Origin of the sequence: Hydrogenophaga sp., from assembly GCF_011390835.1 — a bacterium.
In the GTDB taxonomy this organism is placed as follows: Bacteria; Pseudomonadota; Gammaproteobacteria; order Burkholderiales; family Burkholderiaceae_C; genus Hydrogenophaga.
On sequence record NZ_JAABRQ010000016.1, the window covers coordinates 1 to 56,194 of the forward strand.

55 protein-coding genes and 1 pseudogene (1 of these 56 cut by a window edge) are annotated in these 56,194 nt (G+C 64.9%); 13 read left to right on the top strand and 43 right to left on the bottom strand.

The features are described 5' to 3' along the window. Positions 1 to 111: 111 nt before the first annotated feature. The 5 genes from leuS to GPT34_RS10835 all read right to left on the bottom strand — a co-directional run bounded on the left by leuS (position 112) and on the right by GPT34_RS10835 (position 5,460). On the bottom strand, positions 112 to 2,790 hold the full coding sequence (gene leuS / locus GPT34_RS10815) for a leucine--tRNA ligase (protein ID WP_291012287.1): 2,679 nt from the start codon (positions 2,788 to 2,790) through the stop codon (positions 112 to 114). Between the two features lie 111 nt (positions 2,791 to 2,901). After that, positions 2,902 to 3,351 carry a biopolymer transporter ExbD gene (locus GPT34_RS10820; protein WP_291012110.1) on the bottom strand — a complete coding sequence of 150 codons (450 nt, stop codon included), beginning with the start codon at positions 3,349 to 3,351 and terminating at the stop codon, positions 2,902 to 2,904. 4 nt (positions 3,352 to 3,355) lie between these two features. Further along, the gene (locus GPT34_RS10825) at positions 3,356 to 4,027 is read right to left on the bottom strand and encodes a MotA/TolQ/ExbB proton channel family protein (RefSeq protein ID WP_291012113.1); all 672 of its coding nucleotides are present in this window, start codon (positions 4,025 to 4,027) and stop codon (positions 3,356 to 3,358) included. A 24-nt stretch (positions 4,028 to 4,051) separates the two neighbouring features. After that, complete coding sequence (dapB, locus tag GPT34_RS10830; protein ID WP_291012115.1) at positions 4,052 to 4,873, bottom strand: 4-hydroxy-tetrahydrodipicolinate reductase; 822 nt, start codon at positions 4,871 to 4,873, stop codon at positions 4,052 to 4,054. Continuing rightward, positions 4,870 to 5,460, bottom strand: coding sequence for an outer membrane protein assembly factor BamE (locus GPT34_RS10835; RefSeq protein ID WP_291012117.1), 591 nt, complete (start codon positions 5,458 to 5,460; stop codon positions 4,870 to 4,872). Before GPT34_RS10835 ends, dapB begins: the two co-directional genes overlap by 4 nt. Positions 5,461 to 5,602: 142 nt before the next feature. Here GPT34_RS10835 and fur point away from each other — a divergent pair, with 142 nt between their 5' ends. Continuing rightward, a complete protein-coding gene (fur, locus tag GPT34_RS10840; protein WP_291012119.1) occupies positions 5,603 to 6,040 on the top strand; it encodes a ferric iron uptake transcriptional regulator in 438 nt (145 codons plus the stop codon). A gap of 177 nt (positions 6,041 to 6,217) precedes the next feature. On the opposite strand, the gene hprK is transcribed toward fur, so the two are convergent. From hprK to GPT34_RS10860, 4 genes are all read right to left on the bottom strand, one after another. Further along, positions 6,218 to 7,168, bottom strand: a complete 951-nt coding sequence (gene hprK, locus GPT34_RS10845; RefSeq protein WP_291012122.1) for an HPr(Ser) kinase/phosphatase — start codon at positions 7,166 to 7,168, stop codon at positions 6,218 to 6,220. 134 nt (positions 7,169 to 7,302) lie between these two features. Continuing rightward, entirely contained in the window at positions 7,303 to 7,773 is a 471-nt protein-coding gene (locus tag GPT34_RS10850; RefSeq protein WP_291012124.1) for a PTS sugar transporter subunit IIA, read from the bottom strand. A gap of 141 nt (positions 7,774 to 7,914) precedes the next feature. Beyond that, positions 7,915 to 8,244, bottom strand: a complete 330-nt coding sequence (raiA, locus tag GPT34_RS10855) for a ribosome-associated translation inhibitor RaiA (RefSeq protein ID WP_291012125.1) — start codon at positions 8,242 to 8,244, stop codon at positions 7,915 to 7,917. A 135-nt stretch (positions 8,245 to 8,379) separates the two neighbouring features. After that, positions 8,380 to 9,606 carry an MFS transporter gene (locus tag GPT34_RS10860; protein ID WP_291012127.1) on the bottom strand — a complete coding sequence of 409 codons (1,227 nt, stop codon included), beginning with the start codon at positions 9,604 to 9,606 and terminating at the stop codon, positions 8,380 to 8,382. Positions 9,607 to 9,670: 64 nt separating this feature from the next. On the opposite strand from GPT34_RS10860, the gene GPT34_RS10865 reads away from it, so the two are divergent. Further along, positions 9,671 to 10,936, top strand: a complete 1,266-nt coding sequence (locus tag GPT34_RS10865; RefSeq protein WP_291012130.1) for a patatin-like phospholipase family protein — start codon at positions 9,671 to 9,673, stop codon at positions 10,934 to 10,936. Positions 10,937 to 11,137: 201 nt separating this feature from the next. Then, complete coding sequence (corA, locus tag GPT34_RS10870) at positions 11,138 to 12,124, top strand: magnesium/cobalt transporter CorA (RefSeq protein WP_291012132.1); 987 nt, start codon at positions 11,138 to 11,140, stop codon at positions 12,122 to 12,124. A 115-nt stretch (positions 12,125 to 12,239) separates the two neighbouring features. On the opposite strand, the pseudogene GPT34_RS10875 reads toward corA, so the two are convergent. The 4 genes and pseudogenes from GPT34_RS10875 to GPT34_RS10890 form a co-directional block, all read right to left on the bottom strand. Beyond that, positions 12,240 to 12,989 (bottom strand): annotated as a pseudogene (locus tag GPT34_RS10875) (5'-methylthioadenosine/adenosylhomocysteine nucleosidase); the annotation flags it as partial. An 85-nt stretch (positions 12,990 to 13,074) separates the two neighbouring features. Continuing rightward, positions 13,075 to 14,742, bottom strand: coding sequence for a long-chain-fatty-acid--CoA ligase (locus GPT34_RS10880; RefSeq protein WP_291012134.1), 1,668 nt, complete (start codon positions 14,740 to 14,742; stop codon positions 13,075 to 13,077). Between the two features lie 133 nt (positions 14,743 to 14,875). Continuing rightward, the gene (gene pntB, locus GPT34_RS10885; protein ID WP_291012135.1) at positions 14,876 to 16,294 is read right to left on the bottom strand and encodes a Re/Si-specific NAD(P)(+) transhydrogenase subunit beta; all 1,419 of its coding nucleotides are present in this window, start codon (positions 16,292 to 16,294) and stop codon (positions 14,876 to 14,878) included. A gap of 14 nt (positions 16,295 to 16,308) precedes the next feature. After that, positions 16,309 to 17,940: a Re/Si-specific NAD(P)(+) transhydrogenase subunit alpha gene (locus tag GPT34_RS10890; RefSeq protein ID WP_291012137.1), complete on the bottom strand. Its 1,632-nt coding sequence runs from the start codon at positions 17,938 to 17,940 to the stop codon at positions 16,309 to 16,311. A gap of 233 nt (positions 17,941 to 18,173) precedes the next feature. Here GPT34_RS10890 and GPT34_RS10895 point away from each other — a divergent pair, with 233 nt between their 5' ends. Then, positions 18,174 to 18,659, top strand: coding sequence for an NUDIX hydrolase (locus tag GPT34_RS10895; protein ID WP_291012139.1), 486 nt, complete (start codon positions 18,174 to 18,176; stop codon positions 18,657 to 18,659). A gap of 226 nt (positions 18,660 to 18,885) precedes the next feature. Continuing rightward, positions 18,886 to 20,145: an FAD/NAD(P)-binding oxidoreductase gene (locus GPT34_RS10900; protein ID WP_291012141.1), complete on the top strand. Its 1,260-nt coding sequence runs from the start codon at positions 18,886 to 18,888 to the stop codon at positions 20,143 to 20,145. A gap of 23 nt (positions 20,146 to 20,168) precedes the next feature. On the opposite strand, the gene arfB is transcribed toward GPT34_RS10900, so the two are convergent. The 10 genes from arfB to GPT34_RS10950 all read right to left on the bottom strand — a co-directional run bounded on the left by arfB (position 20,169) and on the right by GPT34_RS10950 (position 28,686). Beyond that, positions 20,169 to 20,582 (bottom strand): alternative ribosome rescue aminoacyl-tRNA hydrolase ArfB, encoded by a 414-nt coding sequence (gene arfB / locus GPT34_RS10905; protein ID WP_291012143.1) that lies wholly within the window; start codon positions 20,580 to 20,582, stop codon positions 20,169 to 20,171. A 42-nt stretch (positions 20,583 to 20,624) separates the two neighbouring features. Beyond that, complete coding sequence (locus GPT34_RS10910; protein ID WP_291012145.1) at positions 20,625 to 21,164, bottom strand: cytochrome b/b6 domain-containing protein; 540 nt, start codon at positions 21,162 to 21,164, stop codon at positions 20,625 to 20,627. Positions 21,165 to 21,178: 14 nt separating this feature from the next. Next, positions 21,179 to 21,430: a PepSY domain-containing protein gene (locus GPT34_RS10915; RefSeq protein ID WP_291012147.1), complete on the bottom strand. Its 252-nt coding sequence runs from the start codon at positions 21,428 to 21,430 to the stop codon at positions 21,179 to 21,181. A 72-nt stretch (positions 21,431 to 21,502) separates the two neighbouring features. Continuing rightward, positions 21,503 to 22,327, bottom strand: coding sequence for an ethanolamine ammonia-lyase subunit EutC (gene eutC / locus GPT34_RS10920; protein ID WP_291012149.1), 825 nt, complete (start codon positions 22,325 to 22,327; stop codon positions 21,503 to 21,505). Beyond that, positions 22,324 to 23,745 (bottom strand): ethanolamine ammonia-lyase subunit EutB, encoded by a 1,422-nt coding sequence (locus tag GPT34_RS10925; protein ID WP_291012151.1) that lies wholly within the window; start codon positions 23,743 to 23,745, stop codon positions 22,324 to 22,326. The genes eutC and GPT34_RS10925 overlap by 4 nt, the downstream gene beginning before the upstream one ends. A gap of 14 nt (positions 23,746 to 23,759) precedes the next feature. Continuing rightward, a complete protein-coding gene (locus GPT34_RS10930; RefSeq protein WP_291012154.1) occupies positions 23,760 to 24,629 on the bottom strand; it encodes an ABC transporter permease in 870 nt (289 codons plus the stop codon). Further along, entirely contained in the window at positions 24,626 to 25,492 is an 867-nt protein-coding gene (locus tag GPT34_RS10935) for an ABC transporter permease (protein ID WP_291012156.1), read from the bottom strand. The genes GPT34_RS10930 and GPT34_RS10935 overlap by 4 nt, the downstream gene beginning before the upstream one ends. Positions 25,493 to 25,496: 4 nt before the next feature. Continuing rightward, entirely contained in the window at positions 25,497 to 26,606 is a 1,110-nt protein-coding gene (locus GPT34_RS10940; protein WP_291012158.1) for an ABC transporter ATP-binding protein, read from the bottom strand. A 15-nt stretch (positions 26,607 to 26,621) separates the two neighbouring features. Further along, the gene (locus GPT34_RS10945; protein ID WP_291012160.1) at positions 26,622 to 27,686 is read right to left on the bottom strand and encodes an extracellular solute-binding protein; all 1,065 of its coding nucleotides are present in this window, start codon (positions 27,684 to 27,686) and stop codon (positions 26,622 to 26,624) included. A 178-nt stretch (positions 27,687 to 27,864) separates the two neighbouring features. Then, the gene (locus tag GPT34_RS10950) at positions 27,865 to 28,686 is read right to left on the bottom strand and encodes a class III extradiol ring-cleavage dioxygenase (protein WP_291012162.1); all 822 of its coding nucleotides are present in this window, start codon (positions 28,684 to 28,686) and stop codon (positions 27,865 to 27,867) included. Between the two features lie 160 nt (positions 28,687 to 28,846). Here GPT34_RS10950 and mnmA point away from each other — a divergent pair, with 160 nt between their 5' ends. From mnmA to sulP, 4 genes are all read left to right on the top strand, one after another. After that, positions 28,847 to 29,965, top strand: a complete 1,119-nt coding sequence (gene mnmA, locus GPT34_RS10955; protein WP_291012164.1) for a tRNA 2-thiouridine(34) synthase MnmA — start codon at positions 28,847 to 28,849, stop codon at positions 29,963 to 29,965. A 164-nt stretch (positions 29,966 to 30,129) separates the two neighbouring features. After that, positions 30,130 to 30,771: a peroxiredoxin gene (locus tag GPT34_RS10960; RefSeq protein ID WP_291012166.1), complete on the top strand. Its 642-nt coding sequence runs from the start codon at positions 30,130 to 30,132 to the stop codon at positions 30,769 to 30,771. Between the two features lie 76 nt (positions 30,772 to 30,847). After that, positions 30,848 to 31,744, top strand: coding sequence for an MBL fold metallo-hydrolase (locus GPT34_RS10965; RefSeq protein ID WP_291012168.1), 897 nt, complete (start codon positions 30,848 to 30,850; stop codon positions 31,742 to 31,744). Between the two features lie 51 nt (positions 31,745 to 31,795). Then, complete coding sequence (gene sulP, locus GPT34_RS10970) at positions 31,796 to 33,526, top strand: sulfate permease (protein ID WP_291012170.1); 1,731 nt, start codon at positions 31,796 to 31,798, stop codon at positions 33,524 to 33,526. A gap of 6 nt (positions 33,527 to 33,532) precedes the next feature. Here sulP and GPT34_RS10975 read toward each other — a convergent pair whose 3' ends face one another. From GPT34_RS10975 to GPT34_RS11025, 11 genes are all read right to left on the bottom strand, one after another. Next, positions 33,533 to 34,237, bottom strand: a complete 705-nt coding sequence (locus tag GPT34_RS10975) for a class I SAM-dependent methyltransferase (protein WP_291012172.1) — start codon at positions 34,235 to 34,237, stop codon at positions 33,533 to 33,535. Next, complete coding sequence (locus GPT34_RS10980; RefSeq protein WP_291012174.1) at positions 34,227 to 34,457, bottom strand: hypothetical protein; 231 nt, start codon at positions 34,455 to 34,457, stop codon at positions 34,227 to 34,229. The genes GPT34_RS10975 and GPT34_RS10980 overlap by 11 nt, the downstream gene beginning before the upstream one ends. 365 nt (positions 34,458 to 34,822) lie before the next feature. Next, entirely contained in the window at positions 34,823 to 35,284 is a 462-nt protein-coding gene (locus GPT34_RS10985; protein WP_291012176.1) for a PaaI family thioesterase, read from the bottom strand. Between the two features lie 36 nt (positions 35,285 to 35,320). Beyond that, positions 35,321 to 35,797 carry a hypothetical protein gene (locus GPT34_RS10990; protein WP_291012178.1) on the bottom strand — a complete coding sequence of 159 codons (477 nt, stop codon included), beginning with the start codon at positions 35,795 to 35,797 and terminating at the stop codon, positions 35,321 to 35,323. A 126-nt stretch (positions 35,798 to 35,923) separates the two neighbouring features. Beyond that, entirely contained in the window at positions 35,924 to 36,352 is a 429-nt protein-coding gene (locus tag GPT34_RS10995; protein WP_291012180.1) for a group II truncated hemoglobin, read from the bottom strand. Beyond that, positions 36,349 to 37,485, bottom strand: a complete 1,137-nt coding sequence (locus tag GPT34_RS11000; RefSeq protein ID WP_291012182.1) for an FAD/NAD(P)-binding oxidoreductase — start codon at positions 37,483 to 37,485, stop codon at positions 36,349 to 36,351. Before GPT34_RS11000 ends, GPT34_RS10995 begins: the two co-directional genes overlap by 4 nt. Then, a complete protein-coding gene (locus GPT34_RS11005; protein WP_291012184.1) occupies positions 37,482 to 38,135 on the bottom strand; it encodes a hypothetical protein in 654 nt (217 codons plus the stop codon). The genes GPT34_RS11000 and GPT34_RS11005 overlap by 4 nt, the downstream gene beginning before the upstream one ends. Positions 38,136 to 38,226: 91 nt before the next feature. Further along, the gene (petA, locus tag GPT34_RS11010; RefSeq protein ID WP_291012186.1) at positions 38,227 to 38,844 is read right to left on the bottom strand and encodes a ubiquinol-cytochrome c reductase iron-sulfur subunit; all 618 of its coding nucleotides are present in this window, start codon (positions 38,842 to 38,844) and stop codon (positions 38,227 to 38,229) included. A 74-nt stretch (positions 38,845 to 38,918) separates the two neighbouring features. Next, positions 38,919 to 39,083, bottom strand: coding sequence for a DUF2474 domain-containing protein (locus GPT34_RS11015; protein ID WP_291012189.1), 165 nt, complete (start codon positions 39,081 to 39,083; stop codon positions 38,919 to 38,921). Then, complete coding sequence (cydB, locus tag GPT34_RS11020; RefSeq protein WP_291012191.1) at positions 39,080 to 40,084, bottom strand: cytochrome d ubiquinol oxidase subunit II; 1,005 nt, start codon at positions 40,082 to 40,084, stop codon at positions 39,080 to 39,082. The genes GPT34_RS11015 and cydB overlap by 4 nt, the downstream gene beginning before the upstream one ends. 10 nt (positions 40,085 to 40,094) lie before the next feature. Next, positions 40,095 to 41,507 (bottom strand): cytochrome ubiquinol oxidase subunit I, encoded by a 1,413-nt coding sequence (locus GPT34_RS11025; protein ID WP_291012193.1) that lies wholly within the window; start codon positions 41,505 to 41,507, stop codon positions 40,095 to 40,097. A 274-nt stretch (positions 41,508 to 41,781) separates the two neighbouring features. Here GPT34_RS11025 and GPT34_RS11030 point away from each other — a divergent pair, with 274 nt between their 5' ends. Together GPT34_RS11030 and GPT34_RS11035 are read left to right on the top strand one after the other, a co-directional pair. Further along, positions 41,782 to 43,146: a sigma 54-interacting transcriptional regulator gene (locus tag GPT34_RS11030; protein WP_291012195.1), complete on the top strand. Its 1,365-nt coding sequence runs from the start codon at positions 41,782 to 41,784 to the stop codon at positions 43,144 to 43,146. Positions 43,147 to 43,238: 92 nt separating this feature from the next. Continuing rightward, positions 43,239 to 44,012, top strand: coding sequence for a DUF4395 domain-containing protein (locus GPT34_RS11035; protein WP_291012198.1), 774 nt, complete (start codon positions 43,239 to 43,241; stop codon positions 44,010 to 44,012). Positions 44,013 to 44,066: 54 nt separating this feature from the next. On the opposite strand, the gene GPT34_RS11040 is transcribed toward GPT34_RS11035, so the two are convergent. From GPT34_RS11040 to ssb, 8 genes are all read right to left on the bottom strand, one after another. Then, complete coding sequence (locus GPT34_RS11040; protein ID WP_291012200.1) at positions 44,067 to 45,395, bottom strand: DUF3422 domain-containing protein; 1,329 nt, start codon at positions 45,393 to 45,395, stop codon at positions 44,067 to 44,069. Between the two features lie 30 nt (positions 45,396 to 45,425). Further along, on the bottom strand, positions 45,426 to 46,028 hold the full coding sequence (locus tag GPT34_RS11045; RefSeq protein ID WP_291012202.1) for a class I SAM-dependent methyltransferase: 603 nt from the start codon (positions 46,026 to 46,028) through the stop codon (positions 45,426 to 45,428). Between the two features lie 10 nt (positions 46,029 to 46,038). Then, on the bottom strand, positions 46,039 to 46,842 hold the full coding sequence (locus tag GPT34_RS11050) for a c-type cytochrome (RefSeq protein WP_291012205.1): 804 nt from the start codon (positions 46,840 to 46,842) through the stop codon (positions 46,039 to 46,041). Positions 46,843 to 46,856: 14 nt separating this feature from the next. Then, positions 46,857 to 48,224 carry an NAD(P)/FAD-dependent oxidoreductase gene (locus tag GPT34_RS11055; RefSeq protein WP_291012207.1) on the bottom strand — a complete coding sequence of 456 codons (1,368 nt, stop codon included), beginning with the start codon at positions 48,222 to 48,224 and terminating at the stop codon, positions 46,857 to 46,859. Beyond that, positions 48,224 to 48,685, bottom strand: a complete 462-nt coding sequence (locus GPT34_RS11060; RefSeq protein WP_291012209.1) for a cytochrome c class I — start codon at positions 48,683 to 48,685, stop codon at positions 48,224 to 48,226. The genes GPT34_RS11055 and GPT34_RS11060 overlap by 1 nt, the downstream gene beginning before the upstream one ends. A gap of 1 nt (position 48,686) precedes the next feature. Continuing rightward, entirely contained in the window at positions 48,687 to 49,910 is a 1,224-nt protein-coding gene (locus GPT34_RS11065) for a hypothetical protein (RefSeq protein ID WP_291012211.1), read from the bottom strand. Positions 49,911 to 49,914: 4 nt separating this feature from the next. Next, positions 49,915 to 51,306 carry a cytochrome c gene (locus GPT34_RS11070; protein WP_291012214.1) on the bottom strand — a complete coding sequence of 464 codons (1,392 nt, stop codon included), beginning with the start codon at positions 51,304 to 51,306 and terminating at the stop codon, positions 49,915 to 49,917. Positions 51,307 to 51,630: 324 nt separating this feature from the next. Beyond that, positions 51,631 to 52,125: a single-stranded DNA-binding protein gene (gene ssb, locus GPT34_RS11075; RefSeq protein WP_291012216.1), complete on the bottom strand. Its 495-nt coding sequence runs from the start codon at positions 52,123 to 52,125 to the stop codon at positions 51,631 to 51,633. Between the two features lie 123 nt (positions 52,126 to 52,248). Between ssb and GPT34_RS11080 the strand changes: the two genes are divergently transcribed. After that, complete coding sequence (locus tag GPT34_RS11080; protein WP_291012218.1) at positions 52,249 to 53,700, top strand: chloride channel protein; 1,452 nt, start codon at positions 52,249 to 52,251, stop codon at positions 53,698 to 53,700. Between the two features lie 15 nt (positions 53,701 to 53,715). Here the strand turns inward: GPT34_RS11080 and GPT34_RS11085 are convergent, their stop codons facing one another. Continuing rightward, complete coding sequence (locus GPT34_RS11085; RefSeq protein WP_291012290.1) at positions 53,716 to 54,885, bottom strand: MFS transporter; 1,170 nt, start codon at positions 54,883 to 54,885, stop codon at positions 53,716 to 53,718. 260 nt (positions 54,886 to 55,145) lie between these two features. Between GPT34_RS11085 and uvrA the strand changes: the two genes are divergently transcribed. After that, positions 55,146 to 56,194, top strand: partial view of an excinuclease ABC subunit UvrA gene (gene uvrA, locus GPT34_RS11090; protein ID WP_291012321.1) — the start only. 1,957 nt of this gene lie beyond the right edge of the window; the window shows 1,049 of its 3,006 coding nt (coding positions 1-1,049); the start codon lies at positions 55,146 to 55,148; its stop codon lies off the right edge, out of view.

Consider the following 56,194-nt stretch of genomic DNA (forward strand, 5'->3'; position numbering starts at 1 on the left):
CCCCCCGCAGGGCAAAGCCACAACCGCTGAGGCCAACGGCGAGCAGCAGACTGCCACCGCTCAGGAGCACGCGGCGGTTGAATGAGGCCGGTGATGTTTGGGAGGTCAAGCTCACACCACCACGTTGACCAGACGACCCGGCACCACCACCACCTTTTTCGGTGTGGCACCGTCGGCCTGTTTGATGAAGGCCTCGCTGGCGAGCGCCGCGGCCTCGATGGCCGAGTTGTCGGCACCAGCGGGCACGGTGATACTGCCGCGCAGCTTGCCGTTGATCTGCAGCACCAGCTCGATCTCGTCGCGCTGCAGCGCGGCGTCGTCCACCTGCGGCCAAGGCGCGTCAAGCAACTCGCCCCAGGGCTGGGCATAGCCCAGATCGGTCCAAAGCGCATGGGTCACATGCGGCGTCGCGGGATAGAGGCAACGCAGCAAAATGCCGAAACCCTCGCCCAGGGCCGCGGTGTCGCCGGCCGAGCCGTCGGGCTTGAAGTCTTCCAGCGCATTGAGCATCTTCATGGCACCCGACACCACGGTGTTGTATTGCATGCGCTGGTAGTCGTAGTCCACCTGCTTGAGCACGGTGTGCAGCTCCAATCGCAATGCCTTGGCCCCCTTGCCGAGCTTTTGCTGGTTCAGGCTTTGCGTGGCCTCGACCAGACCGGCCTGCGCCGACAGCTTGGCGCCAAAACTCCAGACGCGCTTGAGGAAGCGGTAACTGCCTTCCACCGCGGCGTCGTTCCACTCCAGCGTGGCCTCTGGTGGCGCGGTGAACATGGTGTACAGGCGCGCGGTGTCGGCACCGTATTTCTCGATCAGGTCCTGCGGATCGACACCGTTGTTTTTGGACTTGGACATGGTGCCCACGCCCTCGTAGTCGATCACCGTACCCGCTGGCAGCGCACCCACGGCCTTGTTCAGCTTCGCGCCCACGATCTTGCCGCCGTCGTCGAGCACGTGCTCCACATCAGCCGGCCAGAAGTACTCTTTGCCGCCCTTGTCGGTGCGGCGCGAGTAGATGTGGTTGAGCACCATGCCCTGGGTGAGCAGCTTGCTGAAGGGCTCGTCGATCGTCACCAGACCCAGGTCGCGCATGACCTTGGTCCAGAAGCGCGCGTACAGCAGGTGCAGGATGGCGTGTTCGATGCCGCCGATGTACTGGTCCATCGGCATCCAGTAGTCGGCGCCCTCGGCCACCATCTGCTCGCTGTTGGCCGGATCGCAATAGCGCATGAAGTACCAGGACGAGTCCACGAAGGTGTCCATGGTGTCGGTCTCGCGCCGCGCTGCCTGGCCGCAAACCGGGCAGACCACACCGGCGTGAAAGCCCTCGTGTTTGTGCAGCGGATTGCCCGAGCCGTCGGGGATACAGTCCTGCGGCAGCACCACTGGCAGGTCTGTCTCAGGCACCGGCACCGCCCCATGCTCATCGCAATGGATGATGGGAATGGGCGTGCCCCAGTAGCGCTGCCGGCTCACGCCCCAGTCGCGCAGCCGGAAGGTGGTTTTTTTCTCGCCCAGGCCTTGGGCCGCCAGCAGCTCGGCGACTTTGTCGACGGCGGCCTTGAGACCCAGTCCGTCCAGCGCGCCAGAGTTCACACACACGCCGCGCTGCTTGTCTGCATACCACTCAGCCCAGACCGTGTCGCTGAAGGTTTCTCCCTCGACCGCCACCACCTGCCGGATGGCCATGCCGTACTTCAGCGCAAACGCAAAGTCGCGCTCATCGTGGGCCGGCACGCCCATCACCGCGCCGTCGCCGTAGCTCATGAGCACGTAGTTGCCGACCCAGACATCGACCGCATCGCCGGTCAGCGGGTGCTTTACCTGCAGACCGGTGGCCATGCCCTTTTTTTCCTGTGTGGCGAGCTCTGCTTCCGTCGTGCCGCCACTCTGGCATTCGAGGATGAAGGCCGCCAAAGCGGGGTTGGTCGACGCGGCATGTTGCGCCAGCGGATGCTCCGGCGCCACGGCGCAAAAGGTCACGCCCATGATGGTGTCGGCGCGCGTGGTGAACACGTGCATCTTGCCTTCACCGATCAGCACGCCCGAAGCGTCCTTGATCTCATGCGGAAAGGCAAACCGCACGCCTTCGGACTTGCCGATCCAGTTTTCCTGCATCAGCCGCACCTTGTCGGGCCAGCCGTTGAGCGTGGCCCTCTCGTTGCCAAGCTGCACGTGGTCGAGTAGCTCGTTGGCGTAGGCGGTGATGTTGAGGTAGTAGCCCGGGATCTCGCGCTTTTCAACCGGCGCGCCGGTGCGCCAGCCTTTGCCGTCAATGACCTGCTCGTTGGCCAGCACGGTCTGGTCCACCGGGTCCCAGTTCACCACCTGGGTCTTGCGGTAGGCGACGCCCTTTTCCAGCATCTTCAGGAACAGCCACTGGTTCCACTTGTAGTAGCTCGGATCGCAGGTGGCCACCTCACGCGACCAGTCGATGGCCAGACCCATGGCCTGCATCTGCTGCTTCATGTAGGCGATGTTCTCGTGCGTCCACTTCGCCGGTGGCACGCCGTTTTTCAGCGCTGCGTTTTCCGCCGGCAGGCCAAACGCATCCCAGCCCATGGGCATCAACACGTTGTAGCCCTTCATGCGCAGGTGGCGCGTGAGCATGTCGTTGATGGTGTAGTTGCGCACATGGCCCATGTGCAGCTTGCCGCTGGGGTAGGGCAGCATGGAGCAGGCGTAATACTTCGGCTTGTTCGCGTCTTCGGTCACGCGGTAGGCGTCGGTGGCATTCCAGTGGGCGTGCGCAGCGCGCTCGACAGCCTGGTGGGCGTATTTTTCTTGCATGAAGCGGGAGGGTCCGGGCATCCGGTGGAAGTTGAGGCGGGCCGGTCACGCCCAGCGCAGGCGCTGGGCAGCCGAATGTCACGATTTTAGGCCGGGCTTTGCCCTGGCCTCTCAGCGTCCAGTGGCAGGCGGCGCGAGCGCGGCAGGATCGGCCACAAAGCCGATGCGCGACAGGCCTGCGGCCTGGGCCAGCGCGATCAGTTGCACCACCCGACCGTAAGGCACCGAGGTGTCTGCACGCAGCTGAACCTCGGTGGCAGGGTCGCGTCGGGCAGCGTCGGCCAGGCGCTGGCCCAGCTGCTTGGCATCCACCGGCTGGTCGTCCCAGAACGCTTGGCCCGTAGCATCGAGCCCGATCGACACCTTGGCCGTGGCCCCGACATCGGGCGCCATGGCAGCCGGGTCGCCCTGCGGCAGTTCCAGCGCCAAACGACTGGCCATGAGCGGCGCAGCGATGATGAAGATCACCAGCAACACCAGCATCACGTCGACCAGCGGCGTGACGTTGATCTCGCTCATGGGGCGGTGGCCCGTGGGTTTCTCCAGTCTGCCAAAAGCCATGTGATCAGTCTTTCGCCGGCTCGGGCCCTGCCGGATTCACCAGCAGTTCGCGCAGATCGCGCGCAAAGCCTTCCAGATCGACCTCGATGCGCGCAATCTGTCGACCCAGGACGTTGTAGGCCAGCACGGCGGGAATGGCCACCGCCAGGCCGGCGGCGGTCATCACCAGCGCTTCCCCCACCGGGCCCGACACCTGTTCGATGCGGAAATTGCCATCGATGCCAATGGCGGTGAGCGCGTGGTAAATGCCCCAGACCGTGCCGAGCAGGCCCACAAAGGGGGCGGTGGAGCCCACCGTGGCCAGCAAAACCTGACCAAACTGCAGCCGGTTCAGCACGCCATGCAGCGCATCGCGCAGCACGCGCGTGAGTTGCTGCGAGCGGTCACCCGCGGCGGCCAGGGTGCGGGGGGCAGCGTGCTCTAGTGTCCGGGCGGCGTGCACCAGCGGCATCAACAGGGACTGGCTGTCGAAGCCGCTCAGGCGGCGCTGCGCATCGTCTAAGTCGGTCGCCTGCCAGAACGCTGCGGCGCTGCGCTGCACATCCGCAAGCGCCCGCCTGAGCATCCAACCCTTCCAGAGAATGACCACCCAGCTCGCCACCGACATGGCCAGCAGCAGCAGGGCGACGCTGCGGCTCAGCGCATCACCACTCCAGACGGTTTCCCAGACCCCCACGGCGCTGTCCTTGCAAGCCGTAGCTCAGCGCAGGCCGAGCACGTCAAACATGTCGTGCAGGCCGCCCGTCTTGCCGGCCAGGAAGCGCACAGCGCGCAGGCTGCCCTGGGCATAACCGGCGCGGTTGCTGGCCTTGTGCGAGATCTCGATGCGCTCGCCGGTGCCGGCAAACAGCACCGTGTGGTCGCCCACGATGTCGCCGCCGCGGATGGTGGCAAAACCGATGCTCGACGGATCGCGCTCACCAGTCACGCCTTCGCGGGCATAGACGGCGCAGTCCTTCAGATCGCGCCCGAGCGCGCTGGCTACCACCTCGCCCATCTTGAGCGCGGTGCCGCTGGGCGCGTCCACCTTGTGGCGGTGGTGTGCCTCGATGATTTCAATGTCGTAGCCGGTGGACAGGGCGCGCGCCGCCATGTCCAGCAGCTTGAGCGTGACGTTCACGCCCACGCTCATGTTGGGCGCCATCACGATGGCAATGCGCTTGGCGGCCTGCGCAATCTCGGCCTTCTGCTCATCCGAAAAACCGGTGGTGCCGATCACCAGGTTCACGCCCTGCGCCTCGCAGGCGCGCAGGTGATCCATGGTGCCCTCGGGGCGGGTGAAATCGATCAGGCACTGGCTGTGCAACAGGCCGGCCGCCACATCTGCGGTGATGTGCACACCGGTGTTCAGGCCCGCGTAGGCGCCGGCATCCAGGCCGATGGCCGGGCTGCCGACCACGTCCAGCGCGCCCGCCATGACGCAGTCCTCACTGAGGCGCACCGCATCGATCAGCATCCGGCCCATGCGCCCGCTGGCACCGGCCACACACACGCGGTGCGGACCTGTCGCCGCCACGCTCATTGCGCGGGCTCCAGCGGCGGGTAATTGGTGGTCGATGGCGTCGCTGGCGTCGCAGCTGGCGCGGTGACCTTGTTGCGTTCCTGAAATGCCTTGAGCTGCTCCTCGGTGGCCACGAGCGGTGGCACTTTCTCGAACTGGCGGCGGGCATCGAGCGAGGCGACAAACTCGGCTTCGCTGGGCAGCTCGTCTGATTCGATGCGCTCCATCACCTCGCCCTTGAAAAACACGGCGAGCTTGCGTTGCTGCAGCGGCTGACCCTGGCGGCGGAAAGTGAAGACGTAGTCCCAGCGGTCGGCGTGGAACACGCTGGCGAGCAGCGGAGAGCCGAGGATATCGCGCACCTGCAGCCGCGACATGCCAGGCTGCAGCGCCTGCGCCTGCTCGCGCGTGACCACGTTGCCTTGCTGGATGTCGATCTTGTATGGCGTGACCAGGCTGGCGAAGCTGGGGACATCGGGCAGCTTGTCACGCAGGCCGGCACAGCCAGCCAAGCTGGCGAGCGCCACGGTCACGGTCAAGCCGCACGCCACGCGGCGCGCAGGTTGCGCTCGGCGCAGGAATTCGCGGCAGTCAGAGAAGGATTGCATGGGGTCAGACGCGTAGGGGCGGCGCACGGCGCCAACAGGGAGATCAGCCCGCCGGCGCAGCCCGACGATATGATGCAAACATTGTAGCCCCGGGGGTGCCAGTGTGGCCTGTGTGCTCGCGCCCCCCATCGCCGCCCGAGACATGTCCAATATCGAAGAACTCAAGAGCACGGGCCTGAAGGCCACGCTGCCGCGGCTGAAGATCCTCGAGGTTTTCCAGAACGCCAAGCAACGCCACATGACCGCCGAGGACGTTTACCGCGTGCTGCTCGACGAACGTTCGGACATCGGCCTGGCGACGGTGTACCGCGTGCTGATGCAATTCGAACAGGCCGGCCTGCTCTCCCGCAGCAACTTTGAATCGGGCAAGGCCGTCTACGAGCTCGACGAAGGCCAGCACCACGATCACCTGGTCTGCCTGGATTGCGGGCGGGTCGAAGAGTTTTTTGACGCCGAGATCGAAAAGCGCCAGCAAATGGTCGCGCAGACGCGGGGTTTTGTGCTGCAAGAGCACGCGCTCTCGCTCTATGCAAACTGCAGCAAGACCGACTGCCCGCACCGCAACAAATCGAACGGCTGACCGCATTCCTCCTGCCAGTCTGCGGAAGCGGCTTTGCCGGGCCGCAGTTGTTGCCCCGTGGGGGTGACGCCGCAGGCGGTGCGGGGGGGCCATAGATCCGCCGCTGGGCCGCCCCGAGGCGGATCAGCCCCCTCGGGTGACAGCGCCCCGCACAGGGGCGGAGCGTGGGGGGCAAAATCACTCCCCGCGCGACATCGCTGCCCTGTGCCGGGCCACAAACTCCTGGTAGGTGTCGATGCCGCGCAGCTGCAGGATGGTATTGCGCACGGCGGCCTCGACCAGCACGGCGATGTTGCGCCCGGCCACCACCTGAATCACGGCCTTTCGGACCGGTACGCCCAGCACGTCCTGGTAAAGCGGCTCGTGGGGCATGCGGTCGTAGTCACGCTCCATGGTTTCCTTGCGCACCAGGTGTACGATCAACGCTAGGCGCATCTTGCGCCGCACTGCTGTTTCGCCAAAGATGGCCTTGATGTCAAGCAGGCCAATGCCCCGCACTTCCAGCAGGTTTTGTAGCAGTTCGGGGCAGCGGCCTTCAATGCTGGTCTGATTGATGCGAAAGAGGTCGACGGCGTCGTCGGCAACGAGGCCATGGCCGCGCGAAATCAGTTCCAGGCCGAGCTCGCTCTTGCCCAGCCCCGACTCGCCAGTGATCATCACGCCCATGCCCAGGATATCCATGAACACGCCGTGCATGGACGCGCGGTCGGCAAAGTGGCGCGACAAATAGGCGCGCAGCACATCGATCACAAAGGCCGCCGGTTCTGGCGTGGCGAACATCGGGATCTGCGCCCGCTCACACAGGGCCACTAGGTCGTCGGGCGCGGTACGGCCGTCGGCCACCACCAGCACCGGCGGCTCCAGCGTCACGATGCGCGAAACGCGCCGGCGGTTGTCTTCGCCATCTGCGCTGGTGAGGTAGTTCACCTCGCGCTCGCCGCAGACCTGCACCCGGTAGGGGTGGATGTAGTTGAGGTAGCCGACCAGATCGGCGCCGGAGCGCGCTTCGCGCACCGCCACTTCGTCAAAGCGGCGTTCTGAAGCGCCCAGTCCAGCCACCCACTGCCACTTCAGGGCTTCGCGGTGGTCCTCGAACAGGACGTCGGCGCTGACGACAGTGGGCTTCATGTCTGGATCAGTGGCTTGAGAGGCGGAAGAGCGTGGAAGCCACAAAAATCTGCCGCCGGGCAGCCCCAAGGCAGATCAGCCAGCTCGGGGGGCAGCGACCCGCGCAAGCGGTGGAGCGTGGAGACCAACAGTCGTCAGGCGGCAGCGTGGGCTGATTGCCAGCCACTGATCAGGCCGTGCAGGCTGGCCGCCTGCGGAGCCTGCTTCATTTGTTCGCGCAAGGCGCTATCGCTCAGCAACTCGGCGATTTCCGACAGGATTTCGAGGTGCTTCTGCGTGGCGGCTTCAGGCACCAGCAGGAAGATCAGGAGTTGCACCGGTTGCTCGTCCGGCGCGTCAAAGCCGATCGGGCTAGCGAGCTGGAACACCGCGGCCAACGGCTGTTTCAGGCCTTTGATGCGGCCATGGGGAATGGCCACGCCGTGACCCAGACCGGTAGAGCCCAGGCGTTCGCGGGCAAACAGGCTGTCCGTGATCAGGGCGCGATTGAGACCGTGCAAGGTCTCAAACAGCAGGCCCGCCTCTTCAAAAGCGCGTTTTTTGCTCGTGGCGTCTACGCTGACGAGCACTTGCGCTGAGGGCAGAATGGCAGATAGTCGGTTCATGAGGGCCTCTTGGACCGTAAATTATGACGACTTGAGTCTGCTTGGCTAGAGAGAAGAGACAAAAAAGCCGCTTGACATGCCAAGCGGCTTGTTGCAGTGCAACATACCTTTAGGCCCAATGACAGCGGCCCGTGACATCCCTCACATCAGGCGTTTGGCCGATTCGTGGTGATGATCCTGGGATTTGTCCTTGTGGCGCAAAACCTGTCGATCAAGCTTGTCGGCCAGCTCATCCACCGCGGCATAGAGGTCGGCATGGGCGCTTTCGGCGAACAAGTCCTTGCCCTTGACGTGGATGTTGCACTCCGCTCGCTGGCGCAGGTCCTTCTCTTTCAGGTTGTCCACTGTCAGCAGCACCTTGACGTCAACCACTTGGTCGAAGTGTCGGGATATGCGTTCGAGCTTGCTGGTGACGTAGCCGCGCAGTGCGGGTGTGACCTCAAGGTGGTGACCGCTGATCGTCAAGTTCATACATGAGTCTCCTGTTGCTCCGGGTTGACACAAGCCGCCGGGCTTCGGGGCTTCCCGGCGGCCACGGGGAAGTCTTGAAAACACTATGCCCACGAATCCGGGGCGGCGCAAGCCCGCACTGCAACAAAGGGTGATTCAGGCCGGACGGCCAACAAGGGCCCCGTGCAACACCAACCGGCGCGCCACCCAGATCGAAGCCAGGCTGGCCACCGTGCCCACCAGGCCCGAGACCCAATAGTGCTGCACCAGGCCCGCCGCATCGCGGCTGATGATGAGTCCGCCCAGAAACGCAGCCAGCCCCATGGCAGCCGACTGCACCGCCGCGTTGAGCACCATGAAGGTGCCGCGCAGCGCCGGGTTGGCCGCCGAGGTGATGAGCGCCATGCCGGGAATCATGCGGCCGCTGAGAAAGACGAAGAGCAGGGTAGACACCACCAGCACCACCGGCAGCGGCGCTGCTGGCAGCAGGGTCGTTGCCAGCAGCGGCAGGTTGACCGCGACTGCCAGCAGACTGAAGGTGCGCACCTTGCCCAGCCGGTCCGACATGCGGCCGAACAGCCGTGCGGTGACCAGCGTGGCCAGTCCACCGCACAGGTAGATCAGGGGGATCTGCGCATCGGTCATGCCCACGTTGGCCTGCATGAAGATGGTGATGAACGGGATCACGAGAAAGCCCGCAAACATGAGCAACGCGGAAAAAGCGAATGCCTCCAGGTGGTTGCGCTCGGTGAGCACCATCGCGATGCCGCGAAAAGCCGATGGGCGATTGGCGACACGCAGATGGTGGTCGAGACGCGGCAGGGTCAGCGCTGCGCCCACGGCCAGCAGCGCGCTCACTGCGGCGATCGCAAAAAAGGCCGCCTGCCAGCCCAGGTGGTTCGCCAGGTACAGGCCCATGGGCACGCCGGCCACCGTGGAGAACGAAAACGACGACATGACGATGCCCATGGCGCGCCCTCGCCGTTCAAACGGCACCACGTCGGCCACGATGGTCTGCGAGAGTGCGGACAGGACCCCGCCGAACATGCCGGCAGCCACGCGAGCGGCCATCATGAAGCCGAAGTCCGTCGCCAGGCCACAGGCCAGCGTGGCCATGGCGAAAAAGGCGTACAAGGTGAGCAGTAGGCGCTTGCGGTCGAAACGGTCGACGTAGGTGGCCGCTGCCAGCCCGGAGACACCGGCCGACAAGGTGTAGGCCGAGACCAGCAGGCCAAACTGCGCGTCGCTGATGTCAAACAGGCGTGTGAACTGCGGTCCCAGCGGCATCATGATCATGAAATCCAGGATGTGCGTGAACTGGATCCCGGCGATGGTGAGCAGCAGCCAGCGCTCGCGCCGCGCAGAGAGGGTGGGATGTGTCATGATTTTGAGCCGCCCAGCACTGTACTCCCGCGCCCGCCGCGCTCTTGTCACAAGGTCATCGCTCGTGTCCCTCGATACCCTGATCTCGCGCAACCTGCTGGACTCAGGCGCGCCAGCCCCACCGGAAGGCGCCTGCGCGCTGGTGCTCATGGGCGGAGGGGCACGCACCGCCTACCAGGCCGGTGTACTCAAGGCGCTGGCCGCGATGCTGGCGACCCGAAACCCCAGCGTGCAGACCACGCCGCCGTTTCCCTTCCGTTGGCTGTTCGGCACCTCGGCCGGCGCACTCAACGCGAGTTACCTCGCGGGCTGCAGCGCCGCGGGCCTGCAAGCCCTGCCGCAACTCGCGGCGTTCTGGGCCACGCTGCGCTCTGAACGCGTCTACGAGCTCGACACCCCTGGCTGGGTGCGCGCCAACCGGGTGATCGCGGGCCTCACACTGGCGCGCCAGGTGCGCCGCCATCGCGCCTTGCTCGATACATTGCCGCTGGTGGACACGCTGCACCGCGCGATCAACCTGCCGGGCGTGGAGCAAGCATTGGCGCAGCAGCACATCGAGGTGCTGGGGGTGACGGCGTCAAGCTACACCTCAGGTGAACACTGGACTTTTTGCCAGACCCGTGCCGACCACCCGGTCACGCCCTGGCAGCGGCCCGGGCGCCGGGCAGCCTACCAGCCCATCACCATCGAGCACCTCATGGCCTCCAGCGCCATCCCGTTTCTGTTTCCTGCCGTGCCCCTCTGGGTCGACGGCCACAAGGAGTACTTTGGCGACGGCTCGATGCGCCAGCTCTCACCGCTGTCGCCCGCCATCCACTTCGGCGCGCGGCGAGTGCTGGTGATTGGCGTGGCCCAGCCCCAGCGTGCGGGCATGGGCGTGCGCACCAGCGATGAGCCCACCGCCGGCACCATCGCTGGCCATGCCATGGCCAGCGTGTTCCACGACACGCTGCAGTCGGACGTGGAACAGGCGCAGCGCGTGAGTCAGACCCTGGCCAAGCTGCCGCCGGCCCTGGCTGCAGCACTGCCCTACCATCCGGTGGACGTGATGGCGATACAGCCCAGTTTTTCGCTCGATGAATTGGCGCACAAGCACATCGGTAGCCTGCCCACCGCCACCCTCAACACCCTCACTGGCCTGGGTGCGCTCGATCCCAGTCGCGGTGCGGCCGGCAGCGCCGCATCGCTGGCCAGCTACCTGCTGTTCGAGGCCGATTTCATCCAGGCGCTGATCGATCTCGGCGAGGGCGACGCCTGGCGCCGCAAGGACGAACTGATAGCGTTTTTCGAGCCATCAACCCGCTTGGCCGCCCACCCAGCGGTGACATAATCTTTCCCATTCCCCCACGGAGTTCCCATGGAAAGCACGCCACCAAGTTGCGTGCTTTCAGCCCTCGCGCCATCGGTCTGAACGCCGCCTTCCCAGCGGTACCGGCCCTGTTGCCTTGCCCGGCTGAAAGCGCACCGAACCGTTCGACGCCGCAGCCTGCGGCACCGACTCCTTCAGACCATCGCCCTCGGGAGCGTCGCCATGCTCAACGTTTTCACCCTGGCCAATGGCCGGCTGTTTCAGGAAGAGATCGAATCGCTGGAGGCGCTGGCGCGCTTCAAGCCGATCTGGGTCGACCTGGAAGCCCCCACGCTGGAGGAGCGCCGCTGGGTCAAACAGCACTTCGGCCTCTCGATCCCGGAAGACGCAATGGACGACGACATCGAAGAGTCGGCTCGCTTCTTCGAGGAGGACAACGGCGAGCTGCATGTTCGTAGCGACTTTCTGATCGATGACCCGGACGACCCGCGCGCCATCCGCGTGGCCTTCATCCTCAACGAACACAACGACAAGCTCAAGAGTCAGGGCGTGCTGTTCTCGATCCACGACGAAGACGTGCCGGTGTTCCGATTGCTGCGCATGCGCGCGCGCCGTATGCCGGGCCTGATTGAAAACGCGAAAGACGTGCTGCTGATGCTGTTCGATGCCGACGCAGAGTACTGCGCGGACACGCTCGAAGACATTTACGACGATCTGGAAACCGTGAGCCGCCAGGTGCTCGCAGGCGACGTGACCGACAACAAGGCAGGTGAAGTGCTCTCGGCCATCGCTCGGCATGAGGACATGTCGGGCCGCATCCGGCGCAACGTGATGGACACCCGGCGCGCGGTCAGCTTCATGATGCGCAGCCGCATGCTGAGCACCGAGCAGTTTGAAGACGCACGCCAGATCCTGCGCGACCTCGACTCGCTCGACAGCCACACCGCCTTCCTGTTCGACAAGATCAACTTTCTGATGGATGCGACCGTGGGTTTCATCAACATCAACCAGAACAAGATCATCAAGATCTTCTCGGTGGCCAGCGTCGCCCTGCTGCCTCCCACCCTGGTGGCCAGCCTCTATGGCATGAACTTCCGCTTCATGCCCGAGCTGGAGTGGCGAGGGGGCTACCCGTTTGCGCTCACGCTGATGGTGCTCTCGGCGCTGATCCCGGTGCTGTATTTCCGCAAGCGAGGGTGGTTGCGTTAGCGCCCCCACGCTGCGCCGCTGCGCGGGTCGCTGCCCCCAAAGGGGGCTGATTCGCCTTGGGGCGGCCCGGCGGCGAATCGATCCCCTCGCGCCGCCTGCGGCGCGGGGGATCAAAAAACGACCTCACGATTTCGCCGCTGTAGCGGCTCGCTACGTCGCGCAGAAAACGAGGGAAATCGACGTGCGCGGCGTCGTCGGCGCGGTCGGAGATGGTGCGCACCACGGCCAGCGGCACACCGAAATCGTGACAGACCTGGGCAAACGCGGCACCTTCCATTTCCACCGCCAGCGCATCGGGCAGCTCGCGCTGCAGCGCCGCGCTTTCCGTGGATGTGGCCACGAAGCGGTCTCCGCTGACCACCAGGCCCTGGTGCAGCCGGGGCGCTTGCAAGTTGAATGCCGCCACCGCCTCACTGCTCAGGAAACGCCCGGTGTTGCCGAGAACCGAAGCGACCGCGCCTGCCAGGCGACCTGACAACTCGGGATCGGCTGCAAAGCGGCTGAGGCCGTAACCTGGCACCTCATGCCTGGGGAAAATCGGCGAAGCGTCCATGTCATGCTGCAGAAAGTGACTCGCCACCACCACGTCACCGACACGCACCTCCGGATCGAGACCACCGGCCACGCCTGTGAACACGATGCGGCTCACCCCGAAGCGCTCGATCAGCAAGGTGGCGGTCGTGGCCGCTGCCACCTTGCCGATGCCGCTGAGCACCGCCACCACCGCCTGACCGTGCAAATGACCCACCCAGAAATCGCGCCCTCCCACGGTTTTCCGGTGCTCATCAGGCATGAGCGCCAGCACGCTGGCCAGCTCGTCGTGCAGAGCGGCGACGATGGCGGTAGGAGCGGAAGAAGGTGTCATGTTGAACGAGGAGGGAGTGAACGGCCAGCGCCCCGTGGAGCTGGCTATGCCGGGCTGCTGGGACTGCCCGCTGGGGGGGGTGGGGCTACCTTAGTTCTCTGCGCAATATCTTGCCCACCGGCGTCTTGGGCAGCTCGGCGCGGAACTCGATCAGCTTAGGCTGCTTGTAGCCGGTGAGGTGGCGTTTGCAGTGCTCGCGCACTTGTTTCTCCGACAATGCCTCGTCCTTTTTCACGATCACCAGCTTGACCGCCTCGCCCGACTTGTTGTCGGGCACACCGACCACAGCGCACTCAAGCACGCCAGGCAGCTGGGTCACCACGTCTTCGACCTCGTTGGGGTAGACGTTGAAGCCGCTGACCAGCACCATGTCTTTCTTGCGATCGACGATGCGGAAGTAACCGTGTTCGTTCTCGATGCCGATGTCGCCGGTCTTGAAGTAACCATCGGGCGTCATGACCTTGGCGGTTTCGTCGGGTCGCTGCCAGTAGCCCGCCATCACCTGGGGCCCGCGGATGGCGATCTCGCCCGGCTGACCGCGCGACACTTCCACGCCGTCATCGTCCAGGCACTTGAGCCAGGTGCCGGGCAGGGGCACGCCGATGGTGCCGGTGAAGGCGCGGTTGGTGACCGGGTTGCAGGTGGCCGAGGGACTGGTCTCCGACAGGCCGTAGCCCTCGCAAATGGGGCAGCCCGTTTTCTCCATCCACAGGGCGGCCACCGCACTCTGCACCGCCATGCCGCCGCCCACCGACACCTTGAGGTGGCTCCAGTCCACGGTGTGGAAATCGGGGTGGTTGGCCAGTGCATTGAATAGCGTGTTGACCGCCGGAAAGCTGTGAAAGCGGTGTGGCCGGAGCGCTTTTAGCACCGCGGGAATGTCGCGCGGATTCGGGATCAGGATCACCTGGCCGCCGGTGCGAAGGCCCAGCATCATATTCACCGTGAACGCGAAGATGTGATACAGCGGCAGCGCGCACACGCTGGTGGGCTGCTCGTTTGGCGGCACCTGCTGCATCACCGGCGCGTTCCAAGCCTCGGACTGCAGCACGTTGGCGATCACGTTGCGGTGCAGCAGCACCGCACCCTTGCTCACGCCGGTGGTGCCGCCGGTGTACTGCAGCACCGCCACATCGTCGGGGCCGAGTGTCGGGCGTCGGAGTGTGGCGCGCGTGCCGCGCGCGATGGCGTCGTTGAACCGCACCGCATGCGGCAGCTTGAAGGGCGGCACCAGCTTCTTCACGTTGCGCACCACGTGATTCACCAGCCCACCCTTGAGCAGGCCGAGCCGGTCGCCCATGGCGCAGAGAATCACATGGCGCACCGGCGTGTTGGCCAAGCATCGCTCCAGCGTGCTGGCAAAGTTTTCGATGATGACGATGGCCTTGGCGCCCGAGTCCCGGAGCTGATGCTCCAGTTCGCCGGCGGTGTACAGCGGGTTGACGTTCACCACCACCAGCCCGGCGCGCAGGATGGCCGCCACCGCCACCGGGTACTGCGGCACGTTGGGCATCATCAGGGCCACCCGCTCGCCGCGGGACAGCCGCAGACCTTGGAGGTAGGCCGCCAGGGCCTGAGACAGGCTGTCGACCTCGGCGTAGCGCATCGCCTTGCCCATGAAGCTGTAGGCTACCTGGCGGGCATGGCGCTGGAAGCTTTCCTCCATCAGGTGCACCAACGAGGGGTACAGGCTGATGTCCACCTCGGTGGGCACCCCCGGCGGGTAAGCGCTGAGCCAGGGGCATTGGTCCATGTCAGGCGACTCCAGAAGGGGTGGGGGAACGTCCGCATTCGACCGCCGGGTCGAAAGCTTGCGCGCACGACTGGCCACTCAAACCGAGCGCCAAGAACCTTCAAACAGGCTCAATGTCGCATGCGGTGCCGATTCAGGCCTTCAACGCCGTCAGCACCTCGTCCAGCATCTTCTTGGCGTCACCGAACAGCATGCGGTTGTTGTCCTTGTAGAAGAGCGGGTTGTCCACGCCTGCGTAGCCGGAGGCCATGCTGCGCTTCATCACGATGGAAGTGCGCGCTTTCCAGACCTCCAGCACCGGCATGCCGGCGATCGGGCTGGTCGGGTCGTCCTGCGCTGCCGGGTTCACGATGTCGTTGGCGCCGATGACCATGACCACATCTGTTTCCGGGAAGTCGTCGTTCAACTCGTCCATTTCGAACACGATGTCGTAAGGTACCTTGGCCTCGGCGAGCAGCACATTCATGTGGCCGGGCATGCGGCCCGCCACCGGGTGGATGCCAAAGCGCACCTTCACGCCCTTTTCGCGCAGGTAGCGCGTGATCTCGAACACCGTGTGCTGCGCTTGCGCCACCGCCATGCCGTAACCGGGCACGATGATCACCTGCTTGGCGTCGCGCAGCATCTCGGCCGTCTCCGCAGCCAGGATGGGCGTCACTTCGCCAGCTGGCTCGGCGGTAGCACCCGCGGGCTTGGGCGCGGCGCTGGTGGTGCCGAAGCCGCCCGCAATCACGCTGATGAAGCTGCGGTTCATGGCGTTGCACATGATGTAGGACAGGATGGCGCCACTGGACCCCACCAGCGCACCGACCACGATCAGCAGGTCGTTGGACAGCATGAAGCCAGTGGCCGCAGCCGCCCAGCCCGAATAGCTGTTGAGCATGGACACCACCACCGGCATGTCGGCGCCACCAATGGCCATCACCATGTGCACGCCAAACAGCAGCGCAATGGCCGTCATCACGAACAGCGGGAACATACCGTCAGCGACCGTCTCGGCCTGCAGGAACAGGCGCCCGAAGTAGATCACTGCGAGCAGGCCAGCGAGGTTCATCCAGTGCCGACCGGGGAGCAGCATCGGGTTGCCACCGATGCGGGCCGACAGCTTGCCGAAGGCAATTACCGAGCCCGAGAAAGTGATCGCACCGATGAAGATACCGACATATATTTCCATCGAGTGAATGGCATGGGCCGCACCCTCGAAGCCCTTGGTGGCCTCCGGATCCACGAAGGTGGCATAACCCACCAGCACCGCCGCCATGCCGACCATGCTGTGCATGAGCGCCACCAGCTCGGGCATCTGCGTCATCTGCACCGTGCGCGCAGCATAGAGGCCGATGACCGCACCGATCAGCATGGCGCCAATGATCCAGGGAATACCGGCGCCAGATACCTGGGGCCCAAACACCGTGGCGAGCACGGCGAGCGCCATGCCGACCATGCCGTATAGGTTGCCGCGACGCGACGTTTCCTGATTGGACAAACCACCCAGGCTGAGAATGAAAAGAATGATCGCCCCGATGTAGGAGACCGTGGCCAGACTTGCAGACATTCAGGGTCTCCTTCTTATTTGCGGAACATCGCCAGCATGCGCTGGGTGACGGCAAAGCCGCCGAACATGTTGATGGCGGTGAGCACCAGTGCGACCGCAGCCAGGATGCCGATCAGCAGGTTGGGCCGGTCGGCAGCATCGGCTAGGGGCGATATCTGCACCAGCGCTCCAATGGCGATGATGGAGCTGATGGCGTTGGTGACGCTCATCAGCGGCGTGTGCAGCGCGGGCTTCACGTTCCACACCACCATGTAGCCGACGAAGCAGGCCAGCACAAACACCGTAAAGTGCGACAGGAACTCGGCCGGAGCGTAAGACCCCACGAGCACGAACAGCACGGCGGTGACACAGGCGACGATGGCCAGCTTGCCGGCTGGCATCGGCCCTGAGGCCTCGCCATGACCATGGCCCTTTTTGGCAGCGGGCGCAGCCACTGGCTTGGCTGGCGGTTTGGGTGCGGCGGCCAGCGGCGGCGCGGGCCAGGTGATTTCACCGTCCTTGACCACCGTCAGGCCACGGATGGCGTCGTCTTCCATGTTGACGTTGATGACGCCGTCCTTGGTCTTGCACAGCTCCTCGCTCAGGCGAAACAGGTTGTTCGCGTACAGCGTGGACGACTGCTGCGCCATGCGCGAGGCCAGGTCGGTGTAGCCGACGATGGTCACGCCATGCTTCACCACCGCCTGGCCGGGTTCGGTCAGTTCGCAGTTGCCGCCTTGCTCGGCGGCCATGTCGACGATCACGCTGCCGGGTTTCATGCTCCTGACCATCTCGGCCGTGATCAGCCTCGGTGCCGGCTTGCCGGGGATCAGCGCGGTGGTGATGATGATGTCGACCTCGCGCGCCTGTTTGGCATACATCTCGCGCTGGGCCTGCTGGAAGCCTTCGCTCATCACCTTGGCGTAGCCGCCACCGCCCGAGCCTTCTTCCTCGTAGTCGACCTTGACGAACTCACCGCCCAGCGACACCACCTGGTCGGCCACCTCGGCGCGCGTGTCGTTGGCGCGCACGATGGCGCCCAGGCTGGCGGCCGCGCCAACGGCGGCCAGACCGGCCACCCCCGCTCCAGCGATGAAGACCTTGGCTGGTGGCACCTTGCCCGCGGCCGTGATCTGGCCGTTGAAGAAGCGCCCGAAGGCGTTGGCCGCCTCGACCACGGCGCGGTAGCCGCTGACGCCGGCCATCGAGGTCAGCGCGTCCATCTTCTGCGCGCGGCTGAGCGTACGCGGCAGCGCATCGATCGACAGCGCCGTCACCTTTTTCTCAGCCAGCTGCTGCATCAGCTCAGGGTTCTGGGCTGGCCAGATGAAGCCGATCAACGTCTGACCTTCGTGCATCAGCGCCACCTCGTCGGGCGTCGGGCCGCGTACCTTGAAGACGATGTCGCAACCACTCCAAAGCTCGGCAGCCGAGCCGGCGATGCTGGCGCCGACCGCGCGGTAATCGTCATCGCTGAAGTTGGCCAGCTCGCCCGCGCCGCTCTCCACCACCACCTGGAACCCGAGCTTGATCAGCTTGGCTGCGGCCTCGGGCACGGTGGCGACGCGCTTCTCACCCGCGAATATCTCGCGCGGCACACCCACGCGCTGCGGCGTGGGAGCAGCCGCGCCGGCTGCGGCGGTTTCGGTCGATGCGCCAGATGTCATGGAGAGGTCCTCGATGCAATGATTGGAAAAAGGAAAGCCGGTGCAGGGGACTTAGCCCCGCGCCAACCGCAAGCAAGCGCTGGACGCTCGTTCCACCGTTGCCTCACCGGCCAACACACCGTCAGATTGTGCGGGATTGTGCCGCAGGTGCTTATCAGGGTCTGCCCCTGAGGAGACGCAGGAAGATTCAGCACCTGCACCAGCCACCCGTTCAAGCCCGGATAATTCACGGCATGGAAACCCGATGGAAACCCAGCGTCACCGTGGCCGCGATCATCGAGCGAGACGGCCGTTACCTGCTGGTGGAGGAGCACACCCCCGAAGGCCTGCGCCTGAACAACCCGGCCGGCCACCTGGATCCGGGTGAGAGCCCGGCCCAGGGCGTGGCGCGCGAGGCGCTCGAAGAAACGGCCCATCCTTTCACACCCACTGCCCTGGTCGGCGTCTATGTTTCGCGCTTCCAGCGCGAGGCCAGCGGCGAAGACATCACGTACCTGCGGTTTGCGTACTGCGGCGAGCTGGGTTCGCAAGAGCCGGACCGCGCACTGGACGACGGCATCGTGCGCACGCTGTGGATGACGGTGGACGAGGTGCGTGCCTGCGCACCGCGCCACCGCAGCCCGCTGGTGCTGCGCTGCATCGAAGACCACCTCGCCGGCCAGCGCTATCCGATGGCGCTGGTGCAAACCGATGCCTCCGTGTTTGCCGGACTTCGCTGACTCCAGTCCTGGAAGTCACAGCGATTGCGTGCGCGGTGGCCCGATCTCCACGCGGTTCGGTGAGCTCTGCTTCACCGCGACAACCCGGCAGTGACAACCGGATCGCGCTGCTTCACGCTGCGCAAAACCCCGTGTCACCTAGGGTTTATCTGGACTGCACGCGCGCGCCACCTTGCCTAGACTGATCCCTACCCTGTAGGGTATTCATCGATCAAGGAGCCAAACCATGTCCATGCCCACCATGCCCCGTCGCCGCGAAATCCTCCACGCCAGTGCCGCCGGGCTGGCCGTTTTTGTGGCGGGCTGCGCTTCGGTGCCCACGGGGGCAAAACCGAGGGTGGTGGTGGTCGGCGGCGGCTGGGGTGGACTCGGTGCGGTGCGCGGGCTGCTGGAAGGAGGGCACGTGGCAGTGACCATGGTCGAGCCCAACGAGGCGTTCATGTCCTGTCCGCTGAGTGCGCACTACATCGCAGGCTTTCAGCCAGCCTCGGACTTTCAGCGCAGCTATCAGAAGGTCGACCAGCTCGGCGTGAAGCGGGTGCGGGAACGGGTGCTGGAGATCGACCGCGTCAAGGCACAAGTCATCACGGCCACGCAACGGCTGTCGTACGACTATCTCGTGCTGTCTCCAGGTGTGGACTACATGGAAGAGAGCATCCCAGGTTACGCAGAGGCACGTGCCCAACTGCCCGTGGGATTCCGCGCCTTCGAGCAGATGGCGGTGCGCAAGCAGGTGGACGAGTTCCTTGTCAATGGGGGCAACTTCGTCATCGGCACGCCCAAGCCACCCTACCGCTGCCCGCCAGCCCCCTACGAGCGCGCGTTCTTGATTGCCGAACAAATGCAGCAACGCGGCACCAAGGGCAAGCTCATTCTGGTGGACGCCAACCCCAACCCGATGCCGCCACCGATCGCCAAGCCCATCCTGAACGCCATGAAGCAGCTCTATCGCGACCAGATCGAGTACATGCCCAGCGTGGATATTCAATCCATCAACATGGGTACGCGGAAGCTGGCCACCACGGCGGGCGAAGTGCCTTTCACACACGCCAACATGATACTGCCCATGCGCGCACCTGACCTGATACGGCAGGCGGGCCTGGGTGAGCGCTGGGCGTCGGTCAAGCTGCCCAGCTTTCAGAGCCGGGCCGACGAGCGCATCTTTGTGATTGGTGATTCACAAGGTTCACCGCTGCCAAAGAGCGGTCACGTGGCATTCGGTAGTGGCCAGCAAGTGGCTGAAGCCATTGTTGCCCGCATACTTGGGCAGTCTGCGCCCACCACCCAGGAAGCCGCCGAACTGCCCATGGGCATTTGCTGGGCCAGCGTGACGCACAAGGAAGCCATCAACATCAACGTGCGCGGCAGCGTGCTGCCGGGCGAGGCGCCTAAGCTGAGACTGACGGTGGACGAGCAACACAACGCTCGCTCAGGAGCCGCAGCAGTGAGCTGGGGTGAAGGCATGTGGAAGGCGATGCTGGGCTAGTCAACATCCCGCACAGAGCCTTATTAGTCGCTGCCGGAGACACGCCCGCGCAGCGCCTTGATCTGGCCTCGGTTCACCTTACCATCCACGCGGCGGCGTTGTGAGCCCAGCGTCGGTCGGGTGGCCTTGCGGGCCTTGGGCACGTGGGCCACGCTGTCGATCAGCGCCTGCAGCCGCGCCAGCGCGTCGGCCTTGTTCTGCTCCAGGCTGCGGCTGGTCTGTGCCTTGATCACGACCACCCCTTCTAGTGTGATGCGCTGGTCGCTCAGAGCCAGCAGCCGTTGCTGAATCGCTTCGGGCAGCGACGAGCCGTGGATGGCAAAACGCAGGTGCACTGCGTTGGACACCTTGTTCACGTTCTGCCCGCCCGCACCCTGGGCACGTATGGCGGTGAACTCCACCTCGGCTTCGGTGATGTGATGCGCACGGGTCTTCATGCGTTCAAGTCTGGCACAGCCGCCGGACCGAGGCACGGGCAATCAGTAGCGTTCCTTGATACCGGTCACCATGGCCTTGACCAGGCGCGTGCGCTCCAGGCGACCCATCACCAGCGCGGCCGCCGCGTGCAGTCCGGCCGATAGCATCAGGGCGTTCGCCAAGCCTTTGTGGAGGTTCTGCAGCCATTCCTCGCCAAAGTAGGTGTCGGTCCCCTGCAGCCAGCCCGTGAGCCCCAGCGCGAGCACCAGCGACATGAGTGACAGCATCATGAGTGCACCCAGCGGGTTGTGCCCCGCATGCGGGTCGGGTCGGCTGGCCAGCAGGGCCTGCACATGATGCTTGAGGCGAGACGGCGTCGGAAAGAAGTCCGCAAAGCGCGCATGGTGCGAGCCGACGAACCCCCATACGATGCGCGCCGACACCAGCGCGGCGGCGAAGTAGCCCACCCACTGGTGCGGGCGTTCACCCTCCTCCAGCAGGAAGTAGTTGAGCAGCACACACGCCACCAGGGACCAGTGGAACAACCGCACGAACCGGTCCCAGACTGGGTGCTGGCCTTCGTGGAACGATGCGGGGCTCATCGGTCCGCCCCGTCTTATTGCGTGACTTGCGCGCCGGTGGCGGGATCAAACCAGTGCTCGACCTTCTTGCCATCCTTCATACCGTAGATTTCGTAGCACTGGCCTTTGTTGACCTTGAAGGTCTTGATCGTGTAACCCTGTGCTTCGACGCTCTTCTTGAACGCGGCTTCGGGCATCCATTTTTCCTTCGGTACGCTGCACGAGGGCTCGGCCAGGGCCAGACCGGCAACTGAGATGAGGGCGGCAGCGATAACAATCGATTTCATGAAACATCCTTTTCAATAGCAACCCAGCAAGTGCTGGTGAGTGCATTGGAGGGGTGCTGGATGAAGCGGAACTTAATTGTCCCGTGTGAAAGTGCTTCTATTGGTGAGCGTCTCGCTGGCTCCGTCGCTCTCGTCTTTCAACGCCAAGCCGCTGAGTTGCAGTGCCCGCGCGCGGGTCAGCAGGGTATACAGCTTGTGCGCGGCGCGCTCAGGTGATAGCCCCGCTTGGCGCACATTGGAAATGCAGTTGCGTTGTGCGTCGGTTCGACCCACACGCGGCGCCCAGGTGAAGTACACACCCAGGCTATCCGGCGAACTCAGTCCCGGGCGTTCCCCGATCAGCACCACTGAGCAGCGCGCGTACAGCAGCTCGCCCACCTCGTCACCCACGGCCACGCGACCTTGCCGCACCAGGGCCACCGGTGCCAGGAGCCAGCGCTGCGCAGGGTCGCCCCGCAGCAAGGGCAACAGGTGCGCGAGCAGCGGCACGGCGTGCTGATTGACAGCACGGGACGAAAGACCATCGGCAATCACGAACACCAGATCGGCAGGCGGGCAAGCAGGTCGCGGCTGCAAGGCCTGCCACCGATCGCGTGACGGTGCATCCAGGCGGCGGCCCCAATCGGGCCGCTGCAAGTAGGCCTCGCGGCTGGGCGCGGCGCTGCTCAGCACCGCCGGCACAAGGCCCAGCGCCTCCACGGCTGAGGACACAGCCGCCTCGTCAAGCGTTGCGTAGACCGCGTCGCGCGCCTGCGCATGCGCCAGCTGAAACGCCAGATGGGCCGCGGTGGGCTGGCTGTGGCCAGAACGCCCCAAGGCGATGCGGGCGTCTGTGAAGCGGCGCAGACCACCCCAGTCGGCCGGCGTCACCAGCGGCGGGACAACTGCAGGTTTCACCCGGCCTCCAGTCGGCGCACGGCCGCACTCAACGCAGGTGGAACGCGGCCCGACAGGCGCAGCGGCTCACGTTCACCGCCTGGCTCGGCGATGCCCACGCGCAGCAGCCAGGCCTCGAACTCGGGCGCCGGGCGCAAGCCCAGCAGCTGGCGCATCGCCAGTGCGTCGTGAAACGAGGTGCTCTGGTAGTTGAGCATGATGTCGTCGGCGCCCGGTACCCCCATGACGAAATTGACGCCCGCGACACTGAGCAGGGTCAGCAACACGTCCATGTCGTCCGAGTCGGCTTCGGCATGGTTGGTGTAACAGACGTCGCACCCCATGGGCAGGCCCATCAGCTTGCCGCAGAAATGGTCTTCCAGCCCGGCGCGCAGGATTTGTTTGCCGTCGAACAGGTACTCCGGTCCGATGAATCCCACCACGCTGTTGACCAGCAGCGGCTTGAAGTGGCGCGCCACCGCGTATGCGCGGGCTTCGATGGTCTGCTGGTCGCAACCATGGTGCGCGCCAGCGGATAGAGCGCTGCCCTGGCCGGTCTCGAAATACATCACGTGCGCACCTCGGGCGCCATCGTCGAACAGCGCACCGCGCTTCTGCGCCAGGGCCGCACAGCGGGCCTCGTCGAGCAAAGCGAGGTCGATGCCGAAGCTGCGGTTGGTGGCCTCGGTGCCGCCGATGGACTGGAACACCAGGTCGACCGGCGCGCCCCGCTCGATCGCCTGCAGCGTGTTGGTCACGTGGGTGAGCACGCAGCTCTGGGTGGGCATGTCGTAGCGCTGGATCACCTCGTCGAGCATCGTCAGCAGGCGCACGACCTGCGGCACATTGTCGGTCGCCGGGTTGATGCCGATCACCGCATCGCCGCTGCCCATGAGCAGGCCGTCGATCAGGCTGGCGGCGATGCCCGCCATGTCATCGGTCGGGTGGTTGGGCTGCAGCCGCGTTGACAGGCGCCCGCGCAGGCCGATGGTGCCTCGAAAGCGGGTCACGACCGAGCATTTGGCAGCGATCAACGCCAGGTCTTGCACCCGGCACAGTTTGCTCACCGCCGCCACCATCTCGGGCGTGAGGCCGGGCGCGAGCGCGTGCAAGCTCACTGCCTGCGCCGCATCGCCGAGGAGCCAGTCGCGGAAGTCGCCGACCGTGAGGTGGGCCACCACCGAAAAGGCCTCCGCATCGTGGTGGTCGACGATCAGGCGCGTGACCTCGTCGGCCTCGTACGGCACCGCGGGCTCTTGCAGGAACTGCGCGAGCGGTACCTCGGCCAGCGCCATTTGTGCCGCCACCCGCTCGGTCCGGTCCTCGGCGGCAACGCCGGCCAGCTGGTCTCCCGAACGCAGCGGCGAGGCTCGCGCGAGCAGGGTCCGCAGGTCGTCAAACCGGTAGCGGCGCGATCCGATGCTGTGCGCGTGGCCCACGTCGCCCCCTGCGCTCAGACCGCTGGCTGGCCGCGCTGCGGCCCAGCGCGCCAGAGCAGCAGCAGCGCCAGCAGGGCCGACGCCACCATCAGGAACAGACTCACCGCGTTGAGCACGGGTGTGGCGCCCTCGCGCATGCGCCCGTACATCAACACGGTGAGCGGCGAATCGGAGCCGACCAGCATCAGCGTGGTGTTGAAGTTTTCGAACGACATCAGAAATGCCATCGCTGCGGCGCCGATCATGCTCGGTCGCAGGTAAGGCAGCGTGATGGTCCACAAAACGGCCAGGCGGCCCGCACCCAGGTTGAGCGCGGCCTCTTCCAGCGTGCGATCGAAGCGGCGCAGGCTGGCCGAGATGGTGAGGGTGGCGATGGTCACGATGTAGCTGAACTGGCCCAGGATCACCAGCGGCAGGCCGGGCCGCAGGAAGTCCAGCTCCAGGCCCCAGGTTTCGTCGGCGAAATTGGCGATGCGACTAGCGAAGGCGAGGATGGAAATGCCCAGGATCACGCCGGGAATCACCAGCGGCAGCATCGCCAGCAAAGCCACCGCGTTCTTGCCCGGGAACTCGAAGCGCTCCAGCAAGAATGCGTTGCAGGTACCCACGCCAACCGAGAGGACGGTGACCCACAGCGCCACCCAGGCACTAGTGGCGATGCTGCCGAGCAGTTCGCGGTCGTGCAGCAGGCCGGTCCGCTGCTCACTTTGTGCGGAGAACCAGTCCAGCGTGAACCCCATCCAGGGCGGCGTCGGATAGGGCGCGTCGTTGAATGCAAACACCGCGACCACCACCAGCGGCACGAACAGGAAAACGAAGAAGCCGAGCACGAAAATGCCCAGGCCAAAACGCTGAATGGCGGGTCGCGGCAGACTGGGGATCACGTCTTCATCACAGCGCCAAAGCGCTGCCCAGTGATCTTCAGTCCGGCCCACACCAGCGCACTGGACAGGAACAGCAACAGAAAGCCGAAGGCCGCGCCCTGGTTCCAGTTGAAGCGGGTGATGAACTGGGTGTATATCTGCTCGGTGAACCAGAGTGAGTTCTTGCCCCCCAGCAGCGTGGGCGTGAGGTAGTTGCCGAGGCAGAGCATGAAGACCACGATGCAGCCGGCCGCGATGCCGGGCGCGGCGTGCGGAATCACGATACAGCGCACGATGTTGGCTGTGCTGCCGCCGAGATCGTAGGCGGCTTCGATCAGGCTGTCATCCAGGCTCTCCAGGCTGTTGACCAGCGGGATGACCATGAACAGCAACGAGGCGTAAACCAGACCGACCAGGATGGTGGCGTCGCGGTACAGCAGCTCCACCGGGTGGTCCGCCAGCCCCACCGCCTGCAGAAGGCCCGAGACCACGCCGGTCTCGCGCAGCAGGATCAGCCAGCCCAGGGTGCGCACCATCTCGCTGACCCAGAAAGGCAGCAGGCACAGCACCAGCAGCAGCATCTTGGTCTGCCCGCGCGCGACCTTGGCGATGTACCAAGCGGCAGGGAACGCCAACAGCAGGGTGAGCGCCGTCGCCAGCACCGAGATGACCGCCGTGCGCACAAAGGTGTTCCAGTACAGCGGCTCTTCCCAGAACGTGCGGTACTGGTCCAGGCTGGCCGCGTACTCACCTGGTCCCACGCGGGCCTGCAGTGACAGCAGCAGCAACTCCACGTGCGGCAGTATCACCAGCCCGGCGAGCCACAGCAGCGCCGGCGCCAGCAGCAAAGCCAGCATCCAGCGGCGGGTGGTGGCAAGGTTCATGGCGTCAGGCCGCAAAGCACCAGGCTTGCGCGGGCTGGTAGGCGAAGTTCACCGCCTCGCCGGCGCACAGATCAGACAGGCGACCGGTCAGCGGCAGGGCGATGTGCAGCGGTGCCTGACTGCGGTCTTCCAGCACCTGCACGGTGGAATTGCCTCCATCGAAGAGCACGCTCTGCACCTTGGCGCTCCAGGCTGGCTCGCCTGCCGGCAGGTCGATCGGGCTGCGCCCGATGTCGATGGCTTCGGGGCGGATGAACAGCGTGGCCGACTGCCCGGCGTCCACGTTGCCCACGCGCTGGGCCCACAGGGCCAGACCGCCTGCGCTGCGCAGCAGCACCTGCTCGCCCTCGCGCTTCTCGATCCGGCCCTCGAAGCGGTTGTTGTTGCCCACGAAGCCCGCCACGAAGGCGGTCTGGGGTTGGTAATACAACTGCTGCGGGCTGCCCACCTGCTCGAAGCGGCCGTGGTTCATCACCGCGACCTGATCCGACATCACCAATGCTTCGGACTGGTCGTGCGTGATGTAAACGAAGGCGGTACCCACCTCGGCCTGCAACTGCTTGAGCTCCACCTTCATGTGCTCGCGCAGCTTGAGGTCCAGCGCGCCCAGTGGCTCGTCGAGCAGCAGCAGCGCCGGCTCCAGCACCAGCGAGCGCGCAATGGCCACCCGCTGCTTCTGGCCTCCCGAGAGCTGGTCGATGCGCTTGTCCTCGCTGCCCGGCAGGCCGACGCGGCGCAGCATGTCGCGCACCCGGTCCCTGGCGGTGGCGCTCTTCATGCCACGGCGCTCCAGCCCATAGGCGATGTTCTGGCCGACGTTCATCATGGGAAACAGCGCCAGGTGCTGGAACACCATGTTGACCGGCCGCCGGTTGGGCGGCACGCCGCGCATCGAAGCGCCCTTGATGCGCAGGTCGCCCGCATCGGGCTCGATGAAGCCCGCCACCATGCGCAGCAGCGTGGTCTTGCCGCAGCCCGACGGGCCGAGGATGGAGAAGAAGGACCCACGCTTCACCTCGAAGCTCAGGTCGTCGACCGCCACAAACGCCCCATAGCGTTTGCTGACCGACCGGACCTCGAGATCGGGAGCGGCGAGATCGGCGGTGGCCGACATCGGCACCGCGGGGGCTTACTTGGCGGCCTTGACGCGGTCGAGCACGCGACCTTCGATGTCTTCGATGCCAGCGGGAACGGCCGGGTACCACTTGATGTTCTTCAGTGCGGCTTCAGGGAAGCTCTCGGCGAACTGCTGCTTGAGCTTGGCTTCCATAAGCTGGTCGGCGCCTTTGCTGGCGGTGAAGTTGCCTGCCGAGCCGGCCACCTTGGCCGCGATCTCGGGCCGCATGTTGAAGTTGATCCAGGCGTACGCGGCTTCGTCGTTGCGGCCTTTGGCGGGTATGGCGAAGGTGTCGACCCAGCCCAGTGCACCGGACTTGGGCGCCACGAACTTCACATCCGGATTGGCTTTGTTGAGCTCCCAGCCGCCGGTGTCCCACATCATGGCCGTGGTCAGTTCGCCCGAGCGGATGCCGGCCAGCAGCTGGTCCTTGCCGTCCCAGTAGAACTTGACATTCTTCTTGCATGCCATGAGCTTGTTGCCCATTTCATCCATGAGCGCAGCGTAGGCCTTGGGGTCGTTGTAGAGAGCAAACGGGTCCTTGCCCGAGGCGAAGGACATGGCGATCAGTGTCGGCCGCTTCAGGCGCATGCTGACTTTGCCGGCATTTTCGGGTGCGCACAGGTCTGCGTAGTCAGTGGCCTTGGAGGTCTTGGTGTTGACCACCAAGCCATCGGTTCCCCAGATGTGCGGCAAGCCGTAAACCGCGCCGGCCACTGTCGTGTTTTTCTTCGTGGCTTCCAGCATGGACGGAATGAACAGATCGGTCTTGATCTTGCTCATGTCCATTGCCTTGTAGATCTTGAATTCGGTCTGCGGGCCCGCGATACGGTCCTGGCTGGGCTGGGCGAGATCGAAGCCGGCGCCCGCGGTGGCGCGCAGCTTGGAGATCATTTCTTCGTTGTTCGAGGTGGTCACCTCGACCTTGTAGCCGGTCTCTTTGGTGAATTGCTCCACGACTTCTTTGGGTGCGTAACCGCCCCAGGTCAGCAGTCGCAGGGTCTTGTCCTGGGCGTGGGCGGCGCCCGCCGCCAGCATCAAGGTGGCCAGGGTGATTCGAGTCAGGACATTCTTCATGAGGACACTCGCTTTCGTGGGTTGGTGTGACAGAGAGACGAAGAATTCACCCGGGTCGGGTACGACACGGGTGCTGGGGCTGCTCGCGCAGAATCGAGCAAAGGCCAGATTAAGTCAAGTGTGTGAAAACCCCGTGACGGTGATGCCCGTCGGGTGCACAAAGGTTGGATTGCCCCGCTCAACCGCCTGCGCTGCCTCTGGCCTGTCTCGTGGCCTCGCCCAGAACAAAACTGTCCATGGACAAGGCGCCATGGACCACACCACCAGACAGGCGCCGAGCAGCGCCCTGTTTTGGGTCAACACCTGCCGCGCCCGCTGCCACGAGCAAGGGCCAGAAATGCTCGAGCGTCGGGTGGGCCCGACGGGCATGGGGTGCCTGGTGCATCGCGTCCTGCAGGCGCTCGTGATCCTGCGCCACCACCGCCTCGGCGATCCATTGGGCGAACTCGACCACGTAAGGTTCGGCGTCGGGGTCGTGAAAGCGCACCTCGCGCAGGTTGTGGGTGAGGCTGCCGGAGCCGACGATGAGCACGCCCTCGTGGCGCAAGGGAGCGAGTGCCTGTCCGTACGCGTAGGCCCCGGGGCCGTCAAGCTCCATTGGCATAGACACCTGGAACACCGGCACATCCGCCTGTGGATAGAGAAAGTGCAGCGGCACCCAGGCGCCGTGGTCCAATCCCCAATCCGGATCGGCCTTCGCGGGCCAGCCAGCTGCGCGCAGTTGCGCCAGCGCCCGACGGGCCAGCGTTGGCTGACCCGGCGCGGGATAGCCAAGCTCGTAAAGCGCCGGATCAAAGCCACCAAAATCATGCAAGGTCTGCGCCGCCGCCGTGGTGGCCACGCGCGGCTCGAGCGTCATCCAGTGCGGCGAGACCACCAGCACGGCGGCGGGCCTCGGCAGCTGCTGGCCCAGCGCGGTTAGCGCTGGGCCAGCGGTGCCCGGCTCCAGCGCAAAGCTGGGCGCGCCGTGGGAGATGAACAGGGTGGGGAGACGGGACACTGCGGATTCCGGAGAGTGGCATGAAGCTGCCCACTGTAGACCCGCTGGGCTGGTTCGGCGTTCAGACGATTCCCTCTCGGCGTTCAACAACGTTGAAGCATCGCTGGTTGTTGTCCCGGGCGCCAGAGCGGACTTTCTGGGCCAGCGGGATAATCCGAGCATGACGTACAGACAGCGTGTGGTGGTGGGCTTGAGCGGTGGCGTGGACTCCGCGGTGAGTGCGCACCTGCTGAAGGCGCAGGGCTTCGAGGTCATCGGCATCTTCATGAAAAACTGGGAGGACGACGACAACAGCGAATACTGCTCGTCCAACGTCGACTTCGTGGACGCAGCGGCCGTGGCCGATGTGATCGGCATCGAGATCGAACACGTGAACTTCGCCGCCGAATACAAAGACCGGGTGTTTGCCGAGTTCTTGCGCGAGTACCAGGCGGGTCGCACACCCAACCCCGACATCCTGTGCAACGCCGAGATCAAGTTCAAGGCCTTTCTCGACCACGCGATGCGCCTGGGCGCCGAGAAAATTGCCACCGGACACTACGCCCGGGTTCGCGAACGAAATGGCGGCTTTGAGCTGCTCAAGGGTCTGGATCCGCTGAAGGATCAGAGCTATTTCCTGCACCGGCTGAACCAGACACAGCTGAGCAAGACGCTGTTCCCGGTGGGTGAGCTGCCCAAGACCGAGGTGCGCCGCATCGCCACCGAAATCGGCCTGCCCAATGCCAGGAAAAAAGACAGCACCGGTATCTGCTTCATCGGCGAGCGCCCGTTTCGCGACTTCCTCAACCGCTACATCGCCAAGGAACCAGGCCCGATCAAGGACCCCAGCGGACGCACCATCGGGCAACACGTGGGCCTGAGTTTTTACACCCTGGGACAGCGCCAGGGGCTGGGCATTGGGGGGATCAAAGACAAGGGCGCGCAAAAAGGTGGCAACGAACACGCGCCCTGGTTTGTCGCGCGCAAAGACATCGAGAAGAACACACTGTGGGTCGTTCAAGGCCACGAGCACCCCTGGCTGATGTCGCCCGCGTTAAGCGCGCAGGATGCCAGCTGGGTGGCGGGCCACGCGCCGGCCGCCGGCGGCATGGCCGCCAAGACGCGCTACCGCCAGGCCGATGCACCCTGCACGCTGGAAGCACCCGACGACCAACATTTCACCCTGCGCTTCAGCGCCCCCCAGTGGGCCGTCACACCCGGGCAGAGCGCGGTGGTCTACAACGGCGAGGTCTGCCTGGGCGGCGGCGTCATCACCACGGATGCCACCACGAGGTTCTGAGCGGACATCCTGCGCGGAAGGCGGCTATCGAAGCCATTGAGAATGCCAACGGCTGCCTTGACATATCGCAAGCGGTGAACTCCCAGGGGTATGGATACTGAGGCCACTGATCAAGAAATTCTCTCGATCGACCGTTTCAATAGCCAACCCCAAAGGAGTTCACCATGGACAACGCCGTCACCACCTTCCCTCACCTCAACGAGCCTGCCCCGGCCTTCAATGCCAAGACCACCCACGGTGACCGCACACTGGCCGACTACAAAGGCAAATGGTTGATCCTGTTTTCGCATCCGGCTGATTTCACGCCCGTCTGCACCACCGAATTCATCGGCTTCCAGAAACACGCCGACACTTTCCGTGGCATGAATTGCGAGCTGCTCGGCCTGTCCATCGACAGCCTGTATTCGCACCTGGCCTGGACGCAGAGCATCAAAGAAAAATTTGGGGTCGAGATCAGCTTCCCGATCATTGAAGACATCAAGATGGATGTGGCCCGCGCCTACGGCATGGTGCACCCCGGTGCTGCCGACACACAGGCCGTGCGTGCCACCTTCTTCATCGACCCCAACGGCATCTTGCGCGCCATGGTCTATTACCCGATGAGCAATGGCCGCAGCATTGAAGAGTTCGTGCGCCTGCTGCAAGCCATGCAGACCAGCGACAAGAACGCCATTGCCACTCCCGAAGGCTGGACGCCCGGTTGCGACGTGATCGTGCCGCCACCCAAGACCGCCGAAGCCTTGGCCAAACGCGCCAGCGAAGGCTACAAGACGGTGGACTGGTACTACTCGACCAAGTCGCTGTAAGAGACCCGTGACCTCAGCTAGGGCCCACCTCAGGAGGTTGGGCCCTTCTTTCCTTGACTGCCTGGAGTTGCCCACCATGACCGCCTCATCGCGACTGCACGTTGAATCCTTCTTCGACCCCGCCACCTTCACCTTCAGCCACATCGTCTGGGATCAGGCAAGCGCCCAGTGCGCGCTGATCGACAGCGTGCTCGACTACGACCCCAAATCCGGCCGTACCGACACGCGCAGCGCTGACGGCCTGATCGCTCGCGTCAGGGAACTGGGCCTGAGCGTGCAGTGGCTGCTGGAGACCCATGTGCACGCCGATCACCTGTCCGCCGCGCCCTACCTGCAAGAGCAGCTTGGCGGTCAACTGGCCATCGGCTCGCACATCACCACCGTGCAGAACACCTTCGGCAAACTGTTCAATGCGGGCAGCGAGTTTGCGCGCGACGGCAGCCAGTTCGACCGCCTCTTCCATGACGGCGATCATTTCACCATTGGTGGCTTGCAAGCTGTGGCCATGCACACACCAGGGCACACGCCAGCCTGCATGACCTATGTGGTGCGCGACCACAGCGTGGACCCGTTGCGTACCGTCGCCTTCATCGGCGATACCCTGTTCATGCCCGATTACGGCACTGCCCGCTGCGACTTTCCCGGCGGCGACGCCGCCACGCTCTACCGCTCGATACAACGCGTTCTGGCTTTACCCGACAACACCGAGCTCCACCTCTGCCACGACTACCCGCCGAGCGGGCGCGAGCCCCAGAGCATCACCACCGTGGCAGAACAGAAAGCGAGCAACGTGCACCTCCAGGACGGCACGAGTGAGACTGCTTTCGTCGAGATGCGCCAACGGCGCGACGCCACCCTGGCCATGCCGGTGCTGATCCTGCCCTCGGTTCAAGTCAACATGCGCGCCGGCCATATGCCTCCCCCGGAGGACAATGGAATGACCTACCTGAAGATTCCGATCAACGCCGTCTGATCCACCAGGAGCACCAGACCAGACCAGCAGCGTTGCGATGCCGCCCCGCCCATGAAAAATCCGTTGGCCCAATGGCTGCCCATCCTGCGCTGGGCACCCCACTACCGCGCCGAGCTCTTCACCGCTGACGCCGTGGCCGCCTCGGTGGTCACGCTGATGCTGATCCCGCAAAGCCTGGCCTATGCCCTGCTGGCAGGCATGCCGCCGGAAGCCGGTTTGTACGCCAGCATGGCGCCGCTGGTGGTGTATGCGCTGTTCGGCACCAGCAACACGCTGGCCGTGGGCCCGGCGGCAGTCACCTCGCTGATGACAGCCGCCGCGCTGGGTAGCGTGGCCGCGTCAGGCAGCGTGGGTTACACCACCGCTGCGGCGCTGTTGGCGCTCATGAGTGGTGCCATGCTGTTCGTCATGGGCGCACTGCGCCTGGGTGTGGTGGCCAACTTTCTGAGCCACCCGGTGATCTCGGGCTTTGTGTCGGCTTCCGGCCTGCTGATCGCAGGGAGCCAGCTCAAGCACCTGCTGAACATCCCCCTGCAAGGCCAGACGTTGCCGCAGATCCTGCTCAGCCTGTGGCAACACATCGGTCAATGGCACGGTCCCACGGTAGCCATCGGATTCGGTGCGCTGGGTTTTCTGGTGTGGGTGCGGCGCTCGCTCAAGACTCGGCTGCGCGCACTGGGCTTCGCCCCTCTGGCGGCAGACGTGCTCACCAAGGCGGCTCCGGTGCTGGCGCTGGCCGTGACCACCCTGCTGGCCTGGACCCTGCGGCTGGACGAAGGCGGGCTGCGCGTGGTGGGCACGGTGTCTGGCGGCCTGCCACCGCTCACGCTGCCGGTGATGGATGCCACGCTCTGGCCACAGCTGCAACAGCTCGCCACCGCGGCGCTGCTGATCAGCCTGGTGGGCTTTGTCGAGTCGGTGTCGGTCGGCCAATCGCTCGCAGCCAAACGGCGCGAACGCATCGAGCCAGACGCTGAACTTCGCGCGCTCGGCGCGAGCAACATCGCTGCCGGGCTCACTGGCGGGTTCCCCGTCACGGGCGGTTTCTCGCGCTCAGTAGTGAACTTCGATGCCGGCGCGCGCACCCCGGCGGCTGGCGTCTTCACCGCGGTCGGCCTGCTGCTGGCGGCCTTGCTGCTCACCCCAGCGCTGCACTACCTGCCTCAGGCCACACTGGCCGCCACCATTGTGGTGGCCGTGCTCACGCTGGTGAATTTCGGTACGTTTGCACGCACCTGGCGCTATGCGCGAAGCGACTTCACCGCGCTGGCACTGACCTTTGTGCTGACCTTGCTGGTTGGCGTTGAAGCCGGTCTGATCGCAGGTGTGGGTGCTTCGCTGCTGCTGCACCTTTGGCGCACCAGTCGGCCGCATATTGCCACGGTCGGCCTCGTGCCCGGTACCGAGCACTACCGCAATGTCCTGCGCCACGCGGTGGAAACCCACGCCAAAGTGCTCGGTCTGCGGGTCGACGAAAGCCTGTACTTCGCCAACGCGCGTCCGCTCGAAGACCACGTCGCCGCCCAAGTGGCCGCGCATCCGCTCATCGAACACGTGGTGCTGCAATGCAACGCGATCAACGCGATCGACGCCAGCGCCCTAGAAAGCCTGGAAGCGATCACGCTGCGGCTCAAGGACGCGGGCGTGAAGCTGCACCTGAGCGAGGTCAAAGGCCCGGTAATGGACAGATTGCGGCGAAGCGATTTTCTCGACCACCTGACGGGCCAGGTTTTTCTCACCCATCATCAGGCCGTCACCGCGCTGACCGCGCCGTCAACCTGAGGATACTCAGGCTTTTCGTCGCAGCAGCCGCACGTGCATGGGCCGCACGAATGCGGCACCCTGCTCACCACTATGCGGCTCGAAAGCGGCGCGCACCCGCGCCAGCATCGCTTCGTCGATGCGGTGATCGGCAAAGCTGGGGTACATCATGCGTTGGGCAAAGTCGTCGAAACTGGCGAAGCGCAGCGCTTGCGCAAAGCGTTTTTCGGCCACGGCTTCCCAATGCTGGCCTTGTGACAGCGCACGATCGAGCGCGGCCTGAGCAGCAGATCGAACGACGCCCTCATCGTTGTACAGGCGCACCAGCTCGTTCAAGGCACCGCCGTAGATCGGCTCGGACACATACAAATGGCCACCCGGTCGCACCACCCGCGCCACCTCGTCGAGCGCCTGATCCATCGCCGCCATGGGCACATGGTGCAAGGACTTCAGCATGAGGGCGAGATCAAACGACACACCGGGAAGCGGTACCGCCTGAGCGCCCGCGGCCAAAAACACCAGGCGGTCTTGTGGCGCCGCCAGGTTCTTGGCGTGCTGCAGGGCGTCGACCTCCAGACCGGTCACGTGGCACAGCGGCCAGCGCTGCAACAAGTCGCGTGCAAGCCGCGCAGCGCCGCAACCCAGCTCGATGATGGCCTGGGCCTGCAGCGGCACCAGCTCGTTGAGCACATCAAGCTCGTTGTTCTGGATCGGCAACTGATCAGGGTTCAAACAGCTTGAATTCATTGGGAGACTCTGCTCGGGAAAAAGTACCACTTTGTGTGTTTTCATGGATGCCCGTCAGAGTATCAATGAACATCAGTTCCTTGCCATTCACCCAATGAATTCTTGACATGAAGAAGCTGATCACATTGGGCGCCGCAGCGCTGCTGGTGGCGGGCGCGGCGCAGGCCGAAAGCCTGTTTGTGAACATCCACAGCGGCAACGCCATGGCCCAGGGCGCCGGTCTGGTGCTGGCCGGCCAGGCGCTGGAACAGAAAGCCAAAATGCGTGTGCTGCTGTGCGACGCGGCGGCGGATACTGCCGTGTTGGGCAAAGAGCTGCCTAGACTCAAGCCTCGCGATGTCACGCCACAGCACATGCTAGAAGGCCTGATCAAGGGTGGTGCTGCGGTGGAGGTGTGCGCACTCTACCTGCCCGACACGGGGCTCAAGGCCAGCGACCTGATTTCCGGCGTGGGCGCGGCCAAGCCCGCTGATGTGGCGGCCCACTTGCTCACGCCGGGCATGCACACGCTGGGTTTCTGGGCGCCGCCAATCCCGCACACAACGGCGCCTTCCGGGCGCCGTTGTGCATTCAGGACTGACCGAAGCTCTCGGGCATCTGCACCGCCACCACTTCACCCCGCGCGGTGGCCACGCCACCGGCGAACACCGTGGTGTCCACCACCACTTTGCGGCCTTTGATCTCTTTCACCTTGCCGCGAATTTCCAGTTCAACCAGCGGTGTGGGCTTGAGGAAGTCCACGTGCAATGAACCGGTGACGAAACGGAACGGGGGCAGAGAATCGAGGTCGCGCCCCGCTTGTCGGTACATGGCCGCCGCCGCAGTCCCGGTGCTGTGGCAGTCGATCAACGAGGCGATGAGCCCGCCATATGCGAAGCCCGGCACCGAGGTGTGGAACGGTTCGGGTTGAAACCGGGTTACGGTTTCATCGCCTTCCCAGACCGTCTTGATCTGGTGGCCGTGCGTGTTGTGGCTGCCGCAGCCGTAGCAGTGCGATACGTTTTCGGGATAGTGGTCTTGGAATGCGTCCATGGAGGGGCTCCTAAAGAGTGGTGGTTGATGGAAATCCTATGGCGTGAGCCCCAGGGCGCCTCGCAGGCTCTCGGCGCTGGCGGCGTATTCCACCGCGACGACCCGACCAGCCTCCAGTCGGATCAGCGTCACCGCGTCTTCCTGGCGCGGCCAGTCTGTCAACCGTTTTTCATCGAGCACCACACCCACCTCAAACGGCTGTTCACGGAGCGAGGGCAGCGCAAACGTACGCGTGATGAACCCGGGCATCTTGCTCATGTCGGCCAGGTAGAGCGCATGGCGCGCGGCCAAGAAACCCTTGGGTTGCTGCCCCAGGACTTCCATTGCGAGATTGGAAGCCTTGCGTCCGGCTGCGAACAGCAACAAACGGGTGTTCGCAGTGATGCGCCAGGTTTGCCCGTGCTGGTCTTGAACGAGTACGGACGGCATGATCTGACCCGTCGTGGGCGGCTCGGCCCATGAGGCGACGGGCATCGCGATGGCGCAAGCGACGAGCAGAGACTGGATATTCATGATTTAAAAAGGAGCGTAAAGAAAGGGAAACGATCGCCGGCGGCTGTCATTTCCGCGCACTGAGACACACCAATGGGTGCCATGAACAGGTTCACCCAGGTGCATGGGCCAGCCCGTCCGGGTTCCTCAACGGGCCATCTGGGCGGGGCATCCACCTTGGCTTTCGGTGTTCACCATGTGGTCGGCCATTTGGGCGAAGGTGTGGATCAGGCCGTCACGCAGATCGGTGTCGATGACCTGCTCGTTGAGCGCTTGTGTCATGCAGAGCATCCACTCGTCGCGCATGCGCTGGTCGATGGCATAGGGCGCGTGGCGCATGCGCAGCCGCGGATGGCCCTTTTTGGCGATGTAGAGCGAAGGCCCGCCGAACCAGCCCGACAGGAACTCGAACAGACTTTCTGCGCTGCCTGCCAGGCTCTCGGGGTGGAGCTGCCGAACTGCATAGGCCTCGGGCAGCGTGTCCATGAGCTCATAGAAGCGATTCACCAGGCGATGCAGCGCTGGCGCTCCACCGAGCGCCTCATAAGGCGTAACGGTTGTTTGAATGGTGGTCATCGGTATTTCTTCAGGTAAGCACCTTCGAAGAACCGCTTGGCCCAGTGGAACAGGCGGGTCGAAGGCAGGATGATCTGGCGCTTCGCGTTGCGAAAGACCAGTGTTCCGTGATCAATGGCGTCGATGATGCAAATGAGCTCGACCTTGAAGGTGGCGTGAGGCGTGTCGCCGCGCAAACCCGCCAGCAGGTTTTCCGCGGCGGCTGCCGCTTGCAGGTCGGCCATGTGGGCCTGCTTGGGCATCCAGTCCGGACCTGGGAAGCTGCCCGAGTCACCCACGACGTAGACGTGCTCGGTCCCGGCGACACGGCACTGCGCATCGGCCTTGAGCAGGCCACCCGGTGATCTCGCCAGATCAGTCTGATCGAACCAGGCGTTACCGGTCATACCGGGCATGAACAGGATGAGATCGGCCGGGAACGATCCGCCTTCGGTCAGCACGCGATTGAATTCGAACCCCTTCATCTTGTGACCCAGGCGCGTGCGGATGTCGCGACGCTCCATCTCGTCGAGCAGGTGCTGCACCGCCTTGGGGCCGAGCCGGTTCCCGGGTTCGTTGGACGGATTGAAGAACACCAGCTCGAACTTGTCGCGCCGGCGTTCTCGCCGCAGTTGCTCGTCGATGCCGAAGAGAAACTCGAACATCGGGCCACCGCGCACCGCGCTGGGTTCGTTCGGGTTGCCGGCAAAGCCCACGGCGATGGTGCCTCCCTGCAGGGCCTGCAAACGATCTCGGATTTTTTCGGCAGCCGCAATGCCTTCGCAAGGCGTGATGGCGTGCTCGATACCGGGCAGCTTCTTGATGAAACGCCCGCCGCTGGCGATCACCAGGGCGTCGTTGGGAATTTCACCACTGGTGGTGTCCACCAGACGACCGCCGTTGCGCAGACCGGTCACCTCGGCCGTCACGTGGCTTACGTTCATGCGCTGGAAGAAATTGTCCAGTGGCACGATCAGCTGTTCGCGTGTGCGCAGACCGCTCGGAATCCAGATGATGCCGGGCAGGTAGTGCAGCTCGGCACGGGGTGCGATCAGCGTGATCTCGGCCTGGGTGTCGCGCCGACGGATTTCTCGAACGCTGGAAAGCGCGCCAAAGCCGGCGCCGATGATGGTGATGCGGGAAGGGGATGTCATGCGTTGAAGGCTCGTGGTGTTGGCGCGATTGAGGCGCTGTCCTGCAATGCGGTCACGCGCGCCAGATAGGTGTCGCGCGAGGTCGCGGCAAAAAAGGGGTGCCAGCGCCGCTGCTCGTGCACCGTGGTCACGGCGCGAGAGTGGCGTTCGTGGCCAGCGAACAGCAGCGTCTCGTCAGGCAGGGTGAAGATGCGTTGCGTCACGCTGTCCCACAATGCCTCAGGTTGCGCGGGCTGGGGCTGGTGCGGGCAGGCGTCCACCGACAGCAGGCCGCCGCAGAACACGCGATCGCGCCAGATGAAGCTGATGCAATCGGGCGTGTGGCCAGGCGTCGCCAGCACCCGCAGGAACTCGTTGCCGAACGGCAACAGCTCGCCGTGCGACACAGTGTGGGCGCCGGGCCGCGCCTCGCCCTGGATCACCGGGGCCTCCAGCTGGCCAAGCGAGGAAAACTCCAGCGGATGCAGGCCATCGTGATGGTGCGTGCGCAACACCCAGCGCAGGCGCAGGCCACGCTCAGCCAGCAGAGCCTGCAGGACCGGCAGGTCCGGGCCGTGCGGGTCCACCACCACCGCCTCGCGCGCCTCGACATCGGCCAGCAGGTAGCTCAGCTCGCTGCGGCGCTCATCGTGCAGGATGCGAAACAGCACTTCAGGGCTCCCAGCGCAAAAGGACGAAGCTCGGCACGAACCCGGCACCGCGCATCCAGATGAAAAACCACATGATGTTCTCCGGCAAGAGTCAGGCCGCGCCGGGGCCATCCTCACCAATCAGCAAGGTGCCGTCGGCCAGGTACTGGTGTGGCGGCACCACCAGGTTGGTGGGCGCTGGTTTGTTCCTGAACACGCGGCCTGCGAAATCAAAGGTCGATCCATGGCAGGGGCAAAAAAAGCCACCCTTCCAGTTGGGTGGTACGCTGGCATTGGCCGTGCCTTCGGGCAGGGTCACCGGGGAACATCCCAGGTGGGTACAGATTCCGACGGTCACCAACAACTCGGGCTTGATCGAGCGATGCGCATTGGTGGCATAAGCGGGTTGCTGTGGCTTTTCAGAATAGGGGTCGGCCAGTCCCTGCATGTCCTCCAGGGTGGTCAACATATCGGGTGTGCGGCGCATCACCCACACGGGCTGGCCTCGCCATTCAACGGTTTTGACTTGCCCGGGTGCCACCACTGCGGGATCCATGGACACGCTGGCGCCCTGTGCCTTGGCGCGCTCGCTGGGGGCAAAACTGGACACGAAGGGCATCGCCACAGCCGCTGTGGCGGCCACGCCCATGGCACTGGAGGCCAGCAGCCAGGTGCGGCGCTGCGGGTCGCCGGGTGTGATGGGCTGAGGAAAAGTCGGGACGGTTTGCATGTCTGGCTCCTTGCCTTGTGACCGGCGGGCGGGTGAGTTGGCGACGAAGCGCGCAGTGCATCGTGAGCAATGCGCTACGTCTTCAGCGCCAGGCGCAGCAGCATGGCCACGACCAGCAGCGAGCCGATGCTGGCGGCCCAGATACCGGCCATCCAGAGCAGTCGCTTCCACAAAGGTTGCAGTGGCTCATCGGGGCGGGTGATGCTGATGTCCGGCCAGCGGAAAAAGCGGTTCTTCATGCGTGGTACCCGTCCGCATTGACCTTTCCGCGGAATACCCAGTAGGACCAGGCGGTGTAGCCCAGGATCATGGGCAGAACCAGGGCTGTTCCCCAGAGCATGAAGATTTGCCCGCTTCGATCGGTGGCCGCGTCCCATATCGTCACGGCGCCCGGCACGATGTAGGGAAACACGCTGATGCCCAGGCCGACGAAGCACAGCAGGAAAATGCCCAGCGTCAGCAGGAATGGGGCAACCTCATGGCCTGCCCTGAGGCTGCGCACGAAAGCCGCGCTGGCCAGCGCCACCAGGATGGGTACCGGTGCCACCCACAGGATGCTGGGCCAGTTCAGCCAGTTGCTGAAGTAGTCTGCGCTCAGAAACAGGGTCGCAATGCTGACCGCGACGATGGCGGCCAGGCTGGCGCCACCCAGCCACCAGGCCATGGCCCGGGCCTGGCGCTGCAGAGCGCCTTCGGCCTTCATCACCAGCCAGGTGGATCCCAGCAAGGCATAGGCTGCCACCACGCTCGCGCCGGTGAGCAACGAGAAAGGTGTCAGCCAGTCCCACCAGCCGCCGGCGTACGCCCGTCCGCTGATGGCCACCCCCTGCAGCAACGCACCCAGGATGACGCCCTGCGAGAACGCGGCGAGCAACGATCCGCCTGTGAACGCGAAATCCCAGAAACCCCGGTGCGCAGGATCGCGCCAGCGGAACTCGAACGCCACACCCCGGAACACCAGGGCCAGCAACATCGCGATGATGGGTGCATAAAGGGCGGAGAAGATCAGGCCGTAGGCCAGCGGAAAGGCCGCCAACAGCCCGCCACCGCCCATCACCAGCCAGGTTTCGTTGCCGTCCCACACGGGCGCGATGCTGTTCATCGCGGTGTCCCGGTCGTGTCCCACCTGGAAGGTGTTGAAAAGGATGCCGATGCCCAGGTCGAAACCGTCCAGCACCACATAGATGAAGACGGCCACCACAATGATGAGGGCCCAGATGATGGTCAGATCGATGTTCATGGTGATCCCCTTATTTGGTGGCCAGCACACCGGGCCGCAGCGCCACAGCGGGCGTGGTGCCGGCTGCGAGCGCGGGGATGTTGGGAGGGGCAGACTCATGCTCAACGGGTGGCTTGGCCATCAGCTTGAGGATGTAGATCACCCCGGCGCCGAACACCGCGAAATACACGACCACGAAGGCCACCAGCGATACCGCCACAGCGGGAGCGGCAAGTGGTGAGGCTGACTCCGCCGTGCGCATCAGCCCCTGGATGGTCCAGGGCTGGCGGCCCACCTCGGTGGTGATCCATCCAGCAAGCACCGCGATCAAACCCGACGGGCCCATCGCCAGGGCGAAGCGATGCAGCCACTTCCACTCGTACAGCCGTCCCCTGGCGCGGGCCCACAAGCTGAACATGCCCAACCCGGCCATCAGGAAGCCCAGCCCGACCATGATACGAAACGCCCAGAACACCGTGCCCACCGGTGGGTGGTCAGCCACAGGCACGGCGTCCAGTCCTGTCATGGGAGCGTTCAGATCGTGCTTGAGGATCAAAGAGGACAGCTTCGGGATTTCCACCGCGTAGTCCACACGGCCTTCGGCGCTGTTCGGAATGCCAAACAGGATCAGCGGCGCACCTTCGGGATGGCTCTGATAGTGACCTTCCATCGCCATCACCTTCACGGGCTGATGTTCCAGCGTATTCAGGCCATGCATGTCGCCCAGCACGATTTGCAGCGGCGCCACGATGGCCGCCATCCACATCGCCATGGAAAACATGAGGCGCGCGCGCGGGTTGGTGCGGTCCTTCAGCAGGTGCCAGGCACCCACAGCGCCCACCAGGAACGCGGTGGTCAGGTAGGCCGCCGAGAGGGTGTGCACCAGCCGGTAGGGAAAGCTGGGGTTGAAGATGATGGCCAGCCAGCTGCCAGCGGAAATGAACTGACCATTGGCGTTCATCGCGTAGCCCGCTGGGGTCTGCATCCAGCTGTTCACCGACAGGATCCAGAAGGCGGAGACAAAAGTGCCCAAAGCCACCATCAGTGTGGCGGTGAAATGCAGTCGTTTGCCCACCCGGTTCATGCCGAACAGCATCACGCCCAGGAAACCGGCTTCGAGGAAGAAGGCGGTCAGCACCTCATAAGCCATCAGCGGACCAATGATCGGGCCAGCCTTGTCGGAGAACACTGCCCAGTTGGTACCGAACTGATACGACATGACGATGCCCGAGACCACCCCCATGGCGAACACCAGCGCGAAGATCTTGATCCAGTAGCGGAATAGGTTCATGTAGTCCGCGCGCCCGGTCTTTAGCCAGAGGCCTTCGAGCACCGCCAGGTAACTGGCCAGACCAATCGTGATGGCGGGAAACAGGAAGTGGAAACTCACCGTGAACGCGAACTGGATTCGCGCCAGCAGCAGCGCGTCGGTTACATCAAACATCTTGGGGTCCTTGCGTCATTCGGGGCTTGTCTGAATCTGCTCTGCAGTCTGAAGCGGCCCGCATTCGGGGTCTGTGCGACGGGCAACGGAAATATTCATCACCCATTGCTTATCAAGATCCGTGCCTCGCGACCGCGCACGGAAAAGCGCAATGAATTCAATGGTCTTTCGACAGAGCCCGCCAGGGGGTTTCTCTGCCACTGCCGCCAGCACTGCCATTTTTGGCAGAGAATGCCAGTGGCTCGCCATTTTTGACCATACCCCGGAACACGCCTTGAAACCCCTGCCCGAACTCACCGCCTTTCTTGAAGGTCTGCCCGAGCCTCACATCCTGTTCGATGCGCGGTACCGTATCCTCGCGGCCAACGCGGCGTACCGGCGCACCTACGGCGGCCAGCGCGACGTGGTCGGGCGCACCTGCCACGAGGTCTCGCACAACTTTTCGGTGCCTTGTGATCAGGCCGGGGAATCCTGCCCGCTGGCGCAGTCGCTGGTCTCGGGCCAGCGAGAACGTGTGCTGCACCTGCACCACACCACCCAGGGCGAAGAGTACGTGAACATCGAGCTCTCGCCGCTGCCCGGGCCAGACGGTGAGCCGGCGTTTTTTGTGGAGAAGATGGAGCCGCTGCGCGTGGCCCAGGGTCAGCCGGCGGCACAGGGACTGATCGGGCGCTCGGATGCGTTCCAGCGGATGCTGGGGCTGGTGGCGCGAGCGGCACCGTCGCGCGCCACCGTCCTGCTGCTCGGTGAATCAGGCACCGGCAAGGAGCTGGTTGCGCGGGCCTTGCACGAAGCCAGTCCGCGCGCGGGCAAGCCACTGGTGGCGGTGGATTGCTCCAGCCTGCCCGAGACGCTGTTCGAATCCGAGCTCTTCGGCCACGAGCGCGGCGCGTTCACCGGCGCCAACGCCGCCAAGGGCGGCCTGGTGGAGGCGGCCAGCGGTGGCACGCTGTTTTTGGATGAGGTGGGTGACATCCCGCTTCCGATGCAGGTCAAGCTGCTGCGGCTGCTGGAGACCGGCACCTACCGCCGCGTGGGCAGCACCGAATTGCGCCATGCCGACATCCGCGTTGTCTCGGCCACCCACCGAGACCTGGACCAGATGGTGGCCGACGGCCGCTTCCGCGAAGACCTTTTTTACCGGCTGTCGATCTTCCCGATCCGGCTGCCCAGCCTGCGCGATCGTACCGGCGATGTGGCACTCCTGGCGCCCTCGCTGCTGCAACGGGTCGCAGCGCCGCGCCACCTGCGCTTGACGGCTTCCGCGCTGAGACTGCTCGATGCGCAGGCGTTTCCTGGCAATGTGCGCGAGCTGCGCAACCTGCTGGAGCGCGCGGCGCTGCTGTGCGACGGCGATCTGATCGAGGCCGAGCATGTGCAGCAGGCCATCGACACCGGCCGCCGCCCGGCAGGCGGCACCGGCCGGCCTGACCCACGGCCGCCGGAGGCCCCCACCCCCGACGTTTCCGTGGGATCGGTTACCGACTTCAAGGCCCTAGAGCGAGCCGCGCTTCGCGCAGCGCTGGCAACACACACCGGCAGTCGGGCCGAACTGGCGGCGAGGATGGGAGTCAGTGAGCGCTCGCTTTACAGAAAAATCAAGTCTCTGGGCGCCAAGGACGCGCCCGCTGCTTCCTGAACGGGAGCGCTCTGCGTCTCTGGCCCTGCGTCTACCCCATAGCGCTTCCGCCCTATTCAAATTACCATGTGCGCATATTCGGATCAAATATCATGAAGACATTCTTCGCGTTTGGTGAGCAGGTAGACGGTTACCCGGTGCGGGTGGTCAACGAGCGGGCGGTGCGCGCCGCGGCGGGTCTTCTTTTCGTGGCCGCCATGGCCTCGTTCATGAACGCCTACCTGCTGGGCAACTACCAGCCCACGCGGCTGTTCGTGATCGTGTTTCTGACCGACATGAGCCTGCGCATGGTCAACCCGCGCTGGGCACCCAGCATGATCGTGGGGCAGTGGATCGTGCGCAATCAGAACCCGGAGTGGGTGGGTGCACCGCAGAAGCGCTTTGCCTGGGGTCTGGGCTTGCTGCTGGGCCTGACCATGTTGTACCTGATGGTGCTGCACCAGATGATGGGGCCGTTGAACATGCTGGTCTGCGGCAGTTGCCTGACCCTGATGTTCTTTGAATCGGCGTTTGGCATCTGCCTGGGCTGCAAGCTCTACAACCTGTTCAGCCGCGACCAGGCTCAGCTGTGCCCGGGCGGCGTGTGCGAGGTGCCGGCGAAGCCGCGCTTTGGTCTTGGCCTGAGTGTCGCGCAGATGGCGGTGCTGGTGGCTTTTGCGGGCAGCATGGTGCTGGCCTCGCGCTGGGTCGACCAGACCGGTGGCTCACTGGGCGGCTTCGACGACATGGCCACCGTTGAGGAAATGGGGCTCAGCGCTTCGGCCGGCGCGGCCGGCTCCGCAGAGGCCGGGCGCTGCGAGGTGCCGGCTTTCGCCCGCTGGCTGGGTCACGAAGCGCAGTGGAAGCAGCACAACCACTGCAACTGACCAGCACGCCATCGTCCGACCTGCGAGCGCACAAGGCTGCCTGGGGCTGGACCGTCAATCCGGGCTGCGCAGCTTTTCGTGGATGCGGCGGGTGGTGCGCCAGGCACCCCACAGCACCAGCGGGATGAAAGCGCCAGCCAGGATTTCCGGGTTGATGGGCAGGCCAGCAGCCTTGCCCGCCTTGCCCAGATACAGCAGCAGACTGACCACGTAATACGAAATGGCCGCGATCGACAGGCCTTCCACCGTGGCCTGCAGGCGCAGCTGCATTTCCTGGCCCCTGGTGAGCTTCTCCAGCAGCTGCTGATTCTGCACTTCGGTCGCGATGTCGACCCGTGTGCGCAGCAAGGCACTTGCCCGGCTGATGCGCTCGGACAGCGAGGCCAGCCGTTGCGCGGTGGCGGCCACCGTGCCCATGGCAGGCGAGAGCCGGCGCTGCATGAACTCGCCAATGGTCTGCGTGCCCGGGATCGGCTGCTCGCGCAGTTCGGCGATGCGCTGGACCACCAACGCGTCGTAGGCCCGGGTGGCGGCGAAACGGTAGGCGTGCTCCGCGGTGGCCCGCTCCACGCCGGCGGCCAGCGACACCAGCGTGTCCAGCAGGGCCTGGTCGGTCGCGCCCTTGTTCTCCAGCTGGGCGGTGATGTCGGCCAGCTGCCGCTCACTCTCCGCGAGCAGCGGCCCCAGCTGCTTGGCCACCGGCAGGCCGCGCAAGGCCATCAGCCGGTAGGTCTCGATCTCCAGCAGGCGCTGGGAGATGCGGCCGGCCCGGGTTTCGGTGGTCTCAGGCGGCGCGACCACCAGCATGCGCTCAAAACCGCTGTCACGCAGCATGAAGTCGGTGGCCACGATGGAGTGGCCGTTGTTGCCCATCTGCGAGGCCACCACCGTGTGCTCGCCGAGCCAGGTGCGCGCCAGCGCCAGGGTCTGCTGCGGCTCGCTCAGGTCGCCGTGCAGCATGATGAGCTTGATCGCGACGAAGGTGCGACCCGGGATCGAAGCCAGCCAGTCGGCCGGCAACACCAAGTGCGACAGCAGCTCGGGGTCGCGCGTGCCCAACCGGGCCTCCTCGGGCAGCGGCTGCACCAGCGAGTAGCGGCTGAACTCGGTGTGGCGCTCCCACTTGAGCGTGTAGCCCGGCAGCCGCAAGCGCAGGAAGTGGCCTTGCAGGTCGGCCGGCGTCAGGCTTTCCTGGCCGGGCAGGCTGCGCAGGTGCTCGCACTCCTGCTCGCGGCTGATGCCGTCATTGAAAACCGCCACAAACACCACCAGCGCCGGCAGGCGGATGCGCGCTGGCGGGCGGGCGTGCACCTCGTTGTGCAGCTCGATGCGCAAGGCATCGTCGGCTGGCAGGGGTCGGTAAGAAGTGGGCTGGGATTGCATGGTTGGCATTGTGCAGGCAGAAGCGGTCCTTCAGCCAGGAGCCTGGCCCAACCAGCGGGTGGTGTGCGCCAGCCCCTGGTGACCCGGTCCCTCGTCCAGCACCACCTCGCCCTGCCAGGCCAGCGCCTCCTCAAGCAAACCCGCAAAGTCGTCCCGCAGCAACTCGGGGGTGAACAGCATGGCTGGGTCCTTTGGACCCCCGCTGCGATGCTGCAGTTGCTGTGGATGAAAACCTTCCAGCAGCAACCAGCCGCCCGGACGCAGGGCAGCAGCCAGGCGCTTGTGCGCCCCGACCCGGATGGCGGCCGGCAAATGCACGAACACCAGCACCACCGCGTCGAAACAGGCAGGTTCCGGCTCCCAGTCCGCGAGGTCGCCGAGCACGGTGCGCAGCTCGACCCCGCGCTCGCTGGCGAGCGACTGCGCCTTGGTCAGGCCCACGGCAGAGCCGTCCATGGCCGTGACCCGGTGACCCTGCTCGGCCAACCAGACACCGTTTCGGCCTTCACCGTCCCCTGGGACCAGCACATCGCCACCCGGCCTGAAGCGCACCTGCTGCTCCACCAAAAAAGCGTTGGGTGCGACGCCGTACTTGTAGCCGCTGATGGAAAAGCTCTGATCCCAGAAGTTCATCGCCAGCAGTCTACCGATTGCGCTCGGGCAGATCGGCGTAATAGGTCGCCAGTGCCTCAATTTCAACGCGCGTGAGCTTTTTCGCAAAGGTGCTCATGCCCTTGGCCGCGTCGTTCGAACGCACGCCGCTCTGGTAGTCGAGCAGGGTGCGGGTGAAGTACAGCGGGTTCTGCCCGGCCAAGGCCGACGCTTCCAGCTTGCCGCCCTGACCTTTCACACCATGGCAACTGGCGCATGGTGTGAGAAGGCGTGAGGGGTCGCCCTTGCGCACCAGCTGCGCTGCGCTCATGCCCTCACCTCGGGGTGAGGGGCGCGGCGTACCGTCGTCGCCCGGTGCCGGCAAGCCGGCGTAAAACGCCGAGACATCGGCGATCTGCTGCGGCGTCATCATGACGGCAATGTCGTGCATAAGTTCTGCCCGCTTGCCCTCCAGTCGCAGCCGGCTCTGGTAGTCGAGCAGCATCTTGGCCGTATAGGCCGATTTCTGACCGGCCAGGTGCGGCCAGTTCTGGGTGGGCGCCACGCCGTTGTCGCCATGGCAGGAGGCGCAGAACAGCTGCTGGTTCACTTCCCGCCCGCGCACCGCGTCACCGGCCGGCAACGCCGCCAGGGCGTGGCGCAAGGTGGCGGGCGTCCAGCCTTTCGCAGCGGCGCTGTCGGTCGATTCGGTGGCCAGCGCACTGCCAGCCGACAGACCGATCAAAAAAGCGACGGCTGAAAAAGCGACGGCGGCGAAAGCGATCGCGCCGAGCGATCGACGAAGCAGGCCATCGGTGGCTGCCGCCAGTTCTTCCAGGTAAGGATCGTGGGTCATGGGACGGATTCCGTTCAGGTGAAACAGTCGGCGGTGAAGGTGCGCAACCAGGCCTGCTGGTAGCGGGCGCCGAGTTTGATCTGGGCTGGCGTGGCGCTCAGCGGCAGGTAGCGCTGCTTCGTGTTGATGCGTGTGATCTTGCCGTCAACGATCTTGAAGACGTCGGCAACAAACAGGCCATAGTCCTTGCCGGCCAGCGCGTAGCAGGTGTTCTCCCACAGGGGCTCAGGCGCGCTGCGCCCAGCCAGTTCCTCGACGATGGCGCGCGCCACCACCTTGGCCTGGTTGTTGGCGGAGAAACCGCTCTTGGGCATGGCGTCCGCAATACAGGCGTCGCCAATCACATGCACGTTGGGCTGCAGCGTGGAAGCAAACGTGCGCCGATCCACCGGGCAGAAGCCGCTGCCATCGGCCAGTCCCAAGGTCATGGCGACCTGCCCGGCCCTCATGGGCGGAATGACGTTGATCACATCGGCCTTGATGGTCTCGGCCTCGGTCTCGATGCGCATGTTCTTCGAATCGATCTTGAGCGTGCGGCCTCCGTCCTTGCCACGCACCCAGCTCAGCATGCTGGTGCCGCTGTGCTGCTTCACCTCCACCTGATCCTGCATCTTCTGCACGTAGTCGGTGGGAAGGTTGAACTTGTAGAGCCGGTTCCAGCCCAGCATCATGGTCTGGTCGGTCACGAAGCTGTCTTTCGGGTCGACGATGATGACCTTGGCCGTCGGGTTGTGCTTCGCGAACCACTCGGTCATGAGCGCGGCGCGCTCGTAGGGGCCGGGCGGACAACGGTAGGGGTTGGGTGGCGCCGCGATGACGAAGGTGCCGCCCTGGCGCATGCCTTGCAGCTGCTTGGCCAGCAAGGCGGTTTGCTCGCCAGGAATCCAGCCCGAAGGCACGGCGGTGCGCGCCACTGACTCGCTGTAACCGGCGTAGTTTTCGTAGAGCAACTGGATGCCAGGGGAGACGACCAGTCGGTCGTAGGCGATCTTCTGCCGGCCAGCGGTGTTCACGGTGCGCGCGACCGGGTCGAAGCCGGTTACGGTGTCGAACACGAAGTTGATGCCGTAGGTGCTTCGCAGCGCGTCGTAGCTCACCTGGAGTTCGTCCATGGTGGCGTGCTGGTTCAGCACCTCGCTGGAGCCATACGGCCGCACATAGACCGGGTTCTTCTCGATCACCGTGACCTTGAGCGACGGGTTGAACAGCTTGAGGTATTTTGCCGTGGTGGCACCCCCCACCCCGCCACCAACGATGACGATGCGGGCGGTCCCGGCGGCAAACGACAGACTGGGCGCCGCAGCCACCGAAAGCAGGCCGAGGGCCTGCGTCAGCCAGTCGCGACGCGACAGGGATGACTTGGAAAGATCAGCGTGGGCCATCACTGACCTCCTTTGGATGCGGGTGCCGCCTGGGGCGGGACGGCAACGAAAAAGTCGCCCATGGCGCGAATCTCGGTGTCGCTGAAGCCCTGGGCCACGTGGCTCATGAGCGTGGCCGGACGTCGACCTTCACGAAAGTCGGTCATGGTGGTCACGAACTGGCGCACCGGCATGCCGGCCAAGGGCATGAAGGACTCGTCGCCTAGTCGGCCCAGCGTGCCGTGGCAGGCGGCGCAGCCGTGGGCCATCATTTCGCCCGAAATCAGCGGCTCGCTGGCCGGGGGTGCGGTTGCGGCTGCAACGGTCACCGGGATGGACGAGGTCTGCGCGATGGCCCGCACCGCCAACGTGGCCACCGAAGTGGCACCGAGTGCCACCAGAAGAGTCCAGACCAAGACCTGGCGCCACGGCAGCGACGGGCGCACCGGTGGCAAGGTCGACATGTCGAGTGGTTGTTTCATATCAGCGGGCCCAGACGTAAAAGCCAACGGCGAAATACAGCACGGTCCAGGCCACCAGCAGGCCGACCGACCACTGCCCGATGCGGGTCACGGCGGGGCTGGGGGTGTACAGGCCCTTGCTCTGGCCGGCCTGCCACGCAACGGTGAGCAGGTAGGCCAGCGTGACGCCGCCGACGACGCCGAAGGTGACGAAAAACAGCGAAGTGCTGTACCAGTCCATGTTGATTCGGTAGTCCATGGCGTCATAGCCGTGGCTGCCCAGCAGGGTCACAAAGCGCAGCATCTCGCGCGCAGCGCCTACGACGATCAAGCCCACTGCGCCGGCACCGAAGATGCCGTACCCCCAGACGCCGCTGTCGATGCGGTCCCGCAGCACCAGCGGCAAGGCCACCACGGCAAGCAGGGCCACGAGCGCCACCAGCATCCAGACCGAGGTCGCGAACCAGGCCATCTTCTCGGGCAGGGTCAGCATCCAGACCGCACCGATCAGCACCGAGACCACGCCACCGACCAGCATCAGCCGCTGGGCCAGGCTGCGCACCCAGCCCAGGTAGGCCGAATCGGCTTCGTTGGCACCTTGCAAGTAGCGGCGGTAGCCGTACAACCAAGCGCCCGTGACCGGGGCCGACAAGGCAATGAAGAACAGAAAGCGCGGCAGGTTCCAGTAGTGCAGCGAATGGCCATTGGGGTTGACCACACCTTTGGGGGCATACCATGCCATCCACTGCTCGGGGAACAGCATCTGGTTGGTCAGGCTGTGCACGATGAAGCCCACGGCCAGAAGCAGGGCCAGCGACAGCAGCATCCAGATGCCACCGCGCCCGCCATCGGCCACGATGTCGTGGTTTTTCCAGTAGAAGATGTACATCGCGATGTAGCCGGCGATCAACAAGGCGATGAAGCCGATCACCCACCAGGCCGAGAGCACGTTGGACGTGTACCAGAACGGGTCGTAGACCACCTGCACGAACAGCAGTGGCGCCACACCGATCACGATGGCCACCGACACCGCGATCTTGGCGGTGATCAGCATGGCGGCGGCCAGGCGGCGCCAATGGGTGCTGGCGCTGAAGGCGCCGCGCAGCGTGAGCGAGGCAGCACCCAGCATCACGTGCACCGCCGCCATGTGCAGCGCGAAGGTGAGAACACCCAGCACCAGGAACACCAGCGGATGGGACGGTACACCGGCCTGATCGCGCAGCGCATAGAGCATTTCGGGGGTCATGGTCTTACTCCTTGGCCGCGGTCGTGACGGCGGGCGCCTGGACCGTGCTCACCGTCGGGGTGGGCGACAGCGTGACGATGAAGCTCGCGAGCGCGCGGGCCTCGTCATCGTTGAAGGGGATTTGCGGCATGTACAGGGTGTTGCCACCCGACAGCGCCGCCTGCAGGTACTCGGCCACCTCGGCCTCGGTGTGGGTGCCGGTGAAGTAGTTGCGCAGCGGGCGGATGCCGGTGCTGCTCAGCGAATGACAGTTGGAGCAAGTGTTGAGCGCCAGCAGCCGACCAGCTTCAACGCGGTTGCCGTCGTCTATGGCGCGCAGCGCCTCGGGCACGAACACCAGCGTCTTCATGAAACCGTGCGCCTCAATGGTCGGAATCTCGGACTTCACGCCCATGCCCGGTACGTCGCGACCGATCACCTGATTGGAATACACATACTGGCCAGCCACCCAGGGCTTGCGGATGGATTCGCGTGCCACCTCTTCGGGCCAGAGACCAAAAACCAGCACCGCCACCGTCATGACCGCCGCCAGGCTGGACACCAGCGCACGTGGCTGCACCAGCGTCAGGATGAAATAGGCCAGCGTGCCCGCCACCACGCTCAGCAGCGCCATGGGGAAGTGCGCTGGCAAGCGGTTCTGCAGCACCACGTCGGCCGTCTCGGGCAGCGTGGCGAGGTACCACTGCAGCATGCCTGCCCCGGCCAGCGTAGCGACGATACCCAGCCAGGCCAACTTGGTCGCGATGCTTTTCTTCAGCGCGGCGTCCTTGAACTGGCCGGCCACGATGCCGCCCACCACCGCCGTCATGGTAAACATGAACGCGGTCCGCATGCCCAGCTGGGCGAAGGTGTTGGGGCCGTAAAAGGCGTTGAGCACACCGCCGGTCTCGCTCCATGCCGCTTTGCCCGGCCACATCATGAAGCTGAGAATGCCCACAATGACCAGCATGGTCGTGTATGAGGTCAGGCCGAAGATCAGCGAGATGCGGGTGTGGGTTTTCACATCCACCTTGCCGACCAGGTAGATCAGCATGTAGACGCCGACCACCTCGATCACGAAAAACACCCATTCGGTGGCCCACATCCAGACGAAGCTGTGGATCAGCGCCGAAATGCCGCGCGGGCTGGCCACCGTGGTGGAGTACCAGATGCCCGGGCCGGTGATGGAGCCCAGCACGTAGCTGAACACCAGCAGGAACAGCCCGTAGCGCTTGATGAATTCAAGCAACTCGGGCTTGTTGTGGCGATGCGCGTGGTTGGTCAGCCAGGCAAAGAAAATCGCCGCGCCAACCGAGGTGTGCGAAAACAGCACGTGGATCGTGGCGATGAAACCGACGATCCAGCCACTACCCACGCCTGGCTCAAACCAGGTGGGATACAGACCGAGCATGTCCATGAACTTGTCTTCCTCAACGAAACTGCTGCGGGGGAATGCCCACCAGCATGTCAGGAGGAAATCACAAGAAGCGTGCCAGCGCTCAGGCGGAGAAAAAGTGTTTAAAAATCAAATACTTGCGTACGAATCACCGCAGAGCAGCCTATTTCGCTCGCGCCGAATCCGTCGGATTGGCAGACATGTCTGCCAAAAATGGCAGGTCAAGATGGGGCTGCTGGCTCAGTGCATCGCACCACAACAAAAGACCCGCCGGGCCGAGGCCGGGCGGGTCAGTAGCCGCGTCCAGGGAAGACGACTGCGGCCAGCATGAGGGCAAGGTGCTATTTAGAACGGAATGTCGTCGTCCATATCGTCGAAACCGCTGGACTGGCGGGCCGGCGCGGGGGCCGGGGCCTGGCGCGGCGTTGGGGCTGCAGCGCGGGGGGCCGCAGCGGGCCGCGAGTAGCCGCCACCGCCACCCTCTTCGCCGCCGCCCGTGCCTTCACGGCCACCGAGCAGCTGCATTTCGGTAGCGATGATGTCCACGGTGTTCTTTTCCACGCCGGTGGTCTTGTCCACATAGGTACCGTATTTCAATCGGCCTTCCACATAGATCGGACGGCCCTTCTTCACGTACTCGCCGGCGATCTCGGCCAGGCGGTCGTAAAAGGTGACGCGGTGCCACTGCGTATCTTCGATCATTTCGCCGCTGTTCTTGTCCTTGCGGCGGCTCGAGGTGGCCACGCTGACATTGGCCACCGCCTGGCCCGAGGGCAGGTAGCGGATTTCGGGATCGCGGCCGCAGTTGCCGACGAGGATGACTTTGTTGACGGAGGCCATGGGGGGGTTCCTTGGAGGGACTGAATGGAAGGCAGCGGCGCCGCGAGCGCCTGACATGGCATTGTGCCGCATGCCTGCGGCCGGAGGTCAAGGGCGCGGGATGCCACAATGGATCTCTGCCTTATGAATCGCGAACCCGATTTTTTCCAGAACCTGCAGGATGAACTGTCCGACGGTCGGGCGTGGCTGGACCGCAGCATCGTACTCGGCTACGCAGTGCTGGCAGGCTTGTTCGTGGTGGCATTCACCTACATGAGCGAAACCGCTTTCGAGTGGTTCAAACACCTGCACGCCACCGCGCCCTGGGTGGTGCTGATCTGGACGCCGGCGCTCACGGCCGGGATCGTCTGGTGCACCCGGCGCTATTTCCCGGGTGCCTCGGGATCGGGCATTCCGCAGGTGATCGCGGCACTGGATCCGAAGGTGGATCCCAAAGCCCGGCGCCATTTTGTCTCGCTGCGCCTGACGCTGGCCAAGATGGTGCTGGGCGCAGCCGGCCTGCTGGCCGGGCTGTCGGCCGGGAGAGAAGGTCCTTCGGTGCAGGTCGCTGCCGGCGTACTGCATGACGCCCGACGCTGGCTGCGGCCCGGCTCGGCGATGAACGACCAGGCGCTGCTGGTGGCCGGCGGCGCAGCCGGCATCGCCGCCGCGTTCAATGCCCCGCTGGCCGGAGTCGTGTTCGCCATCGAGGAGCTCTCCAAACGCATGGATTCGCGCACCAACGGCGTCATCATCTCGGCCATCGTGCTGGCGGGTCTGGTCAGCATTTCCTTCTTCGGCAACCTGACCTACTTCGGCTCCATCACGGTGCCGGGGCTGAGCTGGGGCGTGTTTTTGCCTGGTGTGGTTGTGGTGCTGTTGTGCGGCGTGATGGGCGGCTTGTTTTCGCGCCTGCTGGTGGCGTCCATCGAAGGTCTGCCCGACCGGGTGAGCGCGCTGCGGCGCGCCAAGCCCGTGCGCTTTGCGGCGGCCTGTGGCTTGGTCATTGCGGTGATTGGCCTGGTCACCGGTGGCGCCACCTTTGGCGCTGGCGCCGAGGAAGTGCGTCTCATGCTGGCGGGCGAGAGCGACGTCACCAAGCTGTACATGCTGCTCAAGCTGGTGGCCACCTGGCTGACCGCCTGGGCTGGCGTGCCTGGCGGCATTTTTGCGCCCTCACTGTCCATCGGTGCCGGGGTGGGCAACGATGTGGCGCAAATCTTTCTCGGCCCAGAGGCTCGCGCGCTGGCGCCCATCTTGATTGCGCTGGGCATGGCGGGCTTTCTGGCCGCCACCACCCAGGCACCGCTGACGTCTTTCATCATCGTGATGGAAATGATCGATGGCCGAGCCATGGTGCTCAGCCTGATGGCGTCCGCCATGCTCGCCAGCCTGATTGCGCGTCTGATCAGCCGCCCGCTGTATCACACCCTCTCCTCGCTGATGATTCAGGCCGCCATCAAGACCGGCGAGCCCGCGCAGCGGGTGGAGACCGCACCCGAAGCCACTCCCGAGGCCGAGCCACGCCAGGCTGCTTTAGATCCCACGACGCCCTCGGCACCTGAAACACCCTCAGCGCCGGACTCGCCGCGCTGAACCCGGGCGCAAAAATCAGGAGGTCTTGCCCGAGGCCTTCATGGGCCAAGCCAGCAGCAGCCACAGCAACATCAGCGCGGCGCTGACCCCAAAGATGCCACTGCTGCCCCAGCTCTTGAGCACGAGGCCGCCTAGGGTGCCGCCAGCGAAGATGCCCAGCGACATCAGCGTGTTGTAGATACCAAGTGCAGCGCCGCGCTGGTGCGGCTTGGCCAGTCGCGACACCAGGCTTGGCTGGCTCGCTTCCTGGGTGTTGAAGCCGAGGAAATACAGACTCAGCAAAAGGCCGAGGCTCCAGGCCGACGGGGCCTGCAAGCTGAACAGGAACGCGATTTGCACCAGCGCGATCAGCGCAATGGCGCCGAGGTAGACCGCGCGGAAGTGTCCCTGACGCTCCAGGCGGAACAACAGCCCCCCCATGACCAGCAGCGAACCCAGCACGGCGGGCAGGTAGACGTGCCATTGCTCGGCGGTCGCCACGCCCGCTTCCCGCAGCAGCGCGGGCACCGACATCCACATCGCGATCTGCACCGCGTGCAGCACAAACACGCCCAGGTCGACGCGCAGCAGTTCCGCGTCCCGCAGCACCTCGCGCAAGCCGCCGCGCTCGACCGCCTGGTGCTGGGCTGGCTCGGGCGGCACCACCCAGGCCACCACCGCCATGCCCACCAGCGCCAGCACACCCGTGAGGGCAAACAGGCCCGCCAGTCCGATGTGGGGCACCAGGGCGGGCGCCATCACCAGCGAGAGCGCAAACATCAGCGCGATGCTGATGCCGATCAAGGCCATCGATTTGGTGCGCACCTGGTCGCGCGTGAGGTCGGCCAGCAACGCTGTGACTGCGGCCGAGATGGCGCCAGCACCCTGCAAGGCCCGGCCCACGACCAGCCACACCAGATTGGGTGCCCAGGCGGCGATGAAGCTGCCCAGCACAAACACCACCAGCCCGGCCAGGATCACCGGCTTGCGGCCGAAGCGGTCAGACGCGATGCCCATGGGCATTTGCAGCAGCGCCTGGGTGAGGCCGTAGATGCCCATGGCCAGTCCCACCAGCGCGGGGTCGTCACCGCCGGGGTAGCGGTGGGCCTCGAGCACAAACACCGGCAGCACCAGAAACAGGCCCAGCATGCGCAGTGCGTAGATCGACGCCAGCGACGCGCTGGCGCGCCGCTCGCCAGCCGTCATGCGCGAGCCGGTGGTGTCTGCAGCGCGTGCAGAAGGAGCTGGGTTGAGGGCGGACACGTCGACAGGGGGCAAAGCCAGTATTGTGCGCGAACCCCGCGCGGCACCGCGGAGCCGAGCCTGCAGCGCCAGCCTGATCGGCTTATCATGATCGGTTGCCTTTCTTTCGCCGGTTGCACCGGCTTCGCGCCTTGAACACCCCCCTGCCAGCTCACGCTCTCTCTGTTGACCCCGATGACGCCGGACAGCGCCGGGACCACGCCCTGGAGGCACGGTTGCGCGGTGCAGCCACCCTCTCGGTGCGCGGCGCCCGTACCCACAACCTCAAGAACATCGACCTCGATATTCCCAAGCACGCGCTGGTGGTGATCACCGGCCTGTCGGGTTCGGGCAAGTCCAGCCTGGCATTCGACACGCTGTACGCCGAAGGCCAGCGCCGCTACGTGGAGAGCCTGTCCGCCTACGCACGCCAGTTCCTGCAGCTCATGGACAAGCCCGACGTGGACCTGATCGAAGGCCTGTCGCCCGCGATCGCCATCGAACAAAAAGCCACCAGCCACAACCCACGGTCCACCGTGGGTACCGTGACCGAGATCCACGACTACCTGCGCTTGCTCTACGCCCGCGCCGGCACGCCGTACTGCCCGGAGCACGATCTGCCGCTGGCCTCGCAGAGCGTGGCACAAATGGTGGACACGGTGCTGGCCATGCCCGAAGGTACCAAGCTGCTGATCGTGGCGCCCGTGGCGCGCGAAAAGAAGGGCGAGTTCCACGACCTGTTCGCCGACATGCAGGCGCAAGGCTACGTGCGTTTTCGGCTCAATGGTCAGGTGGTGGAGGCCGAGGATCTGCCGGCGCTGAAGAAGACCGAGAAGCACAACATCGACGTGGTGGTCGACCGCATCAAGGTGCGTGGTCACGAGGAGACTGAAGAAGACAAGGCGAATCCCTTGCGTCAAAGGCTCGCTGAAAGTTTCGAAGCCGCCCTGCGCCTGGCCGAGGGCCGCGCCCTGGCGGTCGACATGGACACCGGCGCCGAACAAGGTTTCTCCGCCAAGTTCGCTTGCCCCGTGTGCAGCCACAGCGTGGGCGAGCTGGAGCCACGGCTGTTTTCATTCAACTCGCCCATGGGCGCCTGCCCGAGCTGCGATGGCCTGGGCCACACCGAGGTATTCGACGCGGCGCGCGTGGTCGCCTTCCCCACGCTCAGCCTGGCCAGTGGCGCCATCAAGGGCTGGGACCGGCGCAACGGCTATTACTTCGCCATGATCGAGAGCCTGGCCGCTCACTACCAGTTCGACGCCGAAGCGCC

Coding starts and splice junctions, on each gene's coding strand:
- leuS (WP_291012287.1), bottom strand. CDS start 2,790: ATGCAAGAAAAATACGCCCACCAGGCTGTCGAGCGCGCTGCGCACGCC.
- GPT34_RS10820 (WP_291012110.1), bottom strand. CDS start 3,351: ATGGCTTTTGGCAGACTGGAGAAACCCACGGGCCACCGCCCCATGAGC.
- dapB (WP_291012115.1), bottom strand. CDS start 4,873: ATGAGCGTGGCGGCGACAGGTCCGCACCGCGTGTGTGTGGCCGGTGCC.
- GPT34_RS10835 (WP_291012117.1), bottom strand. CDS start 5,460: ATGCAATCCTTCTCTGACTGCCGCGAATTCCTGCGCCGAGCGCAACCT.
- fur (WP_291012119.1), top strand. CDS start 5,603: ATGTCCAATATCGAAGAACTCAAGAGCACGGGCCTGAAGGCCACGCTG.
- hprK (WP_291012122.1), bottom strand. CDS start 7,168: ATGAAGCCCACTGTCGTCAGCGCCGACGTCCTGTTCGAGGACCACCGC.
- GPT34_RS10850 (WP_291012124.1), bottom strand. CDS start 7,773: ATGAACCGACTATCTGCCATTCTGCCCTCAGCGCAAGTGCTCGTCAGC.
- raiA (WP_291012125.1), bottom strand. CDS start 8,244: ATGAACTTGACGATCAGCGGTCACCACCTTGAGGTCACACCCGCACTG.
- GPT34_RS10860 (WP_291012127.1), bottom strand. CDS start 9,606: ATGACACATCCCACCCTCTCTGCGCGGCGCGAGCGCTGGCTGCTGCTC.
- corA (WP_291012132.1), top strand. CDS start 11,138: ATGCTCAACGTTTTCACCCTGGCCAATGGCCGGCTGTTTCAGGAAGAG.
- GPT34_RS10880 (WP_291012134.1), bottom strand. CDS start 14,742: ATGGACCAATGCCCCTGGCTCAGCGCTTACCCGCCGGGGGTGCCCACC.
- pntB (WP_291012135.1), bottom strand. CDS start 16,294: ATGTCTGCAAGTCTGGCCACGGTCTCCTACATCGGGGCGATCATTCTT.
- GPT34_RS10890 (WP_291012137.1), bottom strand. CDS start 17,940: ATGACATCTGGCGCATCGACCGAAACCGCCGCAGCCGGCGCGGCTGCT.
- GPT34_RS10895 (WP_291012139.1), top strand. CDS start 18,174: ATGGAAACCCGATGGAAACCCAGCGTCACCGTGGCCGCGATCATCGAG.
- GPT34_RS10900 (WP_291012141.1), top strand. CDS start 18,886: ATGTCCATGCCCACCATGCCCCGTCGCCGCGAAATCCTCCACGCCAGT.
- arfB (WP_291012143.1), bottom strand. CDS start 20,582: ATGAAGACCCGTGCGCATCACATCACCGAAGCCGAGGTGGAGTTCACC.
- GPT34_RS10910 (WP_291012145.1), bottom strand. CDS start 21,164: ATGAGCCCCGCATCGTTCCACGAAGGCCAGCACCCAGTCTGGGACCGG.
- GPT34_RS10915 (WP_291012147.1), bottom strand. CDS start 21,430: ATGAAATCGATTGTTATCGCTGCCGCCCTCATCTCAGTTGCCGGTCTG.
- GPT34_RS10935 (WP_291012156.1), bottom strand. CDS start 25,492: ATGAACCTTGCCACCACCCGCCGCTGGATGCTGGCTTTGCTGCTGGCG.
- GPT34_RS10940 (WP_291012158.1), bottom strand. CDS start 26,606: ATGTCGGCCACCGCCGATCTCGCCGCTCCCGATCTCGAGGTCCGGTCG.
- GPT34_RS10945 (WP_291012160.1), bottom strand. CDS start 27,686: ATGAAGAATGTCCTGACTCGAATCACCCTGGCCACCTTGATGCTGGCG.
- mnmA (WP_291012164.1), top strand. CDS start 28,847: ATGACGTACAGACAGCGTGTGGTGGTGGGCTTGAGCGGTGGCGTGGAC.
- GPT34_RS10960 (WP_291012166.1), top strand. CDS start 30,130: ATGGACAACGCCGTCACCACCTTCCCTCACCTCAACGAGCCTGCCCCG.
- GPT34_RS10965 (WP_291012168.1), top strand. CDS start 30,848: ATGACCGCCTCATCGCGACTGCACGTTGAATCCTTCTTCGACCCCGCC.
- sulP (WP_291012170.1), top strand. CDS start 31,796: ATGAAAAATCCGTTGGCCCAATGGCTGCCCATCCTGCGCTGGGCACCC.
- GPT34_RS10980 (WP_291012174.1), bottom strand. CDS start 34,457: ATGGCGTTGCCGCTGTGGATGTTCACAAACAGGCTTTCGGCCTGCGCC.
- GPT34_RS10985 (WP_291012176.1), bottom strand. CDS start 35,284: ATGGACGCATTCCAAGACCACTATCCCGAAAACGTATCGCACTGCTAC.
- GPT34_RS10990 (WP_291012178.1), bottom strand. CDS start 35,797: ATGAATATCCAGTCTCTGCTCGTCGCTTGCGCCATCGCGATGCCCGTC.
- GPT34_RS10995 (WP_291012180.1), bottom strand. CDS start 36,352: ATGACCACCATTCAAACAACCGTTACGCCTTATGAGGCGCTCGGTGGA.
- GPT34_RS11000 (WP_291012182.1), bottom strand. CDS start 37,485: ATGACATCCCCTTCCCGCATCACCATCATCGGCGCCGGCTTTGGCGCG.
- petA (WP_291012186.1), bottom strand. CDS start 38,844: ATGCAAACCGTCCCGACTTTTCCTCAGCCCATCACACCCGGCGACCCG.
- GPT34_RS11015 (WP_291012189.1), bottom strand. CDS start 39,083: ATGAAGAACCGCTTTTTCCGCTGGCCGGACATCAGCATCACCCGCCCC.
- cydB (WP_291012191.1), bottom strand. CDS start 40,084: ATGAACATCGATCTGACCATCATCTGGGCCCTCATCATTGTGGTGGCC.
- GPT34_RS11025 (WP_291012193.1), bottom strand. CDS start 41,507: ATGTTTGATGTAACCGACGCGCTGCTGCTGGCGCGAATCCAGTTCGCG.
- GPT34_RS11035 (WP_291012198.1), top strand. CDS start 43,239: ATGAAGACATTCTTCGCGTTTGGTGAGCAGGTAGACGGTTACCCGGTG.
- GPT34_RS11040 (WP_291012200.1), bottom strand. CDS start 45,395: ATGCAATCCCAGCCCACTTCTTACCGACCCCTGCCAGCCGACGATGCC.
- GPT34_RS11045 (WP_291012202.1), bottom strand. CDS start 46,028: ATGAACTTCTGGGATCAGAGCTTTTCCATCAGCGGCTACAAGTACGGC.
- GPT34_RS11050 (WP_291012205.1), bottom strand. CDS start 46,842: ATGACCCACGATCCTTACCTGGAAGAACTGGCGGCAGCCACCGATGGC.
- GPT34_RS11055 (WP_291012207.1), bottom strand. CDS start 48,224: ATGGCCCACGCTGATCTTTCCAAGTCATCCCTGTCGCGTCGCGACTGG.
- GPT34_RS11060 (WP_291012209.1), bottom strand. CDS start 48,685: ATGAAACAACCACTCGACATGTCGACCTTGCCACCGGTGCGCCCGTCG.
- GPT34_RS11065 (WP_291012211.1), bottom strand. CDS start 49,910: ATGACCCCCGAAATGCTCTATGCGCTGCGCGATCAGGCCGGTGTACCG.
- GPT34_RS11070 (WP_291012214.1), bottom strand. CDS start 51,306: ATGGACATGCTCGGTCTGTATCCCACCTGGTTTGAGCCAGGCGTGGGT.
- ssb (WP_291012216.1), bottom strand. CDS start 52,125: ATGGCCTCCGTCAACAAAGTCATCCTCGTCGGCAACTGCGGCCGCGAT.
- GPT34_RS11080 (WP_291012218.1), top strand. CDS start 52,249: ATGAATCGCGAACCCGATTTTTTCCAGAACCTGCAGGATGAACTGTCC.
- GPT34_RS11085 (WP_291012290.1), bottom strand. CDS start 54,885: ATGACGGCTGGCGAGCGGCGCGCCAGCGCGTCGCTGGCGTCGATCTAC.